The organism is Pseudomonas oryzihabitans (assembly GCF_006384975.1).
In the GTDB taxonomy this organism is placed as follows: Bacteria; Pseudomonadota; Gammaproteobacteria; order Pseudomonadales; family Pseudomonadaceae; genus Chryseomonas; species Chryseomonas psychrotolerans_B.
Window position 1 is genome coordinate 1858643 of the sequence record NZ_CP021645.1, and the last position, 56005, is coordinate 1914647.

Sequence of the window (56005 nt, forward strand, 5' to 3'; positions counted from 1 at the left end):
ACCTTCTTCACGCCATTCTGCAGCGCCGCGGCAATGATGTTTTCCGCGCCGTTGACGTTGGTACGGATGCATTCGGTAGGGTTGTATTCGGCCGCTGGCACCTGCTTGAGGGCAGCGGCATGCACCACCAGATCGATCCCGCGCATGGCCTGCTGGAGCCGTTGCTCGTCACGTACGTCGCCAAGGAAATAGCGCATGCAGGGGGCGTCGAACTCCTGGCTCATTTCGTACTGCTTGAGCTCGTCGCGGGAGAACACCACCACCCGCTTGGGTCGGTAGTCGCTTAACAGACGCTTGACGAAGGCCCTGCCGAAGGAGCCGGTACCACCCGAAATGAAGATCGACATGCCATCAAACATTTTGCTATCCCTTCGCGATGAGTCGAGCGGTCGACCTGGCGGAAAACCGTCACGGCAAGCTTACCGGAAGAGTAGCAGCAAAAAATCGGCCAATTCAGCTAGGCCATAGCTCATCACAGGTACTTGAACAGGCTCAGCTGGGCGATCTTCACGAAGCTCTGCTGCGACGCCTGCAGCACGGTGTTCTGCAAGGCGTATCGCGACAGGGCTTCAGGATAGTCGAGATCCTCGAGGTCCGACTGGACCGACTTGTTCACCAGCGTGACGTTGGCAATGAAGTCGCTGGTGGAGTCGACGACGTTCAAGCGCGCGCCCACCTTGCCGCGAACACCGTCGACCTGGGTATAGGCCGTGTCCAGATTGCTCAGAGCCACGGCGGCGCTGTCGCGGATCTTATAAACCCCCTCGGTACTGCTGTCGCCACTTTCCAGCGCCTTGCGCAGGTCGGATACGACGTTGAGCAGGCTACGCTTCTCGTTGGCGGTGTCGCGGGTGATCTTGAATTCGTCTCCCGAGGCCGGGGCCCCGTCTATCTGCACCTTGACCCCGCCGTAGCGGATGAACCGACTGGATTCCTGGGTGCTGCTCAGACTGTCGGCCTTGAGCTGGCCAGCGGGTGGGTTGGCCGGATCGTAGGCAGCCCATTGCGCGGCGGTTGGCGCGTTCTTGAGATCATAAATGACGTACTTCTTGTCATCCAGAAAATGGATGCCTATCCCATCGGTACTGGCCGGCGGAGAACTGGCCGGGAAGGTCGAATCGTATGCACCCTTGTCTTCCACCAGCCCCAGTGAAATCCGCCCGGTACCGGTATTGGTCGACGCCTTGGCGGTAGCCACGCGGTTGGCGTTGAAGTTGTTTTCGAAGGCGTCCTTGCCGCTGTCGCTGATGGAAACGAAGGTTGAGCTGGCGATCTGCACGTTCCGCTGCCCTTCATCGCCTTTATAGCTGTAGGTACCGTCGGCATTACGCACATAGGGCTGGGTATCGCCCATGGAGCCGGAAAACAGGTATTTGCCGCTGGCATCCTTGCTGTTGAGCAGGTTCATCAACTCGTCTTCGCGCTGACCGACCTCTTTCGCCAGGGAGGCCCGGTCGGTCGGATCGAGAGCGCCATTGCCCGCCTGGACAGCGATTTCGCGGATCCGCGTCAGCACGGTCTCCACCGAGGTCAGCATGGCTTCTTCGGTATTCAGGCTGTTCTTGGCCGCGGTCATGCCGGTGTTGTATTGACCGTTGAGCGACTCTTCCTGGCTCAATTGCAAAAGCTTGACCGAAGCAACGGGATCATCCGCCGGCGTAAGAATTTTCTTGCCAGTGCTGATCTGTTCCTGGGTACGGCTGACACTGCCATAGTTGCTCTGCAGGCCGTTGATGCCGTTATTGAAAGCCTGGACGGTGGAAATGCGCATGGGCGGGTTCCTTATCTGAAGGCGCCGATCAGGGTGTCGAACAACGACTGGGCGATCTTGATGACCTGTGCCGAGGCGCCGTAGTACTGCTGGAACTGGACGAGCTTGGCTGCCTCTTCGTCCAGGTTCACCGCCGACAGGGAGTCACGATTGTCTTGGGATTGCTTGAGCACGGTTTCACTAGCAGCAGAATCCACCCGTACTTGGGCGGTCAGGGTGCCGACCCGCTCAACCAGGCCGCCATAGGCATTGCTGTAGGTGGTGCCGGTAGTGCCGTACCCGCCCATGGTGTTCTTGGTCTGCAGGGCCACCAGGCTAAGGGCGTTGCGGTTATCGGACACGGCACCGCTATTGGTACTGAGGGTAAAGCTGTCACCGGACTGAGGCACACCGCTGATATTGAATTCGTAGCTATAGCTGTTGTTGGTGGTCGGATCGGTGTACTGCAGCCGGACGGTATTGGTCTGGCCGCTGGTGAGGCTTCCCGTCGTGGGCGATACATAGCTGAGTGTCGCCCCCGTTGGCAGGGTTCCGGTCAGCGTCTTGCTGGTGGCGTCATAGCTGAGTTTGAGACCATTGGTACCGAACAGGCGGCCGAAATCGGCGGTATTGACGGGTGACACCGTAGTGGTCAGTGACGGCTGGGTAATGGCACCAGTACCACGATTATTGGTTGTGGTACTGGCCTTGGCCGTGCCAGCAAAACCCAGCTGGCTGGCTTGGGCCAGATCTACCTTGAGCTGCGACGCACCCCGCCGAGTGGGTTGTAAGCTGAAAACGTCGCCGGCTTTAGCCTTGGCCAACTCCGCTGCGGTGAACTGAACCTTGAAGCCCTGATCGTTACCATTGGCATCCGTCAGAGTGAGGGTAACCGGATCGGTACCACTCTGATTGACGGTTAGCGCCGCGTTATCGCTCACCCGGCGCGCCGTGAATCCTGTGCCGTTGAAGTCCAACCGGTAGTCACTGGGATTGAGCTTGCTCGTGTCGGTAATACTCAGGGTGGCATTGGCCGAGCCGGTGTTGGTGGAGCGGCCCATGACGCGCAGACCGATACTCAGGGTATCGTTGATGTTTCCGAACAATGCCGAACCAGCATTGCCCGACAGGTCTAGGCCTTGCCCCAGTTGCTTGTTGACGGTATCCGCCAGCGTCAACGATAGCTGACCGAGACTGTTATAGGCATGGTCCAACGCGGTATCGCGATAGGACAACAAGCCTCCCATCTCACCACCTTTGATCTGGTTCGAGATGTTTTGCTCGGTCGCGCCCGAAGTCAGGACGACCTGAAACCGCGACGGGTCATCGGCGCCAGGTTTCGCCGTCATAGTGGATACGCTATTGCCTACCACCAGCGGTTGACCGGTTCCGACAAACAGGTTGAGCGCACCATCGTCCTGGCTGACCACCTGCAGCCCGACCATGCCGGACAGTTGCTTGATGGCCTGCTCGCGAGCATCGATGAGATCGTTGGGTGCCGCCCCCGCCGCCTTGGAACGCGCAATGGCGTCGTTCAGGCTACCAACGGTCTTGGCTAGCGCATTGATCTGTCCGGTGAGCGCCGAAAGCTGATCATTGATCTGACCGTTCTGCTTGTCGATCTGGTCGTAGAGCGTATTGAATGACTTGGCCAATCCTTGGGCTTGAGCAAGCACTGCCTCGCGCGCTGGAATCGAAGAAGGATCTTGCGAAGCCGTCTGCAGCGTGGCGAAGAACTTTTGCATCGCCGGGGTAATCCCGGTGGTGCTATTGGAGAGCAGCCCGTCGAGCTGGGAGATCTGGGCCTTGAAGCTCTGCAATTCGCTGTTCTGACTGTTCGCGGTTCTCACCTGGCTGGTCAGAAAATCGCTGGCAAGACGACGCACGTCCACCGTCTGGGAACCCGAGCCGATGTAGCCCGAGCCATTGAACTGGGCGATGTTGGTCTGCTGGATGGCCTCTTGGCGCGAATAGCCCGCGGTATTGACGTTGGCGATGTTGTGCCCGGTCGTGGTCAAGGCGTTCTGCGTGGTCCGCAGCCCTGACAAACCGATGGAAAGTAGATCAGCCATGGGTCACTCCTCAGCCCCGCGACGACGGACCGCCCAGGGAGGCGACGGTCTGGTAGGTGTTCATGTTGCGAGCGATCTGGATCACCTTGCGGGCGTATTGCGGGTCGGTGGCATAACCGGCCTGTTGCAGCCCCTGCATGAAGCGCTCGGAATTGCCATTGGTGGAGAGCGCCTTGTCGTAGCGGTCGTTGCTCTGCAGGAAGTTCACGTAGTCATGGAAGCTGTCGGCGAAGGAGTCGTAGGTGCGGAATTTCTCGGTCTCCTTCACCGCCTTGCCATTGACGAACTCCTGGGTCACGGCCGTGGCGCTGCCGCCGTCCCAGCCGTGGGACTTGATGCCGAACAGGTTATTGCTGTTGCTGCCATCGGCCTGCTTGACCATGTGCTTACCCCAGCCCGTCTCCAGCGCGGCCTGGGCCACCAGGTACTTGGGATCGACGCCCAGGCGCTTCGCCGCGGCTTCGGCCATCGGCATCATGGTGTCGACGAATTCCTGACGGGTGCGAAAGCGCGTCTTGCCGGTGGCGGCCGAGGTGCTGTCGAGGCCGGCCACGGCATCGTTCGCGGCAGCCGTCTTACCGGTCGACTGGGTAGCGTTCTGGCGCCAGGCGCTCTGCGCAGCGACCACGTCCTGGTAACTCTGCTTGAGAGCGGCGCCCTGCTCCGCCGCGCCGGAAATGTTGGCGGCCGTACGCTCGGCCAGGCGCCCGGGCAAGGCCAGGCGGCGAGTGTTGAGCGCAGCGGACTCGTCACGCCCGGAAGCCGTGGTGGCCGCCGGCGTCAGACCGCGACTACCGGCCTCGTTCAGCTTGGCATTGCGACCAGCGGCCAGCTGGCTTTCGGTCGGCGCGGCCTGGCCCACCTGAGCGAAGGGATTGGGACGTGCCGAGGGGTGCGTGGTCTTGCTCAGCTGCCGCTCCAGGACATTGGCCAGGCCGATACCGCCGCCGTCGCGCGACAGCGACACGGCCAGTTGCTGGTCGTACATGTCCTGGTACTGCTTGGTGGTCTCGCTGGAAAAGGGGCTGTCCTTGTCCGCCAGTGCCTGGTTGGCGCTGCGCATGGACTTGAGCATCTGGTTCAGGAACAGCGACTCGAATTCGCCCGCGACCTTCTTGACGTTTTCCGCGCTGTCGCGATCCTTACCCTTCATCTGGGCCAACCGATTCAGGTCGGTGAAGGCCCCCGAATCCTTGACGTTACCGTAGTTGCCACCCAGACGAGATTCCATCGCCCGCTCTCCTTAAATTACGATCAGATCAGCCTGCAAGGCGCCGGCCTGTTTCAACGCTTCGAGAATGGCGACCAGGTCGCTGGGCGCCGCGCCCACCTGATTCACCGCCCTCACGATCTCATCCAGCGTGGTACCCGGCCCGAACTTGAACATCGGCTTCGCCTCCTGTTTGGCCTTGACGGTCGACTTGGGCGTCACCACCGTCTGGCCACCCGACAAGGGATCGGGTTGGCTGACCTGAGGGTCTTCGCTGATGGTCACGGTCAAGCTGCCTTGGGTGACCGCGGCCGGCGAGACCTTGACGTTCTGGCCGATGACGATGGTCCCGGTACGGGAGTTGACGATGACCTTGGCCACCGCCTGCCCCGGGTCCACTTCCATGTTCTCCAGGATCGACATGTAGTCGACGCGCTGGCTGGGATCCACCGGTGCCGTGACGCGAATCGACCCGGCATCGATAGCGGATGCAACCCCCGCGCCAAGTGTCTCGTTGATCTTGTCGACCACCCGCTTGGCCGTGGTGAAGTCACTGCGCTTGAGGTCTAGGACGATGCTATTGCCCTGATCGAAACCGCTCGGCACCGGTCGCTCGACGGTCGCGCCGTTTGGAATGCGCCCGGACGACGGAACGTTGACGGTGATCTTCGAGCCATCGCGACCTTCGGCGTCAAAACCACCCACCACCAGGTTGCCTTGAGCGACGGCATAGATCTGGCCGTCGATGCCCTTGAGCGGCGACAGCAGCAGGCTGCCGCCGCGCAGGCTCTTGGCGTTGCCGATGGAGGACACCGTGATGTCGATGGTCTGGCCCGGCTTGGCGAAGGCCGGCAGGTCGGCATGGATGGAGACCGCCGCCACGTTCTTGAGCTGCGCCGTGGTACCCGGCGGCACCTTGATGCCGAACTGGGCGAGCATGTTGTTGAAGGTCTGGACGGTGAACGGCGTCTGGGTGGTCTGGTCACCGGTACCCGGCAAGCCCACCACCAGGCCATAGCCGATCAGTTGGTTGGTCCGCACGCCCTGGATGTCGGCGATGTCCTTGAGACGATCCGCCTGGGCCAGGGGCATGACCAGGGCCAGGGCAACTGCAACGATGAGAGTCTTGAACATGGCGCTCATCCTTAGAACGGCATCAGCGGGCTGCTGAAGAACTGGCTCAACCAGCCGGGCTGGCTGGCGTCGGCGAAGGCACCGGTCCCCGAATAGGTGATCCGCGCATCGGCCACGCGGGTGGACGAGACGGTATTGTCAGTGGCGATGTCGTCGGCACGGACCATGCCCTGGATGCGCATCAACTCGTTGCCGGTATTCAGCGTCAGCCACTTCTCACCGCGGACCACCAGGATGCCGTTGGGCAACACCTCGGCGATGGTCACGGTCAGCGAACCGGACAGACTATTGCCCTGGGCCGCCGTGGACTTGCCGGTATTGGAGCGGTTGCCGGAGAAGCCAGCGTCCAGGCTGAGGTCGCCATCAGCCAGCGGATTAGGGATCTTCGGCTTGGCGCCGAACAGCGAGGTCAGCCCGAGAGTCGTCTTGCTGTTCTTGGCGACATCGGAGCTGGCGTTCTTGCTGGCCTGGGTCTTCTCCTGCAGGGTAACAGTGATGATGTCGCCCACGCGGAAGGCCTTGCGGTCGGTATAGAGATTCTGCTCGAACCCCGACTGGAAGATCGCACCGTTGTTCTGCGCCGCCGGCACCGGTGTACGCGGCAGGACCGGCGCGTAGTAGGGATCGTCCGGCTTGGCGGCCGGGGCTACGCATCCTGCGAGTACGAGCGCTCCAAGAAGCGGGGCGACGGCGAACAGAGGTTTCATGAAACGCTTCCTCACAGGGGATTAAAGCTGCTGGGTAACGAAGCCGAGCATCTGATCGGCAGTGGAAATGACCTTGGAATTCATCTCGTAGGCGCGCTGGGTGGTGATCATGTTCACCAGCTCCTCGACGGTGCTCACGTTGGAGTTTTCCAGGGTGCTCTGCAGCACGGTGCCGAGGCCGTTCAGACCCGGAGTACCGACCTGGGGCGCACCGCTGGAGGCGGTCTCGCTGAACAGGTTCTGGCCCACGGCCTGGAGACCGCCCGGATTGACGAACTGAGCGATCTGCAGATTGCCGATGACCTGCGGCGCGGGCTGGCCGGCGGTGGTGACCGACACGGTGCCATCCTGCCCGACGGTGAAGGTCTTGGTGTCGGCCGGCAGCACGATGGCCGGCTGCAGCGCAAAGCCATTGGCTGTGACCACCTGGCCATCGGCATTCAGGTGGAAGGTGCCGTCACGGGTGTAGTTGATGGTCCCGTCGGGCATGGTCACCTGGAAGAAACCATCGCCGTTGATGGCCATGTCCAGCGGCTGGTCGGTGGTCTGCAGCGAACCTTCGGTGAAATTCTTCTGGGTGCCGACGATGCGCACACCGGTACCCAGCTGCAGGCCGGAGGGCAGTTGGTTGTCCTGAGTGGACTGGGCACCCGGCTGGCGACGGATCTGGTACAGCAGATCCTGGAACTCGGCACGATCGCGCTTGAAGCCGGTGGTGGAGACGTTGGCCAGGTTGTTGGAAATGGTGGTGAGGTTCATGTCCTGGGCGGACAGACCGGTCTTGGCGACCCACAGTGACGACATCATGATGGTATTCCTCGAAGTGCCGGTTTTACGTCGGCGCTAGCCGTTATCAGGAGAATTGCAAAACCTTTGCCATCGCCGCGTCGTTGTCTTCCGCGCTGCGCATCATCTTCACCTGCAGCTCGAACTGGCGAGACAGGGACAGGATCGAGGTCATCTCTTCAGCCGCATTGACGTTGCTCGACTCGACGAAGCCGGAGACCAGGGAAACGTTGGCATCCGCCGGCGGGGCGGCTTGCCCCTGCTTCATGTGCAGCAGGCCATCGAGCCCCTTCTCCATCTGCTTGGTATCGGGATTGACCAGCTTGATGCGGTCGACCTGCGCCAGCGCATTGGGCGCCTGGCCCATGCCGCGTATGGTGATGCTGCCGTCCTGGCCGATCTCCACCTTGGACGCAGGCGGCACGGCGATCGGACCGCCATTGCCGAGCACCGGCAAACCATTGCCGGTGCGCAACATACCCAGGGGGTCAATCTGCAGGCTGGAGGTACGGATATAGGCTTCCTTACCGGAAGGGTCCTGGACGGCAACGAAGCCCGGCCCCTGGATGGCCACATCCAGGTCACGCCCGGTCTCCTGCAGCGCGCCGGGGGTGAAGTCCGTCGCCGGTCGCTCGCTCATGGAATAGACGCGCGAGGGCATCGTCTCGCCGAACACCTGCATCGAGCGCGCCTGCTCGAGATCCTTGCGAAAGCCCGACGTCGAGACGTTGGCCAGGTTGTTGGCGTGGGCGCGCTGGGCCATCTCGTTCTGGCTGGCGCCGGTCATGGCGACGTACAGCAGCTTGTCCATCTGATCCTCCGACGGCGGCAGATTGCCGCCAAAACGTGCGTTCGGAGTGTGTTTAGCAAGCGCCGTTCCAGAAAATTAAAATCCTTATAAAACAGTTGCTTGAAAATAAAAAAGCCTCCCGAAGGAGGCTTTTCCTGGCAGCAGGTCGCGCCGCCGTCAGAGAAACGACATCAACGCAGGTTGATGATCGTTTGGGTGATGGCGTTCTCGGTCTCGATGGTCTTGGCGTTGGCCTGGTAGTTGCGCTGCGCCACGATCATGTTGACCAACTGGCTGGAGATATCGACGTTGGACGACTCCAACGCACCTGCCTGCAGCGCACCCAAGGTGCCAGAGCGCGGCGTTCCTACCACTGGCTGACCCGACCCTGCCGACTCGACCCAAGAAGTCTTACCCATTGGCGTCAAACCCTGGACATTGGCGAAGTTGGCCAGAATGACCTGTCCCTGCACCTTGGACTGGCCATTGGTGTAACGCGCGAAGATCTGCCCGGTGTCATCGACTTCCAAGCCAGACAATTGGCCAGTGGTGTAACCATCCTGATTGACGCTGGTAACAGCGAAGGAGCTGCTGTACTGAGTGGACCCACGCATATCGATCGTGATACCCGCAGCGTTGGCTTTGGCACCGTTCGACGACCAGACCGCGGGCGTACCGCCATTGGAGATTGCTGGAACCCAGTCCTTCAGATTGAGTACGCCCTCGAAGGCGCCCGAGGACGCATTGTTGACCTTGGTCAAATTGGTCGAGGTAATGTTGGCCCCATCCAAAGCACCACTACTGGTGAAGGGTAGCTTCACGGTATAAGGCGTCGCGATCTTGGTGGTGGCGTCCTCCTTAGTCGGATCCCCTGGATTACGACCATCGATCAGCACGTTCATGGTCCAGCTGTTGTTGCTGTCCTTGACGAAATATTGCGACAGCACGTGGGCATTACCCTGACTGTCGTAGATGTTCACCGAGGTGGAGGAGTTGTAGCTGGTGGGATCCGAAGGGTTGAACGGTGTCGTCGTGGGAGTCGTATTGGTCGAATTCAGGTTCACGGTTTGCTTCATGGAACTGGTGGGCTTGGGCGCCTGGCTCGCCGTCTCTACCCGCAGATCACTTCGCACACCCGGCTGCAGCAGACCCTGGGCATTGGTGGTGTAACCCTGCAGCCGATAGTTGTTGTTATCGACGATGTAACCGTCCTTATCCGTGCCGAAATAACCTGCCCGAGTGTATTGAATAGCCCCGTTATTGCTGGTCATGAAGAAACCGTTGCCATTGATACCCATGTCCAGCGCATTCTGGGTGTAGTCGATGGTGCCCTGGTTGAACAGCTGGCCGACGTTGCCGAGCAGCACACCACTGCCCTGGGCATTCTTGCCGGTACCCAGCACCGAGGCGGCATAGAGATCCTGGAACTCGGCGCGCGACTGCTTGAAGCCCACGGTACTGGCATTGGCGATGTTGTTGCCGGTGATGTTGAGATCACTGGACGCGGCCTTGATGCCGCTCAAACCGATATTGAAAGACATGCTGGATTCCTCTCTTGCGCCGCGCCTTACTGGCCGACCGCCTGGACTTTGGAGATGCCGATGCTGCCGATGCCGGCAAGGTTGAGTGTCATTTCGCCGCCGTTCTGCCCCAGCGTCACACTGTCGACATTGGCCGGTAAGCTGGTTTTCATGGCTTCAGTCTTGCCATCCACGCTGGCCTGGGCCTCGAAACGATAGGTGCCAGCATCCAACTTCTTGCCGTCAGCGTTGGTACCATCCCAGGTGAAGTTCACCAGACCGCTGGACTGTTGGCCGAGGTTCAGACGATTCACCTGACTGCCGCTTTCGTTGTACACGTTGACCCAGACGTTGGGACTGGATGCGGTCAAACTCATCGCACCTTTGAAGTTCGTGCTGGTATCCACCTTCACCTTGTCGGTATCGACGATCACCTTTCGCCCTACCAAGGTGGAAGCCTGTAGCGCCTGGGACGACTGGCTGCCGGACAGGATCGAACTCACACTGGTATTGAGGTTGGTGATGCCCTCGACAGTACTGAATTGCGCCAGTTGCGCGATGAATTCACCGTTGCCCTGCGGCTCCAACGGATTCTGGTGATTCATCTGGGCGACCATCAGCTTGAGGAACTCGTCCTTGCCGAGCTGGCTGGTCTTCTTGGTCCCGCTGGCACTGGTACTGCTGTCGGACGTCGTGCTCGTCTTGTTGACCGAGTACTTGTCCAATACCGACTGCGCGGTGGAATTGGTGGTACTGATAGCCATGGCGCCGGTTCCTTACTGACCCAGGGTCAGTACCTTCTGCATCATCTGTTTGGCGGTATTCATCATTTCCGCATTGGTCTGGAAGGCGCGACTGGCGGAAATCATGTCAGCCATCTCTTCCACCACGTTCACGTTCGGGTAATAGACGTAGCCGTCCTTGTCCGCCATGGGATGGTTGGGCTCGTAGCGCTTCTGCACTTCGCTCGGATCCTCGACGATGCCCTTCACCTCCACCCCGACCCCGGCCTGGCCCTGGTCGTCGAACAGCGAGTCGCCGCCCTGGGCGGCATTGAGCTGGGTGGCGAACACCGGATGCCGCGCCTTGTAGGTCTTGTCGACACTGGAGGAGACGGAGTCGGCGTTGGCCATGTTGCTGGCCACGGTATTCAGGCGAACGTTCTGGGCGCTCATCCCACTACCGGCGATGTTGAACAGCGAACTCAAGGACATGGCTATTCTCCGCGCAGGGCCGACATCAGGCCCTTGAACTTGCTATTGAGCAGGGTGAAGCTGGCCTGGAAATTCATGGCGTTCTCGGCATAGTTCGCCTGCTCCACCTGAGCATCCACGGTGTTCTGGTCCACCGACGGCTGGCTAGGGATACGGTACTTGAGCGCCGCATCGCCCATGCCCATGTCGAAGCCCTCGGCATGAATGTGCCGGCTGTTGGTGGTTTCCAACTCATAGTGATGCGTGGCACCAGAGGCGCCCTTGGCCGCCTGCTCGGCCAGCACCGCGCTGAAATCCAGATCCCGCGCCTTGTAGCCGGGGGTATCAGCGTTGGCGATGTTGTTGCCCAACACCTCGGCACGCTGCGAACGGAAGTTCAGCGCCTTTTCGTGCAACCCGAGTGCCTTATCGAAACTGATGCTCATGTCGAGAGACCTTTGACGTGGCTTGCAAGCAATTTAGCAAGGCCCGTGCCAGTCTTAAGCACCTATCAAAATCAAGGGCTTAGCGCACTACGGCAGTCGCTGACGGGGTAAGCGGCAAGGTTTTTCCGCCGCCTTTGCCGAAACCGAGCAAGAACGCGGCAAAAGTTTGGCGCAAAAGAAAGGGCAGACCGAGGTCTGCCCTTGAGAGTCCTGCTTGGCTTACTTGGCCTTGTAGATGATGCCTGGATTGCACTGCACCATCTGATAGAGATCCGGTAAACCGTTGAGCGCCTCGGACGCGCCCAGAAAGAGATAACCACCGGGCTTGAGGGTGGCATGGATCCGCGTGAGGATGTCTTTCTTCACCTCGGCGGAGAAATAGATCAGTACGTTGCGGCAGAACACCATATCGAACTTACCGAGGCTGGCGTAGCTGTCCAGGAGGTTCAGCGCGCGGAATTCGATCCGGCTGCGGATCGCCGGCTTGACGGCCCAGCGCCCCGGCTGGAGTACGTCGAAATAACGCTGCAGACGCTCTTGGGATAGCCCGCGACCAATCGCCAGCGAATCGTATTCGCCCGACTTCGCCGCGGTGAGAATGGCACCAGACAGATCGGTCGCCACGATCTGCATGCCGCCCCGCCCTTGTCCCAGGGCGCTACGCTCGAATTCGTCCATGGTCATGGACAACGAGTAAGGCTCCTGGCCTGACGAACAAGCGGCCGACCATACCCGCAGGCGCTGGCCGAAGGTGTTCTTGGTCAACTCCGGCAGCAGGCGATTCTTGAGCACCTCGAAGGGATAGGTATCACGAAACCAGAGGGTTTCGTTGGTCGTCATCGCATCGATCACCCTCTCCCGCAAACCGCCCCGGGGCTGCGTCTGGATGCGCTGTACCAACTCCGACAAGGTCTTGATCCCCTCGGTCTCCATGAGCTTGTTCAGCCGACTGGAGACGAGGTACTGCTTATTGTCACCGAGCAGAATCCCGCTGGACTTCTCGAGGAAATCGCGAAAAAGCACAAAATCCGCGTTGACTGCTGACACTGCCGCTCCGCCTTCTGGATACCGAGGTAAAGACGCCTTCACTAGTGACTGTCGACCGCATTGATGCGCTCAACCACTCGGGAGGCGAGATCATCGGGGCGGAACTTGGCCAGGAAGTCATCCGCGCCGACCTTCTTGACCATGGCCTGGTTGAAGACGCCAGACAAGGAGGTATGCAGCAGTATATGCACTTTCTGCATCCGCGGATCATGACGGATTTCCGCCGTGAGGGTATAGCCGTCCATTTCCGGCATCTCGATGTCGGAAATGATCATCAGCAATTCATCTTCCGGACGCTTACCTTCCCCTACCATGGCCTGCAGATAGTTCAATGCCTGCCGCCCATCATTGAGCGCGATGACCTCCACACCCACGGTCTCCAGGCAGCGGCTCACCTGCTTGCGCGCCACCGAGGAGTCATCGACGATCAGCACGCGCTTGGTCACGGCCTTGGCCTGTACCACTTCGCTGATCACCCCGGCCGACACGGTCTCGACGGACGGCGCCACCTCGGAAAGGATCTTCTCGACATCGATGATCTCGACGAGTTGATTGTCGACCCGAGTGACTGCCGTCAGATAATGGTCGCGACCAGTACCTTTGGGCGGCGGATTGATGCCTTCCCAGTTCATGTTGACGATGCGCTCTACCGACCGCACCAGGAAGCCCTGCACCTTGGTGTTGTACTCGGTGATGATCACGAAGCAGTTGTTGATGTCATCCAGACCGCGACGGCCCGTGGCCATCGACAGGTCGATGATGGGAAAGGTGCCACCACGAATGCTGGCCACGCCCCGTACCACCGGGCTCGACTTCGGCATCACGGTGAGCTTGGGGCACTGGAGTACCTCCTTCACCTTGAACACATTGATGCCATAGAGCTGCGAGCCGTCCAGACGGAACAGCAGCAGCTCCAGACGGTTCTGGCCCACCAGTTGGGTACGTTGGTTGACTGCGTCCAATACACCAGCCATTTGGTGACTCCTCTCGTTGCCACGAGCCGGTAAAAACTCGGCACACAGCTTGCTTAGGTATGAATCATGAAGACCGAAGCGACGTGTTTCCGACCTATGAAAACCTCTTGCCGGTGGGCTGCCAATCTCGTGTTGATCCTGACGTGCCTGAGCGGAAAGGCCTTTGCGGAAGGCGACTACACCTCATCTGACGAACTTATCGGCGCTGTCGAAAGTTTTCTTGAGGAACGCGTACAGGAATATTTGCTGGAAGCGGGTTTCAACGCGCGCCACGAAAACCAGATCAATCCTCTGGATCCGCGCTTGCGCCTCGCCGCCTGCGACAAACCCCTGACACTTTCGCAACAGGGCACACCTACACCGGTGGGCCGGATCAGCATCAAGGTGCGCTGCGAAGGCAGCAGCCCCTGGACGGTGTTCGTGCCAGTTCAGGTAAAGCTATACCGTCCCGTGGTGGTCGCCGTCCAGCCGTTATTGCGGGGAACGGTGCTGGACACCCAGAACGTAGCGCTCATGGAGCGGGATGTCGGGGTCCTTACCCAGGGCTATCTCACCAGTCTGGAACAGGTGGTGGGCGCCCAGCTCAAGCGCCAGGTGGTCAATGAACAGGTACTCACCCCTGCTTTTCTGGAGCAGGCCGAATTGGTCCGCAAGGGTGAACAGGTGGTCATCAGTGCGCGCAGCGCTTCCTTCAATATCCGTATGCAGGGGCAAGCCTTGGCCGACGGCGCCAAGGACGAAGAAATCCGCGTACGCAACCTGAGTTCGAACCGGGTGATCCACGCCCGCGTGGTCGATCAGGGGCAGGTGGAGGTGGCGCTTTAGTCGAAGAGTCAAAAGGAGTACCTTTGAGCGTCCGCATCCAGGAACCTCCGCGCGCCATCCTGTCGAAGGATGTGAACCGTCGCACAGGTCTAGGGCTAAAGTTTCGGTCTATCACGCCGATAAGCCGGGTATGCGAACGAGACTACACGAGGATCTCCACTCATGGCTCTAGATATCAATCGCCTGAATTCGTCCTCTTCTTCAGGCATGGGCGGCACTAAGGCTGCCACGAACAAGGAAGCGGCACCGGCGCAAACCAACGATGCCAAGACGACGTCTCCTAGCGTCTCCGGCGAATCGGTCAGTCTGAGCGCCGAAGCCAAGCAGCTGAGCTCCCTCACTGCAGGACTGAAGGATTTGCCGGTGGTCGACAGTGACAAGGTCAGCCGCCTGAAACAGGCCATCGCCGATGGCTCTTACAAGGTCGACAGCCAGAAGGTGGCCGACAAACTGCTGGCGTTCGAGTCCTGACGCCCGGTTCCGGCATGGCCTTCCTGACGATCACAGCTAACGTTCGAACGGAAACCATGCCATGTCCAATGCCACCCTGCTCGAGATCACCCTTCACGACATCGATTTGAGCGAGCGGTTGCTGGCTTTGATCGATCAGGAATTCCAGGCCTTGACCGAGCGTCAGCTGGAGGCGTTGGAATCCCTGTTGGGTGACAAGCAGATCCTGCTCAAGCAACTGGATCAGCACGCTCAACAGCGTACCACCCTGCTCCGCAACCACGGATTGGCGACCGACCTGCAAGGCCTCAGTGCCTACGCAGCTACCCAGGCGAACGGTCCTGATCTGCTGGCAGCTTCCGCTCGCCTCGTCGAGCTCATGGATAAATGCAAGGTCCATAATGCTCGCAATGGCCAGATCATTCAGGCCAATCGCTTCGTAGTGGGCAAATTGCTCAACGTCTTACAGGGTACGACCGCGCCTAATCTGTACGACAGCCGCGGCGGCCGAACCCAGGGCGGCTACCAGCGACCGCTCAGCTCGGCCTGACGGCCACCTTTCCCTCAAAGATCGCGATTAAGCTGCATGGATGGCTGTTAGCCATTATGCTGGCGCACCGCAACTTACAGGAGTGACAAGGTGTCAGGATCTTTCGCCAGCGATAATGCGCCCCAGCCACCCAAGGTGTACCGCTCAGCCGGCGAGATCATAGCGTCTCTGCGCCCGGCGCTGCAGCATCACATCCCGCTGCGGATCACCTTCGTGCGTCAGGGCCAGCAGTTTCAAAGCTTCGTCGTAGCAATCGACGAAGCCAAGGGGCTGATCGCACTGGATGAGTTCATTCCCCGTGAAGCGGAACGTCTACTGGAACAGGGTCAGTCCTTTAAGGTAGACAGCCTACACGAAGGCATCCTGGTCAGTTGGCGGATCGACCATCAGGTCCAATTCAGCGAACTCGATGGCCACCGCTGCTACTGGGTCGGCTTGCCCGCGGAACTCACCTATCACCAAAGACGCAACGCCTTCCGCGTCAAGCTCCTACTGAACCGGCCAGCTACTGCTGAATTGGTTCAGGACACCCAACAGATTCAGCTGCGCGGCCAGTTGATCGACCTGTCGGCGACGGGTTGCAAGTTGCGCTTTCCCGGCAACGTCACCCACCTGCTGCAACCCGGCCAACTGGTACAGAGCTTCACCGCCGAATTACCCATGGGCGCCATCACCACCGCGGTGAACATCCGCCATGTGACCTGCCTGGATCGTCTCGAACAGAGCGACGTTGGTGTCAGCTTCCACAATCTCAACGGCGCTACCCAGCGTCAGATAGAGCGCTTCGTGTACCAGTTGCAGCGGGAAAACCGCCGCTTCGAGTGACTGAATAAGCAGGATCATGGCGCTCCCGTTTTCGCGGGCGATTCAGCGGACGCTTCCACCTCCTCGGCCGAAGGCCCTTCCGCGGCGACGGGTGTCTCGGTCGACGACTCGCTGTGCATCTGCTCCTGGACGACCTGGCTGTCGACCCGGGGATCCAGGGCCGCTGCCAAGGGTGAGCTGGTGGACCCTTCCGGCATGGGCACATGGTTCAGCGGCGCCTCGTCGACCAGGTGCTTGCCGGTCACCGCATCAGGGCGGATCCGCCAGATGAGCACGCCACCGCACAGCACGACGAAGGCATAGAGCATGTTGGGCCCGATCAGATTCATCAGGGCCCCCACCGCCAGCGGACCGATACAGGCTCCCACGCCAAAGGTGACCAGCAGCATGGCGCTCAGGGAGACACGGCGCTCTCCTTCGATGTGGTCATTGGAAAGCGCGACCGCCAAAGGATAGAGCACGAACTGCAGCAGACTGACGATCAAGCCCAAGGGCAACAGCACCACTGGCGGAACGTGGGGTAGCACGGCCAGCGGCAAGGCGGCGATGGTGAGCGCTATGGCGATCGTGCGGATCAAGCCACTGCGATCGTGCCGATCCGACAGCCAGCCAATCGGCCATTGGGCGATCAGTCCGGCGAAGATGCAACAGGCCATGAACAGACCGATGCGTTCGGTAGGCAGCCCCTGGGCGCTGGCATAGAGCGGTGCCAGACCGTAGAAGGAGCCGATCACCAAGCCGGCGACCAGGGTAGTGGTGAGGGACTGCGGAACCCGCTGGATGAAGAAGGTGGGCTCCAGTGGCGCCGGCTTGAGCGGCGCCGGGTGAATCTTGCCGGTCACCGCCACGGGCACCAGGCACAGGGCGTAGCAGGTGGCGACCAGCATCAGCTTGTCGACATCCAGATCGGGTGAAGCCACCAGTACCGTCTGGCCCAGGGCGAGGCCGAGGTAGGAAGCGGTCATGTAGCCAGAGAAGACCTTGCCCCGCTCGCCGGGACCGGCCTGCTCGTTGAGCCAGCTCTCCAGGACCATGTACTGGCACATCATGCTCATCCCGATGAGCAGTCGCAGGCCCAGCCACACGGGCAACCAGGGCAGCAGGCCGATGCCGAGCACGGCCGCGCCGGCGATGCCGGCACAGGCCACATAGGCGCGGATATGGCCTACCCGGGCGATCAGCCGATGCCCCAGCTTGCCACCGATCACCAGCCCCAGGTAATAGGCGGCGGTCAGGGCACCGACCCAGAACCCCTGGACCTGCTCCGCCGCCAGGCGCAACCCCAGATAGGTGCTCAGCAACCCGGTCCCGATCAACATCAACAGCGTCGCGAAATAAAGCCCGCGAAACGCCGACAGCACACGCCCCATTGCCTACTCCGTCGTCTCTTGCGCACCAGGCGAGCGCGACGGACTTAGCTTCGTCGTTGCGCTGCCAGCTGGGCGTCCTCGCCCAGGCGTGGATTGTAATGGCCTGCACAGGCCTTCATCAGTACCTGTAGCACCGAAAGATTACCTCTTACGCTGCTGATCTTGGTGGGTACCTCGCCCTTCGGATAGCGTCTCACCGTGGGGAGTTCCACGCAGCGGTAACCCAATTTCGGCACGCGATAGGACAGATAGGCCAGCAACTCGTAGGTAGTGAATTCATCGCGGAACGGCGCGACCCGCGGATCCAGCAGCATGGCCCGGCTGTAGGCGCGAAAACCCTGGGTGGTATCCGTCCAGTGGAAACCCGAGGCCAGGCTCAGCATGGGCGCATGGATGAAGCGAATGGCGAAGTCGCGGGACTTGGGCGTGTTCTCCGCCACGCCACCGGCGAGGAAACGCGAGGCCTGGACGAAGTCGTAGCCCTGCTCGATGGCTTCGATGAAGCGCGGGATGGCGTCCGGATCGTCCTTGTCATTGCCATCGATGGTCACGATCGCGGTGTAGCCCTCATCGAGCACGAAGGCGTAGGCGCAGCGCAGCTGAGCACTGAGTTTGCCGGGTGCCGTCTTGACCAGCAGCCCGCGAACGCCCAGCTCTTGCAGCCGTTGCGGCTCCAGAGAGCCATCGGTACTGCCGCCGTCGATGATGATGACATCGGCGATATCGGCGATCTTCAACGCCGCCATGCGTCGCAGCAGGCTGAGGATACGCTCGCCTTCGTTGATGACTGGAATCACCACGCAATGCGGGCGGCTGCGGCCGTTCCAGAAGGTCGTCGTGTAGCTGGGTACCTGCCAGAGGGCACGCTCGGCGGTGGGAATTGCAGTAGTCATAGATCCTCCAGGGTCAACCGACACGGGCCGTGATGAGGGCGACACCGGCGATGATCAGGACGATGCCTGCCGCCGTGGTCCAGGGAAAGGCTTCGCGAAAGATCGCTACCGACAGCAGCGCGACGCTGGCGATGGCCCCGGCCGTCAGTACCGGATGCGCCACGTTCAACGGCAGCTTGGCCAGGGCGGCGGCATAGAGCAGGAACGCCAGACCGTACATGAAGAGACCCAGCCAGAACGGCCAGTTGGTCAGGGCAGCCATGGGATCGGCAGGACTGGGAAAACGGCGCGGTGGCAGCATCGCCATCTTCACCAGTACGCTCGCCGAGGCATTGGAGGCGATGCCCAGGATCAGGATCAGCCATTTCATGCGGCGGTCTCCGGCAAATCACGATAGGCCCGGATGGCGACCTGTACCCCACGCTCCAGCGCGGCCAGGTTGGAGCCCTGCTTGGCCGGCAGCATCTCGATGCTGACGACCTGCTCGGGCAGCCGCCGGGTCAGGGCGAAGGCGATCCCCTCATGGTTGGTACCCCCCTCCCCCAAGGTCACCAGGTCCGGCTCGCTGGCATGGACATGGCCGATCAACTCGGCATGCTCTTCGAGCACGCGAGCGGCATCTTCCTCGTTGATGGTCAGGGCGCCGGTGTCGAGCTGCATGCGGATCGCCGGATGAGCCACCGCTCGCACCACCGCCGCGGTGGAATCGCTGTCGATCATGAAATTGGCGCCATAGCGTGGCGGATTGGGCTCCAGGCAGATGAGTACCCCATGGGTAGCGGCGACATCGCCCAGGCGCAGGAAGAACTCGCGGGCCTGCGCCAGCGCCTGGTCATCGCTCAAACCCGAGCGGTCACGATTGCGCGGCGAGCCGAACACCAGCCGAGTAGCGCCTAGCCCTTCGGCGACCCGGCAGACGCCTTCCAGTTGGGCGAGCAACGCCTGCTGGACGTCCCCGTCACCGAAGACATTGAGCCCGGTCGTACCGAACAGCAGTGCCTGCATGCCGGTGATCTCGATGCCTCGGGCTTGCCACTGTTGGCGTACCGTCTGGATCTCCTGGGTCGTGGCCACCTTGGGATCGGCGAAGTACTTGCCGGGGGCGATATCGATGGCATCCACCCGATACTGCTGCAGGATCTCGGCGACCATGGCGTCGTCGGGGACGTCCCAGGCGATATTGGAAATGGCGATGCGCATCACTGCCCCTCCGCCTTGATCACCGGAGGTTCCGACTGCGCATAGGCGCGCACCGCCAGCAGGGTGTCGCGGGCGCTGTACTGGTAGCCGTCGCGGCCGCCGAAGACTGCCGCGTGGACACTGCGGAAATCGTAGCGCGCCGGGGTGCCTTCCAGGGTATTGCCGAAGTCCCGGCCGAAGCCCAGGCGGGCGATGTCCGCCACGCTGATGGGTTCGGCGGTCAGGTGGACGAGCTCCAGGCCGGCCGCCTGGGCGGTCTGGATGTCGTAGCCGAGATTGACCATGGGGTAGAACTGGAAGACGCCGCGGCTTTCCACCGCCTGCAGGTTGTTGTCGTTGAGCAGATCGTAGATCACGTTCTTGCGCAGCCCCGGCCCGACCAGGCCGGGCAAGCGAACGATCAGCGCCTTGGCGAAGTGCTCGCGCACGAACCGCTCCAGACGATAGCGATTGGCGCCGTAGGCATGCAGGCCCTCTTCGTCCACCGCCGTGTTTTCATCCACGCCGATCGGCTGCTTGAACACATCCACGGTGCTGATCAGCACGAAGGAGTCACACTCGATACGCGAGAGATGGCTGATCAGCCCATCGATCTTCTGGCGATCGGCCGCGGGATCGCGGTTGGCGATCCACTTCTGCGCCGGCGCACCCGCGCAGATCACCTGGCCATAGGGCCGATCACCGATCTGCTCGATGTTGGTGGAGCGGAACAGTGCACCGAAGGCCTTCTGCTTGAGCAGCGTCGACCCTACGAAGCCGCTGTACCCTATCAATGCGTCGGTCTTCATGTTGCTCACCCCTTGGTCTTGAATCTCAGGCAATAGTCCGGTTGGCACTCCTCGACGGGATAATGGGCGTCCAGGTAGGCCTTGAGTCGTGGAAACTTGTCGTGCATGGAGAGGTTGTTCAGGTTGAATGACCAGAACGTCGTCGAATACACCACCGCCGGTGGATCAGCGCGCTGCAGGTCGCTGAGCAGGTCCGCTTCGTAAGGCGGCGTGGCATACACCGGATAGATGTACTTGGTGCAGGCCGGCAGATCCGTCACGCCGTTGATCACGCCGTTGTTGGCGAGGTCGAACACGCACTGGGCATGGCTCTCGAGCAGGCGCCGTGCGGCCCATTGCACGCCGGGCGTGGCCAAGGCGGCATCGTCAGGCATGGCGGACAGCTCCGGCACCCAGGCCAGTCCCTGGGACCAGACGCGCTCGACCGGCGACTTGTAGAGATTAAAGGCGGCCAACAGCAGCACCAGCGCTGCCAGCGCCGGTACCAGCAGGCGCTGGGTGAACGCCAGCAGCGCCCCCACCAGCAGCACGGCGAAGAAGGGGGAAGGATTGAGCCCTACCAGGCCGAGCAAGATCGCCGCTGCGACACAGGCGAAAGCCGCCCGGGGATGAGCCGCGAGATCCCAGCCGCCGCTGCGCGCCAGGCGCTGACGGCGGGCGGCATAGAGCAAACTCAGCAGCGGCACCCAGAAACCCATCTGGATATGCTGGAAGTCCGCCCGGTTGACGCCGATCTTGAAGAAGATGACCAGCAGTACGGCGAGGGCGCCAATCAGCGGCAAATCTTCATTCCAGCGCCACGGCCAAGGCAGGCAGCGGATCAGGGCGAAGCCCGCCAGCGCCGTGGGCACCGCCAGCAACAAGCTCAGGGCGAGCGGTCGGGCGCTCAGGCCGTAGCCCCACTGGGACGAGGTTTCGAGCAGGAAGGTCAGATTCTTGACGTAGTCGGTCAGGGCGAAGAAATCGGTCCCGAGACCAAGCCAGGCGACGGTCGCCAGAAAGCTCAGGATCGATAGCGCATGCCGCCGCTGCAGTAGCAGCGCGAGCAGCACGGCCGAGCCGATCGCCAGCACCCCGGCGATGCCGCGATCATAGGACCAGAACACATTGAAGCCCGCCGCCAGGCCCAGCAGCAGCTCACAGACCAGCCGTCCGGCCGTGGTCTCCACCTTGCGATGCAGGCAGAACAGGAACAGGGACAGCAGCAGGAACAGATCGCGGTAGCCCACCACCTGAGTGGCCAACGCCCCCACTGCCACCAGCAGGATCAGCCGGGCGCGGCCCTTCGGCAACGGGCAGAGCAAGACGGCCGTTGACCACAGCAGCAGGGCTGCGAAGGTATTGCACAGGCCATAGAGGATCTGCGTCACCAGAAAGGTGTGCTGGGCGCCGAACCAGGTCTGGGCCAGCCAGACCGGCACGAAGTCCAGCCCACCGTGAATGGTGAAGGCATGCTCGCCCGGCTGGCTATGCAGCAAGGTCGGCAGGGTCGCGAAATACTCCCCCTGATGGAAGGGATCGAGAATGACGCCCTTGCCGAACAGGAAGAAGTTGATGACGGAAAAAACCAGAACGGTGATGAAGCCGGCGCTGCCGGACGCCCCCCTGGGCGCCGCGTCAATGGAAGGGTTCGGCATCGAGGCGCTCCAGAGCATCGAAAATGTTATCGATCTTGCCGCCCAGCATCGAATAGCAACCGGGCAGTTCGGTATGCTGCTCGAAGAGAATGGGACGGCCGTCGTCACCCTCGTTCTTCATCAGGATGGTCTTCACCTCGAACAGCGAATCCCGGTACTCCACCCGAGCCGCATCCGCCATGTAGCGCGCCACGTCGCGGACCATCCAGTCCGCACGGGAAGCGCGATCGTAGTCGTCGAGGCGGGCGTAGGGATCGGTACCGTTGGCGTCTTCCCAGTTCATATGCGGGGTGTAGCGCACGTGCGACAGGGTATGCAGGCCCCGCGCCGGGAAGGGCATCATCGAGAAGAACGGACCGTCCATCACCGTGACACCGAGGTTACGCAGCTCCGGCGGCATCTCGACCAGCGCCATCTCGGTGATTTCGTGTCGCAAGCGCGTGGTCGTACCGGGGAAGTCCCCGGTGTACTGGTTGAGGCCGCTATAGGTGCAATTGAACAGATAGCGGCACTGCATTTCCTGCTGCCCCGCGTCCCCCACGACCTCGACGCTCAAGCCACCCGACGTACCGTGAATCGCGGTGACCCTGCTGTTGAACAGCAACTCGACCCCGACCGCATCGAGTTCGCGACTCACCTCGCCGGCAAGCACGGCGGAATTGAAGGCGTACTCTTCGGTGAGATAAACCGCCTCGATGAGACGGTTGTCGAAGAGTCGGGAAAACTCTTCGGGAGCCGGCTGTAGAGAGGCTTCGATACCTTGGCAGAAGCGCTCGAACTGCTTGGCGGTCACCTTCGAGTTGTTGCGGGCGATGGCATACAACTTGGTGAAATCCCGCACCACGACATCAGGATAATCACGCAGGAATCTCGGCAAGTTAACGCGACTGCGAAAGGCGGTGACGAAACTACGCGGATAGTGATAACCGTTATGGACACGGGCCTGATTGTGATAGGAAGCACGCTTCAGCAAGCCGTCTTCCCGCTCTATCAAGGTGACCTTGGCGAAGCCCCTTACCCGCATCAGATAAAGGGCCGTCATGGCGCCATAGAAGCCACCACCAATGACGATCGCATCTTTCATGATCGTCCTCAGGCTACGCCACTTTGAGTTGCCGGCCTCACACTGCCGCCCTGGACCACTTCGACATTGAGCTTGTCCCGACGCGTCATGACCGCGCTGGTGAACTCCTGGGCCACGTGATACAGCGGGCCTTCGTTGGCTCTATGGGTCAACTGCAGGACATATTCGCCCAGGACCAGCAATACCAGCGATATCAGAAAGAACATGCCGGACTGCTGTAATGAAATGGTCACCCAGCCAGGCGCCACATCATCTTTGAACAGTCCTACCGCAATGACGTAGATGGAATAGAGCAGATTCGACATGGCTCCGACGATGGACAGAAAACTGACCATCCGCATCGGCTTGCGCGTGGACGACACCAGCAAGCGCGCGCCCTTGTCGAAGTTGCCGGACAGCCGCTTGGCCCGGCTACTGCGTGGCTGCGCGCTGTATTCCAGGTTGCTGCGGGAAAACCCTGCCGTGGCCGGTAAATGTCGATAGGTCAGGGCCGGCGCCGGGTGACGCAGGATGTAGTTGATGACCTTCTTGCTGAGCATCCGGTACTGGGGGGCATCCTTGGCGAGATCCACCCCGTTGAAACGTTTGTAGAGATAGTTGAAGCCCTTGGCGGACAGGTTGTACGAAAATGTCTGGCGAACTTTCTGCCGATTGTTGGCGAACACGACGTCGGTGCCCTCGGCCGCGTGCTTGAGCATCTCCGGCAAGAAGGCGATGTCGTCCGTTTCGGGATCGATAACTACCGCGAAGTCACCCAGCGCATTTTCCAGCCCCACCCAGGCTGCCGTATCGGAATCCACTTCCTTGGTCAGGGCATATACCTGGAGATTGGGCAATCCATTGATGCTGGTCAGTTGCTTCAAGCAGGCTACGCTGTCATCAGAGGAAGCGTTATCGACGATGATAAGTTCGTAGTCACTCACCAGTGGACCGACTACAGCTGCGGCGTGCTCCAAGGCGCTTTGCAGCTCGGTTGCCTGATTACGAACGACGAACACGACTGAAAGTAGGACGGGATAAAAGGCCATGACGCGAACCTCCAGAGGCGTTCCAGATTCATGCAATGCAGACGGTTAGCCATCGGAGAGTACAGATAAATTCAGCGGGTTTATTTCTGCTGCTCTATGCTGTGATCACAGCCACAAATCGTTATTGGAAGAGCGTGGAAGTCGAACAAGGTCGCTGTTTTTACCCTATCCTTCAGAACAGCTGTAACGGTTCTGCAAGGACTAATGCATGGCGAAGGACGCAGGAAGGAAACGCGGAAGACAGAATTGAATCTGGTGTCCCAGAGTGGGGTCGAACCACCAACCTTCCCCTTAGGAGGGGGATGCTCTATCCAATTGAGCTACTGGGACAGGAAGGGCGCTCATGGTAATGGGCAGCGAGAATTTTGTCATGTTCCGGTTGAAAACGGCTCTGACAGGCCGACACTGTGCAAAAGCGGCATTATTGTGAGCCGGCTTTGCAATTTTGGCGGTACGTCGGTAAATTGACGTCAACAAAAAGTAAATCCAGGGACGGTATCGTTGCAGCGTCCAAGGTGCCCGTGATCGCTAGCGGAACGAGACGAGGGCTTACGCCTTCACTGATTTTGACTCCAGATGAAGTACCTCAATGACCCAGGCCATTAGATCCTACTCAAGCCGTACCGCTGACAAATTCGTCGTGCGTCTGCCCGAAGGCATGCGAGAGCGCATCGCGGATGTGGCCCGCAACCATCATCGCAGCATGAACTCCGAAATCATTGCGCGCCTCGAACAGAGCCTGCAGCAGGAAGGCGCCTTGGGCGACGAACCCGGGCTGCGCCTGGACAGTCCCGAGGTCACTGCCAACGAGCGAGAATTGTTGCAGCGGTTTCGCCAGCTGTCTGGTCGGCAGCAGAACGCGCTGATCTCCCTCATCGCCCACGACATCGACGCCGCTTCCTAGTGACGTCCAGGCTGCCCTGGCCCTGGGCAGCCTTTCGCCGCAGCCCCGCCTGAGCTACATCAGGAACAGGGTGGCGAGCCCCAGGAAGATGAAGAAGCCACCGCTGTCCGTCACGGCGGTGATCAGTACGCTCGACCCCATCGCCGGGTCGCGACCGAAGCGTTGCAGCGTCATGGGAATGAGTACCCCCATGAAGGCCGCGAGCAGCAGGTTCAGGGTCATAGCCCCCATCATGACCAGTCCAAGCGACCAGCTGTTGTACAGATAGAAGGCTACCAGGCCGATCACTCCACCCCAGATGACGCCATTGCACAGGGCCACGCCCATCTCCTTGCGCAACAATCTGGCGGTATTGGTGACGCTGATCTGCCCCAGCGCCATGGCTCGCACGATCATGGTGATCGCCTGATTACCCGAGTTGCCACCGATCCCAGCCACGATGGGCATGAGCGCGGCCAAGGCCACCAGTTTTTCGATCGACCCCTCGAACAGCCCGATCACCCGCGAGGCGATGAAGGCGGTGATGAGGTTGGTGGCCAGCCAGGTCCAGCGATTGCCCACCGATTTCCAGACCGAGGCGAAGACGTCTTCGTCTTCGCGCAGACCGGCCATGTTGAGGACTTCGCTTTCGCTCTCCTCGCGGATCAGGTCGACCATCTCGTCGATGGTGAGGCGCCCGATCAACTTGCCGTTCTTGTCCACCACGGGGGCGGATACCAGGTCATAGCGCTCGAACGCCTGGGCGGCATCGTAGGCGTCGCCATCCGGATGGAAGGCGACGGCCTCCTTGGCCATGACCTCGGCGACCAGCTTTTCCGGGTCGTTGACCAGCAGTCGCTTGATGGGTAGCACGCCCTTGAGAATGCTGTCGGTATCGACCACGAAGAGCTTGTCGGTGTGGTCGGGCAGTTCCTTCAGCCGGCGGAGATAGCGCAGCACCACTTCTAGGGCGACGTCATCGCGGATAGTGACCATCTCGAAGTCCATCAGGGCGCCGACCTGATCCTCGTCGTAGGACAGCGCGGAACGCACCCGCTCGCGCTGCTGGGCATCGAGCGCTTCCATGAGCTCGTGCACGACATCGCGCGGCAGATCCGGCGCCAGATCCGCGAGTTCGTCGGCATCGAGCTGACCGGCCACGGCCAGGATCTCCTGATCGTCCATGTCGGCGATCAGCGTTTCGCGAACGGCGTCCGAGACTTCGAGCAGGATCTCGCCGTCGCGCTCCGTCTTGACCAGCCCCCAGACGGTCAGGCGATCCTCTTGCGGCAAGGCCTCGAGGATGAAGGCGACGTCTGCGGGGTGCAGCTCGTCCAGCCGAGCGCGCAGTTCTTCGAGGCCTTCTTCGGGGATATCGGCGGGAGAAACCGGGCCGAGGTCCTGGGCTTCACGCGCCTCGACGGCGAGGTCGTAGCGCTCCAGCAATTCCACGACCTGGGCGAGCCGCTCTTGCAGCGTCTCGTGGGGCTTTCTGATTTCTGCTTCGTTCACTACGTTCATAGCGCACTCCGGCCTGTCGGCGGAGCGCACCGACGGACCCTATTTCAACAACGGGACGAAAACGACGATTAGGTGTTGACTGGGTAAGTCCATGAGGGGGTGACCACTGCCCCGGCGGGGCTGACGGCGGGGATGATACACCGGAGCGCTGGCGGGCGCGAAGGCAAAAGGTTTTCAAAACAGCTATTTGCAAAGGTTTCCAGGTTCCGGAAAAGCGCTCATCCGATCGTCGTCTGGCGACCAATACTTCGCTAAGCTTTAGGCAGACACGTCAGGGAGGACGTTCCATGAAGAAGTTGCTCGCGCTCGGCCTGCTGCTGGGCTGCGTTGCCGCCCAGGCCGCCACGGTCTATCGCTGCGAGGATGCCGGCGGCCGTCTCACCTTTTCCGCAACCGGCTGCGCCCTCGATAGTGCAAGCAGCCTGCAAGACGCGGACAACGCTCGTCCGGGCGGGGCCAAGCCTACCTTGATGGCCAAGCCAAGAGCCGCAGCGCGGCGAATTGCCCCGCATGCACCTACGGTAGTCGGAACCAAGGCGGATGGCTGCGGTGACCTGCTCACCGCCAGCGAAAGGCGCCAGGCGATCATTCGCGGGCAGGTCAAGGCCGGCATGAGCCGAGCGGATGTGGAGAACGCCTTGGGCCAGCCACGGCGGATTTCGCAGCTGGATACGGTCACCCGCTATCACTACGACGCACGCAACCGGCAGGAGCGCGCACGACTCGTCACCTTCGACGAGAACGGCTGCGTGCGTCGACGCTGACGCACGCAGTCGCGCCTAAGTCAAAGCACGGCGCGCGGATAGGAACCTAACACCTTCAACGCCACGGCGCTGCTGGACAGCCGCTCCAGCACGTCGCGGATCAGCGGATCGGCCTGGTGACCGACGAAATCGATGAAGAAGACATAGGTCCACTTGCCACTGCGCGAGGGCCGCGTCTCGATCCGGCTCAGATCGATGTTGTTGGCGTGGAACGGCAGCAGCAGCTCGTGCAGGGCACCGGGCTTGTTCTGCATGGAGACGATGATGGAGGTCTTGTCGTCGCCACTGGGCGGCACGTCCTGGTTGCCGATGATGAGGAAGCGGGTGGAGTTGTCCGGCCGGTCCTCGATCTTCTGCTGTACCGGGGTCAGCCCATAGAGCGAGGCCGCCATGTCACCGGCGATGGCCGCGCTATTCCACTCCCCTTTCACCCGCCGCGCCGCCTCGGCATTGCTGGCCACCGCCACCCGCTCGACGCTGGGGTAGTAGGAGTCCAGCCACTTGCGGCACTGCGCCAGGGACTGGGCATGGGAATAGATGCGGGTGATGCTGTCGGCCTTGGTGTTCTCGCCGATCAGCAGGTGGTGGTGGATACGCAGTTCCACCTCGCCACAGATCGACAGGTTGTGTTCGAGGAAGCTGTCCAGGGTGTGGTTGACCGCACCCTCCGTGGAGTTTTCCACCGGCACCACGCCGAACTGGGAAGCGCCAGCAGCGACCTCGCGGAACACCTCATCGATGGCCGCCATCGGCCGCGTGACCACGGCCTTGCCAAAGTGCTTGAGCGCGGCAGCCTGGGAGAAGGTACCTTCCGGGCCGAGGTAGGCGACGTGCAGCGGCTCTTCCAGGGCCAGGCAGCAGGACATGATCTCGCGGAACAGCCGCGCCATGTCTTCGTTGCCCACCGGGCCAGCGTTGCGCTCCATCACCCGCTTGAGCACCTGGGCCTCGCGCTCGGGTCGATAGAACACGGGCTTCTCGCCCTCCGCCAGCGTCTTCATCTTGACTCGCGCCACGTCCTGGGCGCAGCGGGCGCGCTCGCTGATCAGCTCCTGGATGCGCTCGTCCAGGCTGTCGATGCGCAGGCGCAGGGCCTTGAGCTCGTGTTCCGACATGGTTAGCCGTGCTCCTTCTCGAATTCGGCCAGGTAGGTCACCAGGGCCTGGACGGCCTCTAGGGTAACGGCGTTGTAGATGGAGGCACGCATGCCGCCCACCGAACGATGCCCTTGCAGGTACAGCAGGCCACGCTCGTCGGCGCCCTTGAGGAAAGCCTTGTCCAGGCGCTCGTCGGCCAGGCGGAAGGGCACGTTCATCCAGGAGCGATCATTCTTGGCGATGGGATTGCTGTAGAAGTCGCTGCCATCGATGAAGCCGTACAGCAGGTCCTTCTTCTGGCGATTCAGGCGCTCCATGGCGGGTAGGCCACCCTGCTCCTTGAGCCACTTGAAGACCAGGCCCGAGAGGTACCAGGAGAAGGTCGCCGGGGTGTTGTACATGGAGCCGTTGTCGGCCTCGACCTTATAATCGAGCAGCGTCGGGCAGGCGACGCGGGCGCGACCCAGCAGGTCTTCGCGGACGATCACCACCACCAGACCGCTGGGCCCGATGTTCTTCTGGGCGCCAGCGTAGATCAGGCCGAAGCGCGAAACGTCCAGCGGACGCGACAGGATGTCGGAAGAGGCATCCGCCACCAGGGGCACGTCGCCGACTTCCGGAATCCAGTCGAACTCCAGGCCGCCGATGGTCTCGTTGGGCGTGTAGTGGACGTAGGCAGCGTCCTTGGACAGCTGCCATTCGTTCTGCCCGGGAATGGCGAAGTAGTCGTACTGCTTGGCACTCGCCGCGACGTTGACGGCGCCGTAATGCTGCGCCTGCTCGATGGCCTTGCGCGACCAGATGCCGGTATCGATGTAGTCGGCCTTGCCGCCCTCGGGCATCAGGTTCATCGCCAGCTGGGCGAATTGCAGGCTGGCGCCGCCCTGCAGGAACAGCACCTTGTAGTTGTTGGGGATGACCAGCAGCTCGCGCAGGTCGGCCTCGGCCTGAGCGGAGATGGCGGTGAAGTCCTCACCGCGGTGACTCATCTCCATCACCGACAGGCCTCGCCCCTGCCAATCCAGCAGATCGGCCTGGGCCTGGCGCAGCACAGCTTCGGGCAGGGCCGCCGGACCGGCGCAGAAGTTGTAGGCACGCTTGCTCATCGCTCGTCATCCTCGTCGGGAAGGTCATCGCTCGGCACGTCGCTGGCGCCGGGCAGCACGTCATCTTGATCCGGTTCGTGGCTGTCGACCGGCAGTTCCTTGTCGAGCACCTCGTCGCCGAGTTCGGCTTCGTGGTCCAGCAGCTCTTCGTCCACCGAAGGCTCCTGCACCCGCTCCAGGCCCACCAGCTTCTCGCCTTTGCCGAGCTTGATCAAGGTCACGCCCTGGGTGTTACGACCAGTCCGGGAGATACCCTCGACCGGCGTCCGCACCAGGGTGCCCTGGTCGGAGATCAGCATGATTTCCTCGCCGTCCAACACCTGGATGGCGCCGATCAAGGGACCGTTACGCTCGTTGATGACCATGGCGATCACGCCCTGGCCACCGCGACCGCGCTGCGGGTATTCGGCCATGGCGGTACGCTTGCCGAAGCCGTTGAGGCTGGCGGTGAGGATCTCGGCGCCCGGCTCGGGGATCAGCATGGAGATCAGGCGCTGGCCTTCGGCCAGACGCATGCCGCGCACGCCGCGGGCGGTACGGCCCATGGTGCGCACGTGACGCTCCTTGAAACGGATGACCTTGCCGCCATCGGAGAACAGCATGACCTCACGGGCGCCATCGGTGATGGCGGCGGCGATCAGGCTGTCGCCCTCTTCCAGTTTCAGCGCGATCAGGCCGTTGCTGCGCGGACGGCTGAATTGCACCAGCGGAGTCTTCTTCACGGTACCGTTGCGGGTAGCCATGAAGATGTAGGCACCGGTGGGCTCGTCCTGGCCGGCGTCGAGAACCTCGCCCTCCTCGCCTTCGCTCTCGACGTCGTCTTCCACCAGCACGGCGTCTTCGATGTCCAGGTTGTCGTCCTGCTCGCCCAGATCCTCCTCACCGATAGGCGCCTGCTGGCGCACGGCTTCCAGGTCGACCGGCAGCATGGCGGTGATGCGCTCGCCTTCGGCCAGCGGCAGGAGGTTCACCAGCGGACGGCCACGGGCGGCGCGGGAGGCCTCGGGGATCTCGTAGGTACGCTTCCAGTAGACCTTGCCCAGGCTGGAGAACAGCAGCAGGGTGGTATGGCTGTTGGCGACCAGCAGGTGTTCGATGTAGTCCTCGTCCTTGACCGCCGAGGCCGAGCGGCCGCGACCGCCACGGCGCTGCGCCTGGTAGGCGTGCAGCGGCTGGGACTTGGCGTAGCCGCCATGGGAGATGGTGACGACGCGGTCTTCCTCGGTGATGAGGTCGGCGATGGTCAGGTCCACCTGGGAGGCGACGATCTCGGTACGACGCTTGTCGCCGAACTCGGCCTTGACCTTTTCCAGCTCTTCGCGGATGACTTCCATCAGCCGCTCGGGGTTGGTGAGGATGCGGATCAGCTCGCCGATCTGCTGCAGGATCTCCTGGTACTCGGCGATGAGCTTCTCGTGCTCCAGGCCGGTCAGGCGGTGCAGACGCAGATCCAGGATGGCCTGGGCCTGTTCGGGCGAGAGGTGATACTTGCCCTCGTGCAGGCCGTATTGCTCGGGCAGGTCGTCCGGCCGGCAGGAATCGGCACCGGCGCGCTCGACCATCTCGCGTACCGCGCTGGACTCCCAGGGCGTGGCGATCAGGCGCTCCTTGGCTTCGGCCGGGGTCGGCGAAGTCTTGATCAGCTCGATGACCGGATCGATGTTGGACAGGGCGACCGCCTGGCCTTCGAGGATGTGGCCACGCTCGCGCGCCTTGCGCAGTTCGTAGACGGTCCGCCGGGTCACCACTTCGCGACGGTGGCGAATGAAGGCTTCCAGCAGCTCCTTGAGGTTCAGGGTGCGCGGCTGGCCGTCGAGCAGGGCCACCACGTTGATGCCGAACACCGTCTGCAGCTGGGTCTGGGCGTAGAGGTTGTTGAGCACCACCTCGGGAGTCTCGCCACGACGCAACTCGATGACCACGCGCATGCCGTCCTTGTCGGACTCGTCGCGCAGCTCGGTTATGCCTTCGATCTTCTTCTCTTTCACCAGCTCGGCGATCTTCTCGATCAGCCGCGCCTTGTTGAGCTGGTAGGGCAGCTCGGTGATGACGATCTGCTGGCGATTGGCGCTCTTGTCGATGTCCTCGACCTCGGCGCGAGCCCGCACATAGATGCGGCCACGACCGGTGCGATAGGCCTCGATGATGCCGGCGCGACCGTTGATGATGCCTGCGGTCGGGAAGTCCGGACCGGGGATGTACTGCATCAGGTCGTCGACGGTCAGCTCGCTGTTCTCGATCAGCGCCAGGCAGCCATCGATCACCTCACCCAGGTTGTGCGGCGGGATGTTGGTGGCCATGCCGACCGCGATACCGCTGGAGCCGTTGACCAGCAGGTTGGGAATGCGCGTGGGCATCACCGCCGGGATCTGCTCGGTGCCGTCGTAGTTGGGCACCCAGTCGACGGTTTCCTTGTCCAGGTCGGCCAGCAGTTCGTGGGCGAGCTTGGACATCCGCACTTCGGTGTAACGCATGGCGGCGGCGTTGTCGCCGTCGACCGAACCGAAGTTGCCCTGGCCGTCCACCAGCATGTAGCGCAGCGAGAAGGGCTGCGCCATCCGTACGATGGTGTCGTAGACGGCGGTATCGCCGTGGGGGTGGTATTTACCGATGACGTCACCCACCACACGGGCGGATTTCTTGTACGGCTTGTTCCAGTCGTTGCCCAGTTCGCTCATGGCGTAGAGCACGCGCCGGTGCACCGGCTTGAGACCGTCGCGTACATCCGGCAGAGCCCGGCCGACGATGACGCTCATCGCGTAGTCGAGATACGACTGTCGCAGTTCGTCTTCGATATTGACCGGGAGGATTTCTTTGGCCAGTTCACCCATGAGAAGCCTGGTTCCTTCTGATCTGAGAAGCGCTATGCAAAGAGCGAAATTCTAACACATTCAGGCACGTATCCGCCGCTTGCGGATCGCCTCAATGCAGGCGTCGGCGATTCATCAACTCGGCCATCTTCTTGGCGTCCGGCCGCTCCACCACCCCGCGCTCGGTGACGATGGCGTCGATGAGATCCGCGGGCGTCACATCGAACACCGGATTGAAAGCCTCTACCTCGGCGGCGAAACGCTTACCGCCAACCTCCAGCAACTCGTGACCGGCGCGCTCCTCAATGGGGATGTCATCGCCCGAGGCGAGGGTCATGTCGATGGTGGAACTGGGCGCCACCACCATGAAACGCACCCCATGGTGCATGGCGATGACCGCCAGGTTGTAGGTACCGATCTTGTTGGCCACGTCACCATTGGCGGTGATGCGATCGGCGCCGACGATCACCCAGGCGACGTTGCGCGTCTTCATCAGATGCGCCGCGGCCGCGTCGGCGTTGAGGCTGACGGGAATCCCCTCCCCGGCCAGCTCCCAGGCGGTCAGCCGCGAGCCCTGCAGCCAGGGGCGGGTCTCGTCGGCATGGACGCATTCCACCAGGCCGTCCAGATGAGCGGCGCGCAGCACGCCCAGCGCGGTGCCGAAGCCACCGGTGGCCAGGGCGCCGGTATTGCAGTGAGTAAGGAAGGTCTGCTTGCTGGCGTCGTGCTTGCGGATCAGCTCGACGCCGAGCTGGGCCATGGTCAGGTTGGCTTCGCGATCACTCTGATGGATGGCTACGGCCTCCGCCTCGAGCGCCGCCAGGGCGCCTGCGCCGGAAGAACGTGCCAGTCGCTCACGCATGCGGTTGAGGGCCCAGAACAGATTGACCGCGGTGGGACGCGAGGCGGCCAGCAAGTCGAAATCGGCGGTCAGGGTCTCTTCCCAGTCCTCACCCGCTGCGGCACGCTGGCGGGCCCCCAGGACCACGCCATAGGCCGCACTGATGCCGATGGCCGGGGCACCGCGTACCAGCATGTCGCGGATGGCCTGGGCCACCTCGGCGGCGCTGTGACAGGCGACCCAGTGTTCGCGCAGCGGCAACAGGCGCTGGTCGAGCAGGTGCAGGGCACCGTCCCGCCAGTCGATCGCCTTGACCTTCTCCGCCGCCAGCAGACGCTCTCGCATGATCTCTCCTCGACCTGAATCTGTAGCCCGCCAGTATACCGGCATCGGCGCGCGGATTTAGCGGTAGCGCCGCAAGGACCGCTATACTGCCGGTTCGCACTCATTGGAACCGCCGCAGATGCCCACCCCCGCGCCCCTGGACCTCTTGTTGCTCCCCAGCTGGATCGTGCCGGTGGAGCCGGCCGGGGTGGTCCTGCGCGACTACGCCCTGGGCGTACGCGACGGCTGCATCGCCCTGCTCGCGCCGCGTAGCGATGCCCTGCGCCAGCCCGCCAAGGAAACCTTGGAGCTGCCGGGCAAGGTCTTGATCCCGGGCCTGATCAATGCCCACGGCCACGCCGCCATGACGCTGTTCCGGGGCATGGCCGACGACCTGCCGCTGCAGACCTGGCTGCAAGACCACATCTGGCCCGCCGAAGGGCGCTGGGTCGACGAAGACTTCGTCCGCGACGGTACCACCCTGGCCATCGCCGAGCAGATCCGTGGCGGCATCACCTGCTTTTCGGACATGTACTTCTATCCCCAGGTAGCCTGTGAAGCTATCCATCGCACCGGCGTACGCGCCCAGGTCTGCCTGCCGATCCTCGACTTCCCGATCCCCGGCGCGCGCACCGCGGACGACATGATCCGTCGCGGCCTGGAGCTGTTCGACGACATGAAGCTGCACGAGCGCATCAGCGTGGCCTTCGGCCCCCATGCACCCTACACAGTGGCCGACGCCAAGCTCGAAGAGATCCTGGTGCTGGCCGAGCAGTTGCAGGCACCGATCCAGATGCACGTGCACGAGACGGCCTTCGAGGTGGAGCAGGCCCTTGAGCAGACCGGCGAGCGACCACTGTCACGCCTGCGTCGCCTGGGCCTGCTCGGCCCGCGCTTCCAGGCCGTGCACATGACCCAGGTCGACGACGAAGACCTGGAAAATCTCGTCGAGACCAACAGCCACGTCATCCACAGCCCGGAATCCAACCTCAAGCTGGCCAGCGGCTTCTGCCCGGTGGAACGCCTTTGGCAGGCCGGCGTCAACGTCGCCATCGGCACCGACGGCGCGGCCAGCAACAATGATCTCGACCTGCTCGGCGAGACCCGTACCGCCGCCTTGCTGGCCAAGGCCGTCGCCGGCTCCGCCACCGCCCTCGATGCCCATCGCGCTCTGCGCATGGCCACCCTCAACGGCGCTCGCGCCCTGGGCCTGGAGCGCTGCCTGGGTTCGCTGGAAGTGGGCAAGGCGGCCGACCTGACCGCCGTCGACCTCAGCGGCCTCGCCCAGCAGCCGCTCTACGATCCCGTTTCGCAACTCATCTACGCCACCGGCCGGGATCGCGTCAGCGACGTCTGGGTCGGCGGCGTGCCGCTGCTGCGCCAGAGCGAACTCGTACGCCTGGACGAGGCCGAACTCATAGCCAATGCGCAGCAGTGGGCCACCCGTATCCAGCAGGGCGCCTGACGCGCCCCGCTCCCCTTGCCTCTGGAGAATCCCATGTCCAACGTCGATAACGCCGAGATCGCCAAGTTCGAGGCCCTCGCCTACCGCTGGTGGGACCGCGAGAGCGAATTCAAGCCGCTGCACGACATCAACCCGCTGCGCGTCAACTGGATCGACCAGCACGCGGGCCTCGCCGGCAAGAAGGTGCTGGACGTCGGCTGCGGCGGCGGCATCCTCAGCGAAGCCATGGCACAACGTGGTGCACAGGTGACCGGCATCGACATGGCCGAGGCGCCGCTGGCGGTGGCCCGCCTGCACCAGCTGGAATCCGGCGTGCCGGTGGAATACATCCAGGAGACCACCGAAGACCACGCGCGCAAGCACGCCGGCACCTACGACGTGGTGACCTGCCTTGAGATGCTCGAACACGTGCCGGACCCCTCGTCGGTGATCAAGGCCTGCCACGATCTGGTCAAGCCGGGCGGCCAGGTGTTCTTCTCCACCATCAACCGCAATCCCAAGGCCTACCTGTTCGCCATCGTCGGCGCCGAGTACGTGCTGCGCCTCTTGCCGCGCGGCACCCACGACTTCCGCAAGTTCATCCGCCCCTCGGAACTGGGCGCCTGGGCGCGCGCCGCCGGCCTCAACCTGCGCGACATTATCGGCCTCACCTACAACCCGCTGACCAAGAGATACAAGCTGGAAGGCGACGTGACGGTGAACTACATGGTGCGCACCCAGCGCGAGGATTGATCCATGCGTCTGCAAGCGGTCCTCTTCGACATGGACGGCACCCTGCTGGACACGGCGCCGGACTTCATTGCCATCGTCCAGGCGATGCGCCAGGACCAGGGTCTCCCACCTGCCGATGAAACCCGCCTGCGCGGGGTCATTTCCGGCGGCGCCAAGGCCATGATCCTGGCCGGCTTCGACGTCGATCCGCTCGGTAACGAGCTGGAGCCCCTGCGCCTGGAATTCCTCGAGCGCTACCAAGAGCATTGCGCCGTCCATACCCGGCTGTTCGATGGCATGGACGAGATCCTGCGCGACCTCGACGCCGCCCGGCTGCGCTGGGGTGTGGTGACCAACAAGCCGGTGCGCTTCGCCGAGCCGATCATGCAGCGCCTGGGCCTGGCCGAGCGCTCGGCCTGCCTGGTCTGCCCCGATCACGTCGCCCGCAGCAAGCCGGATCCGGAAATGGTGCTGCTGGCCTGTCGGCAACTGGATGTCGATCCCCAGGTCGCCCTGTTCATCGGCGACGACCTGCGCGACATCGAATCCGGCCGGGCTGCCGGCAGCAAGACGGTGGCGGCGCGCTACGGCTACATCCACCCCGACGATCGCCCTGAGCACTGGGGCGCTGACGCCATCATCGACCATCCGCTGGAATTGCGCGCCCTGCTCGACCGCGCGCTGTGCGGCTGCTAGGAGGCCGGATGTTCGACTACCAAGCCCCTGCCGAGCTGCTGCGGGACCGCGTCATCCTCATCACCGGCGCCAACCGCGGCATTGGCGCCGCCCTGGCCAAGGGCTGCGCGGCCCTGGGTGCCCGGGTGATCCTCCAGGGTCGCGATGCGACGGCACTCAACCAGGTGTGCGCCGAGATCCTGGCCAGCGGTGGTCAGGCGGCCGAGCCCCTGGTGCTGGATCTGGAAAACGCCGACGAAGCCGTCTATGCCGATGCGGCAGAGCGCCTGCAGCAGGAATACGGCCGTCTCGATGGGCTGGTGCACAACGCCGGCCTGCTCGGGCCGCGGGTACTGCTGGAACAGACTCCAGCCGAGGCGCTGGCCCAGGTCATGCAAGTCAACGTCCTGGCCGGCTTCGCCTTGACCCAGGCGCTGTTGCCACTGCTCAAGGCATCGGGCGATGCCTCGGTGGTCTTTACCTCCAGCAGTGTCGGGCGCAAGGGGCGGGCCGGCTGGGGCGCCTATTCGGTGTCCAAATTCGCCACCGAGGGGCTGATGCAGGTTTGGGCCGAAGAACTGGCGGAGGCGGCCATCCGGGTCAACAGCATCAACCCGGGCGGCACCCGTACAGCCATGCGCGCGGCAGCCTATCCCGCTGAAGACCCCGCCCGGGTACCCGCCCCGGACGCCATTCTGCCGGTCTATCTCTATCTGCTCGGCCCCGACAGCCGCGGCACCTCGGGCCAGGCGCTCAACGCTCAGTAGTGCCCCGCTGGCTCAGAGCCTGTTCAAAATCTTGCGAGCTAGAGCCAAACAAGGCCTGGGCGGCCCCACGAAAACACCTGAGGAAGCGGATCGGACTCGCGCTCGAGTTTACGAGTGGTAAATGAGCATTCCGACGGGGCTGGCCTTCCAGGGCGTTTTCAACGCAGTTTGGCCGACGCGCAGCAGATTATGAACAGGCTCTCAGACGTGGAAGCGCCGGACCAGCTTGGTGAGTTCGTCACCTAGGCTAGCCAACTCACGACTGGCAGAAGCCGTCGCGGCCATCGCCTGGCTGGTTTGATCGGCGCCATCACGAATGCGTGTGACATTGACCGCGACCTCTTCGGCCACCGCGCTCTGTTGTACGGCGGCGGCGGCAATCTGCTGGTTCTTCTGCTGGATGCTGGAGACTGCCGTAGTGATTTCGTCGAATGCCAGCCGGGTTTCGCCTACGCTGGACACGGTACCGGACAGCAATTGCTCGCTCTGTTGCATCCGCTTGACCGCTTCGCCACTCCCCTTCTGCAACACGACAATCAGTTGTTCGATCTCGACACTCGACTGCTGGGTACGGCGCGCCAGAGCCCGGACCTCATCGGCGACCACCGCGAAACCACGGCCTTGATCGCCCGCGCGTGCCGCCTCGATGGCCGCGTTGAGCGCCAACAGATTGGTCTGCTCGGCCACTGCCTTGATCACGTCGAGCACGGCGCTGATCGCCTGGCTGTCGCGGGAGACGCTCTGCAAACTATCGGCGGTGACACGCACATCCAGCCCCAAGGTCTCGATGCTGTCCAGACTCCTGCCAACGATCGCCTGACCATCGCTCACCTGACGCTCGGCCTGGTCCACCGCCGTGGCTGCGGACTCGGCATCTTCGGCCACACCATGAGCGGTCGCGGCCAACTCTGCCATGGCAGCGGCGACCTGATCGGTTTCCTCGCGTTGACGCGTCACCCCCTCCTGGGCTTCACGCGCGTGCTCGGCCAGCTCCTCGGCGGCCTGGCCAAGACGACCGATACCGCTCTGCAATTGCAGAACCATGCTGCGCAGCGCCGCCACCATGCTGGCACTGGAGCGCTGCAGCTGACCGATCTCGTCGCCACGGTCCACCTTGAGTTCCACGTCCAGCTCACCCTCGGCGATGCGTTCGGCGGCGGCGATCACCTTGCGCAGCGGGCGAACGATGGCCAGGGTGATGAACAGCGCGGCCAGGGCACCGACCACCAGGGCGAGCAGCGCAATGCTGCCGATGGTGAAGATGCGCTTGGTGATCATCGCCTGCAGCTCCGCCTCCTGCTGCCCATAGAGGGCATCGACCTGTTGCACGGCGGCGTCGGCGAGGGAGGTCATGCGCTTACCAGCCGCCTGCTGCTGGGCTAAGGCCGCGGCGTAGTCACTCAACCGCTTGGTGAATTCCTTGATGTTGGTCGAGACGTCCTGGATGACGGACGCATAGGCGGGATCGCTCAACTGCGGCTCCACCTTGGCCAGCAGCGCCAGGGCAGCGACGGCCGACGGCAGTGGCTCGTTGTCCAGCGTGGTCTTGCTGGCACGCGCCTGGGCCTCGTCGAGACTCTTGAGCATCAGCCGATAGAGCTCGCCCACCTGCTGGGACAGCGTCAGGAGTTCAGCGCCCTGCTTGCCACCGGAGTCGCGCAGCGCATAGGCACCGTCATCCAGCAAACCGGACTGCAGAATATCGAGGCTGTTGGCTGCGCCGCCCACCAGGAAGGTTGCTCCCTCCATGGCCAGTTGCCGCGAGGTATTGAGGCGCTCGTATTCAGTGAAGGCCGCGCCATAGGCCTTGATGGCCTCCATGGCGTCCTTGACCGCGGCGACGTTGGCGTTACCGAGTTGCTCGGTGAGCTGGTTCAGGCCTTCGAGCACCTTGGGCAGCGCCTGTCGCAGGTGCTCCGCCTGGGCGGTATCACCGGTGAGGCGAAATCCCTGTTCCAGTGCCCGGACCTGCATGACCTGCCGATTGACGGCAGCCACTTCCTTGAGTGAGCCGAAGCGATGCTCGACGTCCTTCAGTGCCAGCCCACCCTGGATGGCGACACCCAGGGTAAGCAACAGTACCAAACCAAAACCGACGGCCAGTTTGGTCGCGGTCAGCCAATTAGCCAGGCGAAATTTCGCGATCCCGTTCATAAGGCCCTCAAAAGATCCAGTTCCGTGGAAAGCTGTCGTCCACGGAGCCCGATTCTTAATGGTCTTATGACTGAAGTGCTATCACTCGTCGCAAACGGTTATATAGGAGTCGCTTTAGGCGTCACCCCTGACGGATCGGTCTAGCGTCCGGCACGGGATTCGCGGATATAGAAGCGCGCCTTCTCGGCGTTCTTCACGCAACCGCTGTAAGCCTCGACCTGCTGCTGCGTCTTGGCCGTAGAGAGCAGGGCCAGCGCCTTGGAATAACTCACGGTACCGGAAAAGCCCTCGGCCTTGGCCAGGTCCAGCTCCTGCCAGGCGGAACGGGTCTGGTCGGCGCAGTTGTCACGATTGACCACCTTACCCGAACAACCGGCGAGCACAACCAGGGCCAGCGTGACCGATACGACGGGGACCAGTTTCGACTTCATCTTCTTCTCCTCGTGACCGGCGAAAAGGCCGGATAACCGCAGCGTAGACCACCAGCTTGCCGGGCTGTTCAGCGAGGCTTGCGAAGATAATCGACGACGGCGGCCTGGTCGCCGCTGAAGATCACCCGCGCTGCCTTGCTCTCGCGCTGATAGGCGTACATGGGATCGTAATACTCGGCGAGCAGCCCCTCGATCCAGCCACGATGCGCCGCGACCTCGCCCGAGCGCTCCTGCTCCAGCAGGGCGGCATCGAGAACGGCCGACAGCCGCTGGAAACGCTCGCCGCCGAGTCGCTTGGCGATGCCGGCGAGACTCTTGCGCAACTGCTCGGCGAACAGCGCGAAGCCCTGCTCCTGGCCATGGAGCGCGGCGAATTCCGCTGCCAGGTCGATGACGTAGTCGCGCAGGATGCGCTCGATGCGGTTTTCCCGGCTGTCTTCCAACCAGACCAGCGGAAACTGCTGCATGCCCTGGTGCAGCTCCAAGGGCAAGGAGCAGCGACCGACCAGCCGCGATTCGTCCTCCAGGACGAACTGCGCCTGCCCGGCGTGACGACGGCGCAGCAGGTCGATGGCCAGGCGATTCTCGAAATCGATCTGCCCCGGTTGTGGCGTGGCGCGCTTGCCGAAGCTGGAGCCCCGGTGATTGGCATGGCCTTCGAGATCCACGGCGTTGTCGAGTTGAGCCACCACCTCGGTCTTGCCGGTACCGGTCATGCCGCCGACGATGACGAAGCGACACTCGGCGAGGGCCTGTTGCAGCGTCTCGATGAGAAAGGTCCGCATGGCCTTGTAGCCACCCACTACGCGGGGATAGGCAACGCCCGCTTCGCTGCGTAGCCACTCCTGGCTGATCTGCGAGCGCAGACCGCCACGGAAGCAATAAAGGTAGCCCTCCGGGTGCGCATGGGCGAAATCGGCCCAGGCCTGGATCCGCTCATGCTTGATGTTGCCCGATACCAGTTGATGGCCCAGCTGCACGGCGGCCTGCTGGCCCTGCTGCTTGTAACGGGTGCCCACCCGCTGCCGCTCCAGATCGTTCATCAAGGGCAGGTTGGTCGCCAGGGGGAAGGCCCCCTTGGCGAACTCCACCGGCGCCCGGACATCGATCAGGGGAATGTCGCTCAGGAACAGCGCCCGCAGGTCGCGGGCATCCTCACGCTGGGTCATCAGGCCACCTCGACCGCATGGGCGCGGCGCGCCACCAGTCGGCCAATGGTTTGCAAGGCCAGGCCCTGCTCCGCCGCCACCGCGAGGAACTCCGCCTCCCCTTCCGGCGCCACCGCCACGAGCAGACCGCCACTGGTCTGGGGATCGCACAGCAGTTGGCGACGACGCTCGTCCAGCGCAGCGATGCGGTGGCCATAACTGTCGAAGTTGCGCTCCGTGCCTCCAGGCACGCAGCCCTGCTCGAGATAGAAATCCACCCCTTCGAGGGTGGGAATGGCGGCGAATTCCAGTTCGGCGGTCAGACCGCTGCCGTCGGCCATTTCCACCAGGTGCCCGAGCAGGCCGAAGCCGGTGACGTCGGTCATCGCCGTGACTCCCGCCAACCGACCGAAACGACTGCCGGGGCGATTGAGCTGGCACATGGTGTCCCGCGCCAGGTGCTGGTCCTGCGGGCGCAGCAGCGCGCGTTTCTCGGCGGTGGTGAGGATGCCGATGCCCAGTGGCTTGGTCAGATAGAGGCGGCTGCCGAGGGCCGCCGTGTCGTTGCGCTTGAGATGGCGCTTTTCCACGATACCGGTGACGGCCAGACCGAAGATCGGCTCCGGGGCGTCGATGGAATGACCACCGGCCAGGGGAATGCCGGCCTCGTCGCACACTCGTCGCCCCCCGGCGATGACCTCCCGGGCCACCTCGGGCGGCAGGACGTTCACCGGCCAGCCGAGGATGGCGATGGCCAGCAGCGGATCGCCGCCCATGGCGTAGATATCGCTGATGGCATTGGTGGCGGCGATCCGGCCAAAGTCGAACGGATCGTCGACGATGGGCATGAAGAAATCGGTAGTGGAGACCACACCCCGCTCTTCATCCAGACCATAGACCGCTGCGTCGTCGCGCGAGGCGTTGCCCACCCACAACCGTGGATCCAGATGCTGGGCGCCACTCCCCGCCAGGATGGTCTCCAGGGTCTTGGGTGCGATCTTGCAACCACAACCGGCGCCGTGGCTGTATTGGGTGAGGCGAATGGGATTGGTCATCGAAACTCCGGATCAGCGGTGCCGCTCGCTCGACGAGCAGCGCGAGGGGCGGTAATAGTAGCAAAAGCCTGTTCCGGGGCGGTGATCGAGGCGCCTAACAGATCGCAAACCAAAGCAAAAGGGCCTATTTCTGGCGGTAATCCACAGTTGCTGTGGATAACCACGTGGAAAACCTCAAGCTAGCCGCGGACAAGCGAGCGGCAGTGCGGCAGTGGTCGAACTGGTGATTTTTTAGCCGCCCAGCCAAACTATTTTTTCTGCGCCAAGGCTGGCATAAGACAGCGCCGTGCGTTATGGCCAAGGTGCGCTAGCATTGCTGGTTTCCCTGCCATTGCCGTGCTCATGTCTTCTCACGCCACTACCCGTCTCACCACTTTGCAACGCGGCTGGCTGCTCGCCAGCCTCATGCTCATCGCCCTCAACCTGCGCCCGGCGCTTTCCAGCCTGGCGCCCCTGCTGCGCCAGATCGAAAGCAGTACCGGCCTTTCCAGCAGCGCCATCGGCCTGCTGACCACCCTGCCCGTGCTGTGCCTGGGACTCTTCGCGCCCCTGGCGCCGCGCCTGGCCCGCCGCTGGGGCAGCGAACGCACCCTCGGCGCCATCCTGGCGTTACTGGCGGCGGGGATCGTCTTGCGCAGCCTGGTGCCGCCCCTTGGCCTGTTCCTCGGTAGCCTGATCGCCGGTGCCTGTATCGGCATCCTCGGCGTGCTGTTGCCAGCGCTGGTCAAGCGTGATTTCCCCGCCCAAGCCGGACAGTTGATGGGGCTCTACACCATGATGCTGTGCATAGGCGCAGCCATAGCGGCCGGGGCGACCGCACCGCTGGCCGAGGCCTTCGACGGTCACTGGCAACCCGCCCTCGCCGCCTGGGCCGGGGTTGCGCTGCTGGCCTTGCTGATCTGGCTGCCGCAACTGCGTCAGCCTCCAACCCTGGCGCCGCCACGAGGCGCGGGCGGCTCGCTGTGGCGCAACCGCCTGGCCTGGCAGATCACCCTCTATATGGGCTTGCAGTCGTCCCTGGCCTACATCGTGTTCGGTTGGCTGCCCACACTCTTGGTCGACCGCGGCCTGGGCGTCGTGGAGGCCGGTCTGATGCTGTCGGGGTCGGTGCTGACGCAACTGCTCAGCGCCCTGACCGCGCCCTGGCTGGCTACCCGCGGCCGCGACCAACGTCTGGCCATCGTCGTGGTAATGGCCGCCACCCTCGCCGGCCTGCTGGGCTGCCTGTATGCGCCCCTGGATAGTCTCTGGCTGTGGGCCGTGGTCCTGGGCCTGGGTCAGGGCGGTACCTTCAGTCTGGCGCTCGCCCTGCTGGTGTTGCGTTCGCGCGATGCGGAAACCGCCGGACGGCTATCCGGCATGGCCCAGGGCGCGGGCTACAGCCTGGCGTCGCTCGGGCCGCTGCTGGTGGGCATCCTCCACGACGCCACCCACAGCTGGGCGCCCATGGGCGTGCTCTTCACCCTGATCGCCATCCTCGCCACCTTGTTCGGTCTGGCTGCGGGGCGTACCCGTTACGTCAACGACCTCTAGCGTCGATAGAGACCGGCCGCGCGCCCGCCATCAGTCTGCAGCCGCGGCGCGCGAGTGCCGGCCTTGAGTAGCGCGTTCTGCCAGGCTTCGGCCTGGGCGCCGCCCAGGGTCACGGCAACATCGCGATTGAGCGCCAGGGCCGCCGCGAGACGTTCGACCCAGGGCTGTTCCGGGGCCTCGCCCAGGGCCGGTAGCAACAGTTGACCATCGCGCTGCAGCTCCTTGAGCAGAGTACCCGCCGTCGGCAGCAGCTCCGGCAAGGGCTGCGCCGCCTGCAGGCGTTCGGCGTGCAGATAGCCGCGCCGATTGCCGCGCACGATGCCGTAAAGCATCAATACGGTTTGCGGTTCTTGTAGTTGCAGCACGACGAGGCCCTGCTGGTCGTCGAGACCATAGAGCATGGCCTCGCCCAGGAGGTTGTTGGCGATGACGTTGCTGGCGCCACAGTCGCGCCCTTCGCACCAATAGAGCAGGGTCGCGCCCCGTTGCTGCAGGCGCTGGCGTTCGCTGTCGAGGCGTGCGAGCGGTGGATGACCGCTGGCCAGTTCGAAGGTCTGGGTCTGCAATTCGCCCTCGACCTGCAAGGACGCCTCCAAGCGCAACCGGCCACCGATGCGATTGACCGGTCCCAGCGGATAGAGTCGCTCGACCGTTGCCGGTCCCGTCTCGCGAACCAGTTGCGCATGGTCCAGAGGGGAGATTTCCGCCAGCACCGCCCCTTGCGCCCAACCAGCGGACAGCAGCAGACCGATCAGCAGGAAGCGGCGAGTGGATACAGCGCGGGGAAGGAGCGGACGGCTAGGCATGCCGCATTATTCGTTGCGTCCGGCCTCGGCGGCAAAGAAGGCATTGAAACAATCTGCGACGGCCTGGGCGCCCTGGGCGTCATCCAGATGCAGATGATGCCCGCCCGCCAGCTCATGCAGGGTGAAGCAAGACTGCTCCCGGGCTAGTGCCATGGCCTCCGGATGCGGCGCCAGCAACCCATCGGCGGCGATCACCAACGCGGTGGGGCAGCGTACGGCGCGAACGCAGGCGCGGGCCTGCTGCGGGGTGAATCTCATGCGGCTGGACAGCCGCAGACGGGGATCGGAACGCCAGGTGTAGCCGCCCGGCACAGCCATCAAGCCACGCTCGGCCAGGAGCTCGGCCGCTTCCCGGCTCACCGTCAGGGCACCTTTCAAGCGCGCCGCCACGGCGTCTTCGACACTGGCATAGACGGGCTTGCGCCGGTTGGGCAGCTCCAGTTCAGCGAGCAGCGCCTTGCCCAGCTTTTCGGGCACCTCGTCCGCGGGCGTGGTGTAGGGCAGCAAGCCGTCGATCAGGGCCAGACGCTCGATCCGCTCCGGCAAGGCCGCGGCAGCGATGACACTGACGATGGCGCCCATGGAGTGTCCGAGCAGCCCGAAACGCGTCCAACCCAGTTGCTCGGCGGCGGCCAGCACGTCCAGCACATAATCCTGGATCGCATAGCCACCGCCGGCCGGCCGATGCGCCGACAGCCCGTGGCCGGGCAGATCCAGGGCGACGATGCGCAACCCGGTCAGCCGCGGCGCGAGCTGGGCGAAGGTCATGGCGTTGTCCAGCCAGCCGTGCAGTGCCAGCACCGGATAGCCATCCTCGGGGCCAGATACCCGGGCGCTCAGCTCCACATGGGGCAGCTCAAGCCGCAGCTCCTGAACCTGAGCCGTCATGCTCAGGAGCCATCCCGCTGCAGGGGAACCACGGCGACGGTCAGCCGCGACACACAGGTCAGGCGCCCTTCGTCGTCGCTCAAGCGGATGTCCCAGACGTGACTGCTGCGCCCCAGATGCAGCGGCCGGGCGACCGCCGTCACCCGCCCGGAACGCACGCTGCGTAGGTGGTTGGCATTGATTTCCTGACCCACACAGTAGTACCGCGCGCGATCCACGCACAGCATGCTGGCGACCGAGCCGACCGTCTCGGCCAGGGCCACCGAGGCGCCTCCGTGTAGCAAACCCATCGGCTGGTGAGTACGACGATCCACCACCATGCTCGCCGTGAGGCTGTCGTCATCCCAGGCTTCGATACGCATGTCCAGGTGCTGGCCGAGGGTGTCATCGAGTAGCCGGGTCAGGGCCGCGGGATCGGGAGGGGTCTGCCAGATGCTCATGTCGCTTCCTTAGAAGAGGCGTCAGGCGTCGAAATGCCTGACCAGATCGAAACCACCCGCCAAGGGCAGTGGTGCTTCCAGACATAGTAGGCAAGCGGTACCCATGGGCACCGGCGCCTGACGATGGCCATGCAGTAGCCAGCCGGCCAAGTCGCCGACGAAGGGATTGTGGGTTACCAGCAGCAACCGCTCCACCCCCTGCCGCTCCAGCTCCGCCAAGGCCCGCTCGGGTTCGCCGTCGGGTGTCGCCCAGCCGGCGGTATGCAGCTCGCCGGCCCAGGCCAGGTGCTGCTGCACCAGGGCTGCGGTCTGGCGTGCTCGCACATAGGGACTGGTCAGGATGAGTTGCAGGTCAGCGCCTTGTAGCTGCGCGGCGCTGCGCAAGATCGCGGCGCGACCGGCCGGGGTCAGCTCACGCAACTCGTCGCTGGGTGCTCGCGCCTCGGCTTCGCCGTGCCTTAGCAGCCAGAGCTTCATGGCGCGGTGGCGGAGCGGTCTTCGGACCGGCCCTCGGCCGGCCAGTCGGCGAAGGGCCAGGGTTTCACCTCACTGGCAAAGGTGCCGAAACGTACGATCTGCGCCAGGTAGGTAGCCAGCGCCGCGCCGAAATCGGTCAGTCCGGGGTTGGCTTCACCCTTGATCAACCGCACGACCAATTGCAGCAGTACCACCACCGCCAGCACGTATTGCGCGCCCAGCCAGACGAACAGGAACAGCAGCATCCAGATCAGGCGCAGGCCAAGCAGCTCGCGGGAATGCGTGGGTTCGGACATGAGAATTCCTCTTTTTTCAGACAGTGTAGCGGCTCAGCTAAAAGTGGCGTCGGCGACATCGACATCGGTCTTGGGCTCGCCCCCCATCAGGGCCTCGATCACTTGGCCTAGGCTGCGGCCCTGGAACAGGATCGCATAGAGGCCATTGACCAGGGGCATGTAGACGCCCAGCTCGTCCGACTTCTCCTTGAGGACCTTGAGTGTGTTGACGCCTTCGGCAGTCTCGCCGATCTGCGCCACCGCCTCTTCCAGGCTGAGGCCACGACCGAGCGCATGCCCCACCCGGTAGTTGCGGCTCTTTTCCGACGAGCAGGTGACGATTAGATCCCCTACCCCGGCCAGTCCCAGGTAGGTGATGGGATTGGCACCACGCTGCACGGCGAAGCGGGTCATCTCCGCCAGGGCGCGGGTGATCAGCATGCTGCGGGTGTTCTCGCCCATCTCCAGCGCCGCGGCCATGCCGGCGATGATGGCGTAGACGTTCTTCAGCGCCCCGGCCAGCTCCACCCCGAGGCGGTCGGCACTGGCGTAGACGCGGAAGGTACGGCCATGCAGAGCGGCCTGGACCTGGCGGCACACCTCTTCGTCCTCGCTGGCCACCACGGTGGCGGTGAGTTGGTGCTCAGCGATCTCCCGGGCGAGGTTGGGGCCGGAAATGATGCCGATACGCGCCCGCGGCACGATTTCCGCGAGGATCTCGCTCATCAGCATGAAGGAATGGGCTTCGATGCCCTTGGTGGTGCTGACCAGGAAGCGCCCTTCCAGTTGGCTGGCGATGGGCGCCAATGCCTGGCGCAAGGCACTCGACGGCAGGGCTACCAACACCAACTGGCAGCCCTCGATGGCGGCCGGCAGATCGCTGGTCGCCTCGACTGCGGCATGCACCTTGATACCCTTGAGATAGCGCGGATTCTCACGCTGGCGGCGGATGGTCTCGGCCTGTTGCGGATCGCGCATCCACAGGCGTACCGGCAGCCCATTCTCGGCGACCAGATTGGCCAGGGCGGTACCGAAACTGCCGCCGCCCAGCACGGCGATGGGGGATTGGACTGTCATCGAAACTCTCGTCTTCACCGCGATCGCGCGGCCTTGTCACCATTATACGTTAGCTGCTCGAACGCCTCAGGGCCTGCGCATGCTCTTGCTGGATGGCGGTCGAACAGCATCGAAATTGCCCTGAAAGACTCTATTACCCTAGGTAGACTACGGCTACCCGGGCCTTCGCTTCATTCATGCTCACCCTACAGGGCAACCGTTGGCTGTTTACTCCCGTTGGTCGTCGCACCTGGCCGGGCTGGAGTTCGCGCGATCATGAACAGTCGCTCAGGATGGAGAATTGACTGCAGAAAGTGCACAATGGTCCGTTAACGAGCGGGGCGCTGGCCTGTGACTTTCCCGATGCCCCGGCAGTCTACTGCTACACGAAGCCATACCCAGAGCGACCATTGGAGTCGCCAGAGCCTGGATCTAGGCCAGCTACAGGAGCTTGCATGACCAAACAACACGCCTTTACCTACGAAGACTTGCTGCGCTGCAGCCGTGGCGAGCTCTTCGGTCCGGGCAACGCCCAATTGCCCGCGCCGAACATGTTGATGATCGATCGGATCGTGCATATCAGCGAGGTAGGCGGGAAATACGGCAAGGGCGAACTGGTGGCGGAACTCGATATCCGTCCCGACCTCTGGTTCTTCGGTTGCCACTTCGAAGGCGATCCGGTGATGCCGGGCTGCCTGGGCCTGGATGCCATGTGGCAACTGGTAGGTTTCTACCTTGGCTGGCAAGGCAATCCGGGTCGCGGTCGCGCCCTGGGCTCCGGCGAAGTCAAGTTCTTCGGCCAGGTCCTGCCGACCGCCAAGAAGGTCACCTACAATATCCATATCAAGCGCACCATCAACAGGTCGCTCATTCTGGCCATCGCCGATGGCACCGTTAGCGTGGACGGCCGCGAGATCTACTCCGCCGAAGGTCTGCGCGTCGGCCTGTTCACCTCCACCGATAGCTTCTAAGGGCTTTTCGCATGCGTCGCGTCGTCATTACCGGTCTGGGTATCGTTTCGTGCCTGGGCAATGATAAAGACACCGTTTCCGCCAACCTGCGCGCGGGCCGTGCCGGCATCCGTCACAACCCGGAATATGCCGAAATGGGTCTGCGCAGCCAGGTGTCCGGCTCCATCGACCTGAACCTCGAAGAATTGATCGACCGCAAGGTCAAGCGCTTCGTCGGCGATGCTGCCGCCTACGCCTACTTGGCGATGGAGCAGGCCATCAAGGACTCCGGCTTGTCCGAAGAGCAGGTCTCCAATCCCCGCACCGGCCTGATCGCCGGTTCCGGTGGCGCTTCCACCTTCAACCAGATGGAAGCCCTGGACATCCTGCGCGAGAAGGGCGTCAAGCGCGTCGGTCCCTACCGCGTGACCCGGACCATGAGCAGCACGGTTTCCGCCTGCCTGGCCACCCCCTTCAAGATCAAGGGCCTGAACTACTCCGTCGCCTCGGCCTGCGCCACCAGCGCCCACTGCATTGGCCTGGCCATGGAGCAAATCCAGCTCGGCAAGCAGGACGTGGTCTTCGCCGGTGGCGGCGAGGAAGAGCACTGGACCCAGAGCATGCTGTTCGATGCCATGGGCGCCCTCTCCAGCGACTACAACGAGACGCCGGAAAAAGCCTCCCGTGCCTATGACAGCAAGCGTGACGGTTTCGTCATCGCCGGCGGCGGCGGCATGGTGGTGGTCGAGGACCTCGAACACGCCCTGGCCCGCGGCGCCAAGATCTATGCCGAGATCGTCGGCTACGGCGCGACTTCCGATGGCTACGACATGGTCGCCCCGAGCGGCGAAGGCGCCATCCGCTGCATGCAGCAGGCGCTGTCCACCGTCGACGGTCAGATCGACTATCTGAACACTCACGGCACCTCCACCCCGGTGGGCGACGTGGCCGAAATCAAGGGCGTACGCGCCGTGTTCGGCGACAAGGCCCCGACCATCAGCTCTACCAAGAGCCTGTCCGGTCACTCCCTGGGCGCTGCCGGCGTGCACGAAGCCATCTATTGCATGCTGATGATGGAGGGCAACTTCATCGCCGCCTCGGCCAACATCGACGAGCTGGATCCGGAAGTCGCCGACATGCCGATCCTGCGCGAGACCAAGGAAGACGCCAAGCTGGACCTCATCATGAGCAACAGCTTCGGCTTCGGCGGCACCAACGCCACCCTGGTACTCAAGCGCTGGCAGGGCTGATAGTCCCCGCCTCGCTCGATAGAAAACGGCGCCTCTGGCGCCGTTTTTCATTTCTGCCTCCCTGCCCAGCTGAACCGGCTGCGCCCCTGGCGGTCGAAGGCGCCAGCACTTCGCCTGCGAACCTCTCGGAAGAATGGATTCAGCAGCGCGAATAGCTTAATCTCGCGCCGCCTCGCTGTGCCTGCGCATCTGCCATAGACAGCGCTGTCCAGAAACCCTGGGCAGAGACAAGAAACCGTTTTCCCCTGGAGCCCCAATGCACAATCAAAACCAGAGCTACCGCGGACCCTTGATCGTCCTTACCATGCTGTTCTTCATGTGGGGTCTGATCACCTCACTGAACGACATCCTGATTCCCCACCTGAAGGCCGTCTTCACCCTCAGCTACCTGCAAGCCTCGCTGATCCAGTTCTGCTTCTTCACCGCCTACTTCATCGTCTCCTTCCCGGCCGGTCGCCTGGTGGAAAGCCTGGGCTACAAGAAGGGCATCATCGTTGGCCTGCTCACCGCCGGCGTGGGTTGCGTGCTCTTCTACCCTGCCGCCGGTGCCCACTCCTACGGCTTCTTCCTGACCGCCCTGTTCGTGCTGGCAGCCGGTATCACCGTGCTGCAGGTAGCGGCCAACCCCTATGTGACCATCCTCGGCAAGCCGGAAACCGCGGCCTCGCGCCTCAACCTGACCCAGGCCTTCAACTCCCTGGGCACCACGGTCGGCCCGCTGGTCGGCGCCGTGACCATCCTCGCCCTGGTCGGCGAGGACTCCGCGGCCCACTCGGTGCAACTGCCCTACCTGATCCTGGCCGGCATGCTGGTCGCCCTGGCGGTCATCATCGGCCTGTTCCGCCTGCCGCAGATCAAGGACACCGAACAGGACAACGCCACTGACGAGAACGCCCTGGCTGCCAGCAGTGTCTGGGCCTATCGCCACCTGCTGCTCGGCGTGGTCGGCATCTTCATGTACGTGGGTGCCGAAGTCTCCATCGGTAGCTACCTGGTGAGCCTGATGGAAAGCCCAGACGTGGCCGGCCTGGACGCCGCCACCGCCGCCAAGTACCTGTCCCTGTACTGGGGTGGCGCCATGGTCGGTCGCTTCATCGGCGGCGTGATCATGACCAAGGTGCGCCCGAACCTGGTGCTGAGCTTCAACGCCATCGCCATCGGCGTACTGCTGGCCGTGGCCGTGCTGCAGGGCGGCAAGGTCGCCATGTGGGCGCTGCTGGCCATCGGCTTCTTCAACTCCATCATGTTCCCGACCATCTTCTCCCTGGCGCTCAAGGGCCTGGGCAAGTTCACCTCCAAGGGTTCGGGCCTGCTGTGCATGGGTATCGTCGGTGGCGCGCTGGTGCCGGCCATCCAGGGCTACTTCGCCGACACCATCGGCCTGCTGCCCTCCTTCGTGATCCCGCTGATCTGCTACGTCTACATCCTGTTCTACGGCGTGATGGGCTATCGCCCCACCCTGCGTCGCTGATCCACCCTCCGAAGCGCTGGCGGCCTGCCAGCGCTTCACCCCTCCCCTCGCTATACTCCCGCTGCTCTTCCGCACCCCAGCCCTCGCTCGACGGCCTCAGGCATAGCCTCGCCATCGCCTGCCTCTCAGGGACGGCTAACGGCTCACGGCTATCAAGCCTTCTGCTACGTTTTCGCTCGCTGCCGGACGGTCCTCGCTGCACATCCGGCCTGGCTGTGCCGGGAACACCCGAGCCCTGCTTCCCCCGGTCGTACCGCCCATCCAGGCGCCCCTGCCTGGCATAGTCACAACCGCTCACGGCCCTGACCAAATTCCGCCCAAAAGAAAACGCCCGTATCCAGGGATACGGGCGTTTCGATGTTGCTAGAGGGCCGCCCTAAGCGCCGGCCCTCGGCCTAGGCTCAGGCAGTCTGACGTGCTTCCTCGATCTCGACGGCGTTCGGGCCGCGGGCGAGTTCGGTCTTCAGGGTCTGCTCGTCCAGCTGGCCGCACCACTTGGCGACCACGATGGAGGCCACGCCGTTGCCGACCAGGTTGGTCAGGGCGCGGGCTTCGGACATGAAGCGGTCGATACCCAGGATCAGCGCCAGGCCAGCGACCGGTACGTGACCGACGGCGGACAGGGTGGCAGCCAGCACGATGAAGCCGCTCCCGGTGACGCCCGCAGCGCCCTTGGAGGAGATCAGCAGCACCAGCAGCAGGGTGATCTGGTGGGTGATGTCCATCTGGGTGTTGGTGGCCTGGGCGATGAACACGGCGGCCATGGTCAGGTAGATGGAGGTACCGTCGAGGTTGAAGGAGTAGCCGGTGGGGATCACCAGGCCAACCACCGACTTCTCGGCACCCAGCTTCTGCATCTTGGTCAGCATGCGCGGCAGGGCGGACTCGGAAGACGAGGTACCCAGCACGATCAGCAGCTCTTCACGGATGTACTTGATGAACTTGAGGATGCTGAAGCCATGCACGCGCGCGACGGCGCCCAGCACCACCAGCACGAACAGCAGGCAGGTGACGTAGAAGCAGGCCATCAGGTAGCCCAGCTGCACCAGGGTGCCGACGCCGTATTTGCCGATGGTGAACGCCATGGCACCGAAGGCGCCGATGGGGGCGAGCTTCATGATGACGTTGATGATGTTGAAGAAGACGTGGGAGATGCGGTCGATGAAGTTGAACACCAGCTGACCGGTCTCGCCCAGGCGGTGCAGGGCGTAGCCGAACAGCACGGCAAAGAACAGCACCTGGAGGATCTCACCGGTGGCGAAGGCGTTGACCACCGTCGACGGGATGATGTTCATCAGGAAGTCAATGGTGCTCTGCTTCTCGCCGGCCGCGGCGTAGGCAGCGATGCCCTTGGTATCCAGGGTGCTGACGTCGACGTTCATGCCGGCGCCCGGCTGGACGACGTTGACCACGATCAGGCCGATCAGCAGCGCGACGGTGGAGAAGATCTCGAAATACAGCAGCGCCATGCCGCCGGTCTTGCCCACGGCCTTCATGTTCTGCATGCCGGCGATACCGGTCACCACGGTGCAGAAGATGATGGGCGCGATGACCATCTTGATCAGCTTGATGAAACCGTCGCCCAGCGGCTTCATGGCAGCGCCGGTCTGGGGATAGAAGTGGCCGAGCAGAACACCCAGCACGATCGCCACGATCACCTGGAAGTACAGGCTCTTGTACAGCGGTTGCTTGACGTTTCGCTTGGGCGCGGGAGCAGTAGTAGTTGTTGTGTCGACGGTAGCTGTCATGGCTCGTTCCCTTGTGGCCACTGGCTGACGTCCTGTCTGAGTGGGCACCTGACTGAAAGTGGCTCTCTCATCCTGAGAGCTTTTTGTTGTGGATCCGGTGGTCGCGCTGACGGCAGCACCAGTATCTGGCTGGAATATAAGCAAGCGTCGTTCCACTTTTATTACGCAATCAAAAGGCCAGCTTTCATGCACCTTTCAGCCAGGAGTCCAGGGAGCAGATGGCGGCGGAACCTCGCCATCCGACCGAAATGGGCGGAAATCCCCCACCGCCCTAGGCGGTTTTCCGCCAGCCTGGGCCGGTAGTCGGCTATCCTTTAGCGCCCTGTTAGTGGAGTCCGTCGTGGCTGTTGGTAACCGCTCTTTCCTCTTCGGGATCGCCTGGTCGTCATGCGCAGCCTGTCAGTGAACGACCTGCCGGGCTGCTGCAGTGCTCCCAGTGAATTAGCGCCCCTAAACCCCGAGCTGGCGGCGCTGGAAAGCCTCTGCTGCCGGTTCGACCCTACGCAGGTGAACCTCGAGCGTGATGCCCTGCGCCTGGGCCTCCAGCCTCCGGACAACATCCGCCGCGCCGTGGCCAAGCGCCAGGCCGAATACCTCGCCGGCCGCCTGTGCGCCCGGGAAGCCCTGCTCCGGTTGAGCGGCATCGACGTCGTGCCGGGTCACTCCAGCGAGCACCGGGGACCGGTCTGGCCTAGCGGCCATGTCGGCGCCATCACCCACAGCCAAGGCTGGGCCGCTGCGGTGGCCGGCCGTCAGCAGGACTATCTGGGACTCGGCTTGGATGTCGAAGCCCTGCTCGAACCCACCAAGGCCTTGCGCCTGGCCGAGCAGATCCTCACGCCGACCGAACTGGAGCGGCTCGGTCCGCTGGACGAAACCGAACAGGCCTTCGCCATCACCCTGGCCTTTTCCGCCAAGGAGAGCCTGTTCAAGGCCTTGTATCCACAGGTACGGCAGATGTTCTTCTTCCAGGACGCCGAGCTCCTCGACCTTCGACCAACCGGCACCTTCGGCATCCGCCTGCTGCTCGACCTCTCCCCGCGCTGGCAGGCCGGCGCGCAGTTGGAGGGCTATTTTCGCCTGGACGAGGAAAACCGCCTGCTGACGCTGTTGGCACCCAAGGCCTGAGCACGGCTGCGTTCTTTATAAAGGAAAGGTCACCGTTTCCTTGGCTCGCTGAGTGACCAGGGTAGGCATTGGGCTGTAGGGGCAGAACGTCGCAGTCGCTATCTACCGTTTTCTTATGGTGAGGAAAATCCTCATAGCGAACCGGTATATCTGCCGACCGCTGACAGTCCAGCACACCCGCCGCCTGTACGTTATTTGACCACCCCGCTCTGATCCCAGCCTTCACGCGCACTGGCTGGGCACCACCCCCAGGATACCCCTCAGTCCCGAACAGCTTATCCACGTCTTATCCACAGCCGGAAACGTGACAAACGCGACATCTAGTGGCCCTTGCACCCCCGCACCACCATATATAGCAGTTCGTCGGCATGACCTGGGACGGCGAAACACCCCTCTGTCAAGACTGTCTTCCCTAACGAGGAGGGCTTATCCTGTCGCCCGAATTATGAATTTCCAGGGTCCCTGACCCCGAACGCCGGCTCCTGCGGGAATCGGCGCTGGTACGGCTTTTCGTTGGAATCTTCATTGGTAAAGGCGCGACAGGCAGTCGTCGCGCAGGCACTGAGCCAACACTCTTCTGGACCGCCGGCTCGCCGACGGTCCCCTCTTTCCGATCAAGGGAGATCCGCATGCACACCGACCTGACCCGCGAGCAAGCCCAGCAGGGCCGCCCGGCGCAAGACGACAGCCAGGACCTGGGCGCCACCGCCCCCGGTCAACTGCGCGTCATCAAGCGCAACGGTACCGTCGTCCCCTACACCGACGACAAGATCACCGTGGCCATCAGCAAGGCTTTCCTCGCCGTGGAAGGCGGTACCGCTGCGGCTTCTTCGCGCATCCACACCACCGTCAAGCAGCTCACCGACCAGGTCAGCAGCACCTTCAAGCGCCGCATGCCTTCCGGTGGCACCATCCATATCGAAGAGATCCAGGACCAGGTCGAACTGGCCCTGATGCGCGCCGGCGAGCAAAAGGTCGCCCGCAGCTACGTGATCTATCGTGAAGCTCGTAGCCAGGAGCGCAAGCAAGGCGCCGCCAGCGACATCGCCGAGCCGCACCCGAGCATCCGCGTCACCAAGGCCGACGGCACCACCCAGCCGCTGGACATGGGCCGCCTGAACACCATCATCAGCGAAGCCTGCGAAGGCCTCGAAGAGGTGAACGGCGAGCTGATCCAGAAGGAAACCCTGAAGAACCTGTACGACGGCGTGGCCGAGAAGGACGTCAACACCGCCCTGGTGATGACCGCTCGCACCCTGGTCGAGCGTGAGCCCAACTACTCCTACGTCACCGCCCGACTGCTGCTGGACAGCCTGCGTGCCGAAGGACTGAGCTTCCTCGGCGTGGCCGAATCCGCCACCCACCACGAGATGGCCGACCTCTACGCCAAGGCCCTGCCCGCCTACGTCGCCAAGGGCGTGGAGCTGGAGCTGCTGGACCCGAAACTGGCCACCTTCGACCTGGCCAAGCTGGGCGCCGCCATCGATCACGAGCGTGACCAGCAATTCACCTACCTCGGCCTGCAGACCCTGTACGACCGTTACTTCCTGCACAGCCACGGCACCCGCTTCGAGCTGCCCCAGCTGTTCTTCATGCGCGTGGCCATGGGCCTGGCGCACATGGAGCAGGACAAGGAAGCCCGCGCCATCGAGTTCTACAACCTGCTGGCCAGCTTCGACTACATGGCGTCCACCCCGACCCTGTTCAACGCCGGCACCCTGCGTCCGCAGCTCTCCAGCTGCTACCTGACCACCGTGCCCGACGACCTGTCCGGCATCTATGGCGCCATCCACGATAACGCCATGCTCTCCAAGTTCGCCGGCGGCCTGGGCAACGACTGGACCCCGGTACGTGCGCTGGGCTCCTACATCAAGGGCACCAACGGCAAGAGCCAGGGTGTCGTGCCCTTCCTCAAGGTGGTCAACGATACCGCCGTGGCGGTCAACCAGGGC

At 63.0% G+C, this 56005-nt stretch carries 53 protein-coding genes, 1 tRNA gene and 2 pseudogenes (2 of these 56 cut by a window edge); 16 read left to right on the forward strand and 40 right to left on the reverse strand.

The features are described 5' to 3' along the window. From pseB to CCZ28_RS08200, 14 genes and pseudogenes are all read right to left on the reverse strand, one after another. Window positions 1-359, reverse strand: a pseudogene (gene pseB / locus CCZ28_RS08135) (UDP-N-acetylglucosamine 4,6-dehydratase (inverting)); its annotated part reaches 436 nt to the left of the window's first position; the annotation flags it as partial. Between the two features lie 113 nt (window positions 360-472). Next, a complete protein-coding gene (gene flgL, locus CCZ28_RS08140) occupies window positions 473-1771 on the reverse strand; it encodes a flagellar hook-associated protein FlgL (RefSeq protein WP_140217375.1) in 1299 nt (432 codons plus the stop codon). A gap of 11 nt (window positions 1772-1782) precedes the next feature. Next, window positions 1783-3822: a flagellar hook-associated protein FlgK gene (gene flgK / locus CCZ28_RS08145; RefSeq protein ID WP_140217376.1), complete on the reverse strand. Its 2040-nt coding sequence runs from the start codon at window positions 3820-3822 to the stop codon at window positions 1783-1785. Window positions 3823-3832: 10 nt separating this feature from the next. Continuing rightward, complete coding sequence (gene flgJ / locus CCZ28_RS08150) at window positions 3833-5053, reverse strand: flagellar assembly peptidoglycan hydrolase FlgJ (RefSeq protein WP_140217377.1); 1221 nt, start codon at window positions 5051-5053, stop codon at window positions 3833-3835. 12 nt (window positions 5054-5065) lie between these two features. After that, window positions 5066-6175 (reverse strand): flagellar basal body P-ring protein FlgI, encoded by a 1110-nt coding sequence (locus CCZ28_RS08155; RefSeq protein ID WP_437179195.1) that lies wholly within the window; start codon window positions 6173-6175, stop codon window positions 5066-5068. Between the two features lie 2 nt (window positions 6176-6177). Next, window positions 6178-6873 (reverse strand): flagellar basal body L-ring protein FlgH, encoded by a 696-nt coding sequence (gene flgH / locus CCZ28_RS08160; RefSeq protein ID WP_140217379.1) that lies wholly within the window; start codon window positions 6871-6873, stop codon window positions 6178-6180. Window positions 6874-6894: 21 nt separating this feature from the next. Next, window positions 6895-7680, reverse strand: coding sequence for a flagellar basal-body rod protein FlgG (gene flgG / locus CCZ28_RS08165; protein WP_140217380.1), 786 nt, complete (start codon window positions 7678-7680; stop codon window positions 6895-6897). Between the two features lie 46 nt (window positions 7681-7726). Then, on the reverse strand, window positions 7727-8470 hold the full coding sequence (locus CCZ28_RS08170; RefSeq protein WP_140217381.1) for a flagellar basal body rod protein FlgF: 744 nt from the start codon (window positions 8468-8470) through the stop codon (window positions 7727-7729). Window positions 8471-8640: 170 nt separating this feature from the next. Continuing rightward, entirely contained in the window at window positions 8641-9990 is a 1350-nt protein-coding gene (gene flgE / locus CCZ28_RS08175) for a flagellar hook protein FlgE (protein ID WP_140217382.1), read from the reverse strand. 26 nt (window positions 9991-10016) lie between these two features. Beyond that, window positions 10017-10733 (reverse strand): flagellar hook assembly protein FlgD, encoded by a 717-nt coding sequence (flgD, locus tag CCZ28_RS08180; protein ID WP_140217383.1) that lies wholly within the window; start codon window positions 10731-10733, stop codon window positions 10017-10019. Between the two features lie 12 nt (window positions 10734-10745). Next, window positions 10746-11183, reverse strand: coding sequence for a flagellar basal body rod protein FlgC (flgC, locus tag CCZ28_RS08185; RefSeq protein WP_058761583.1), 438 nt, complete (start codon window positions 11181-11183; stop codon window positions 10746-10748). Between the two features lie 2 nt (window positions 11184-11185). Then, window positions 11186-11608, reverse strand: coding sequence for a flagellar basal body rod protein FlgB (flgB, locus tag CCZ28_RS08190; RefSeq protein ID WP_140217384.1), 423 nt, complete (start codon window positions 11606-11608; stop codon window positions 11186-11188). Between the two features lie 219 nt (window positions 11609-11827). After that, window positions 11828-12655: a protein-glutamate O-methyltransferase CheR gene (gene cheR / locus CCZ28_RS08195; RefSeq protein WP_140217385.1), complete on the reverse strand. Its 828-nt coding sequence runs from the start codon at window positions 12653-12655 to the stop codon at window positions 11828-11830. Between the two features lie 41 nt (window positions 12656-12696). Further along, the gene (locus tag CCZ28_RS08200) at window positions 12697-13629 is read right to left on the reverse strand and encodes a chemotaxis protein CheV (protein WP_140217386.1); all 933 of its coding nucleotides are present in this window, start codon (window positions 13627-13629) and stop codon (window positions 12697-12699) included. 96 nt (window positions 13630-13725) lie between these two features. Between CCZ28_RS08200 and flgA the strand changes: the two genes are divergently transcribed. From flgA to CCZ28_RS08220, 4 genes are all read left to right on the forward strand, one after another. Then, window positions 13726-14454, forward strand: a complete 729-nt coding sequence (gene flgA / locus CCZ28_RS08205; RefSeq protein ID WP_140221305.1) for a flagellar basal body P-ring formation chaperone FlgA — start codon at window positions 13726-13728, stop codon at window positions 14452-14454. Window positions 14455-14616: 162 nt separating this feature from the next. Next, window positions 14617-14925: a flagellar biosynthesis anti-sigma factor FlgM gene (flgM, locus tag CCZ28_RS08210; protein WP_140217387.1), complete on the forward strand. Its 309-nt coding sequence runs from the start codon at window positions 14617-14619 to the stop codon at window positions 14923-14925. Between the two features lie 61 nt (window positions 14926-14986). Beyond that, the gene (locus tag CCZ28_RS08215) at window positions 14987-15454 is read left to right on the forward strand and encodes a flagella synthesis protein FlgN (protein WP_140217388.1); all 468 of its coding nucleotides are present in this window, start codon (window positions 14987-14989) and stop codon (window positions 15452-15454) included. A 90-nt stretch (window positions 15455-15544) separates the two neighbouring features. Continuing rightward, window positions 15545-16279 (forward strand): flagellar brake protein, encoded by a 735-nt coding sequence (locus tag CCZ28_RS08220; protein ID WP_140217389.1) that lies wholly within the window; start codon window positions 15545-15547, stop codon window positions 16277-16279. Between the two features lie 14 nt (window positions 16280-16293). Here CCZ28_RS08220 and CCZ28_RS08225 read toward each other — a convergent pair whose 3' ends face one another. The 9 genes from CCZ28_RS08225 to CCZ28_RS08265 all read right to left on the reverse strand — a co-directional run bounded on the left by CCZ28_RS08225 (window position 16294) and on the right by CCZ28_RS08265 (window position 24609). Continuing rightward, entirely contained in the window at window positions 16294-17649 is a 1356-nt protein-coding gene (locus CCZ28_RS08225) for an MFS transporter (RefSeq protein WP_140217390.1), read from the reverse strand. Between the two features lie 44 nt (window positions 17650-17693). Beyond that, window positions 17694-18542, reverse strand: a complete 849-nt coding sequence (locus tag CCZ28_RS08230) for a glycosyltransferase family 2 protein (protein WP_140217391.1) — start codon at window positions 18540-18542, stop codon at window positions 17694-17696. A gap of 13 nt (window positions 18543-18555) precedes the next feature. Then, the gene (locus tag CCZ28_RS08235) at window positions 18556-18912 is read right to left on the reverse strand and encodes an SMR family transporter (protein ID WP_058761573.1); all 357 of its coding nucleotides are present in this window, start codon (window positions 18910-18912) and stop codon (window positions 18556-18558) included. Further along, window positions 18909-19742: a sugar phosphate isomerase/epimerase family protein gene (locus CCZ28_RS08240; protein WP_140217392.1), complete on the reverse strand. Its 834-nt coding sequence runs from the start codon at window positions 19740-19742 to the stop codon at window positions 18909-18911. The genes CCZ28_RS08235 and CCZ28_RS08240 overlap by 4 nt, the downstream gene beginning before the upstream one ends. Then, window positions 19742-20530 (reverse strand): NAD(P)-dependent oxidoreductase, encoded by a 789-nt coding sequence (locus CCZ28_RS08245; protein ID WP_140217393.1) that lies wholly within the window; start codon window positions 20528-20530, stop codon window positions 19742-19744. Before CCZ28_RS08245 ends, CCZ28_RS08240 begins: the two co-directional genes overlap by 1 nt. Window positions 20531-20535: 5 nt before the next feature. Further along, window positions 20536-22167, reverse strand: a complete 1632-nt coding sequence (locus tag CCZ28_RS08250; RefSeq protein WP_140217394.1) for a hypothetical protein — start codon at window positions 22165-22167, stop codon at window positions 20536-20538. Next, entirely contained in the window at window positions 22148-23251 is a 1104-nt protein-coding gene (locus CCZ28_RS08255; protein ID WP_140217395.1) for an FAD-dependent oxidoreductase, read from the reverse strand. Before CCZ28_RS08255 ends, CCZ28_RS08250 begins: the two co-directional genes overlap by 20 nt. 8 nt (window positions 23252-23259) lie before the next feature. Next, window positions 23260-24279, reverse strand: a complete 1020-nt coding sequence (locus CCZ28_RS08260; RefSeq protein WP_140217396.1) for a glycosyltransferase — start codon at window positions 24277-24279, stop codon at window positions 23260-23262. A 253-nt stretch (window positions 24280-24532) separates the two neighbouring features. Next, window positions 24533-24609: transfer RNA gene (locus tag CCZ28_RS08265), tRNA-Arg, on the reverse strand. Window positions 24610-24868: 259 nt separating this feature from the next. Here CCZ28_RS08265 and CCZ28_RS08270 point away from each other — a divergent pair. Beyond that, complete coding sequence (locus tag CCZ28_RS08270) at window positions 24869-25183, forward strand: Arc family DNA-binding protein (RefSeq protein ID WP_140217397.1); 315 nt, start codon at window positions 24869-24871, stop codon at window positions 25181-25183. 54 nt (window positions 25184-25237) lie between these two features. Here the strand turns inward: CCZ28_RS08270 and mgtE are convergent, their stop codons facing one another. Then, window positions 25238-26683: a magnesium transporter gene (mgtE, locus tag CCZ28_RS08275; protein ID WP_437179196.1), complete on the reverse strand. Its 1446-nt coding sequence runs from the start codon at window positions 26681-26683 to the stop codon at window positions 25238-25240. 287 nt (window positions 26684-26970) lie between these two features. On the opposite strand from mgtE, the gene CCZ28_RS08280 reads away from it, so the two are divergent. After that, window positions 26971-27447 carry a DUF4124 domain-containing protein gene (locus CCZ28_RS08280; protein WP_140217398.1) on the forward strand — a complete coding sequence of 159 codons (477 nt, stop codon included), beginning with the start codon at window positions 26971-26973 and terminating at the stop codon, window positions 27445-27447. Between the two features lie 20 nt (window positions 27448-27467). Here the strand turns inward: CCZ28_RS08280 and pheA are convergent, their stop codons facing one another. The 4 genes from pheA to mtnA form a co-directional block, all read right to left on the reverse strand. Beyond that, window positions 27468-28562: a prephenate dehydratase gene (pheA, locus tag CCZ28_RS08285; protein WP_140217399.1), complete on the reverse strand. Its 1095-nt coding sequence runs from the start codon at window positions 28560-28562 to the stop codon at window positions 27468-27470. A 2-nt stretch (window positions 28563-28564) separates the two neighbouring features. Further along, on the reverse strand, window positions 28565-29650 hold the full coding sequence (gene serC, locus CCZ28_RS08290) for a 3-phosphoserine/phosphohydroxythreonine transaminase (protein ID WP_140217400.1): 1086 nt from the start codon (window positions 29648-29650) through the stop codon (window positions 28565-28567). Then, entirely contained in the window at window positions 29647-32481 is a 2835-nt protein-coding gene (gene gyrA / locus CCZ28_RS08295) for a DNA gyrase subunit A (protein ID WP_140217401.1), read from the reverse strand. The genes serC and gyrA overlap by 4 nt, the downstream gene beginning before the upstream one ends. Before the next feature lie 91 nt (window positions 32482-32572). Beyond that, window positions 32573-33646 (reverse strand): S-methyl-5-thioribose-1-phosphate isomerase, encoded by a 1074-nt coding sequence (mtnA, locus tag CCZ28_RS08300; RefSeq protein WP_140217402.1) that lies wholly within the window; start codon window positions 33644-33646, stop codon window positions 32573-32575. Window positions 33647-33764: 118 nt separating this feature from the next. Here mtnA and CCZ28_RS08305 point away from each other — a divergent pair, with 118 nt between their 5' ends. From CCZ28_RS08305 to CCZ28_RS08320, 4 genes are read left to right on the forward strand one after another with little or no spacing between them, the layout of a single operon-like run. Continuing rightward, complete coding sequence (locus tag CCZ28_RS08305) at window positions 33765-35090, forward strand: TRZ/ATZ family hydrolase (protein WP_140217403.1); 1326 nt, start codon at window positions 33765-33767, stop codon at window positions 35088-35090. 33 nt (window positions 35091-35123) lie between these two features. Further along, window positions 35124-35822, forward strand: a complete 699-nt coding sequence (ubiG, locus tag CCZ28_RS08310; RefSeq protein WP_058761561.1) for a bifunctional 2-polyprenyl-6-hydroxyphenol methylase/3-demethylubiquinol 3-O-methyltransferase UbiG — start codon at window positions 35124-35126, stop codon at window positions 35820-35822. A gap of 3 nt (window positions 35823-35825) precedes the next feature. Further along, window positions 35826-36497: an N-acetylmuramic acid 6-phosphate phosphatase MupP gene (mupP, locus tag CCZ28_RS08315; protein WP_140217404.1), complete on the forward strand. Its 672-nt coding sequence runs from the start codon at window positions 35826-35828 to the stop codon at window positions 36495-36497. Between the two features lie 8 nt (window positions 36498-36505). Continuing rightward, on the forward strand, window positions 36506-37243 hold the full coding sequence (locus CCZ28_RS08320) for a YciK family oxidoreductase (protein WP_140217405.1): 738 nt from the start codon (window positions 36506-36508) through the stop codon (window positions 37241-37243). 201 nt (window positions 37244-37444) lie between these two features. On the opposite strand, the gene CCZ28_RS25075 is transcribed toward CCZ28_RS08320, so the two are convergent. The 5 genes and pseudogenes from CCZ28_RS25075 to selD all read right to left on the reverse strand — a co-directional run bounded on the left by CCZ28_RS25075 (window position 37445) and on the right by selD (window position 42031). Further along, window positions 37445-38308: a methyl-accepting chemotaxis protein gene (locus tag CCZ28_RS25075; protein ID WP_437179212.1), complete on the reverse strand. Its 864-nt coding sequence runs from the start codon at window positions 38306-38308 to the stop codon at window positions 37445-37447. A 21-nt stretch (window positions 38309-38329) separates the two neighbouring features. Continuing rightward, a pseudogene (locus CCZ28_RS25080) lies at window positions 38330-39397 on the reverse strand (HAMP domain-containing protein); the annotation flags it as partial. A 140-nt stretch (window positions 39398-39537) separates the two neighbouring features. After that, window positions 39538-39828: a hypothetical protein gene (locus CCZ28_RS08330; RefSeq protein WP_140217407.1), complete on the reverse strand. Its 291-nt coding sequence runs from the start codon at window positions 39826-39828 to the stop codon at window positions 39538-39540. 68 nt (window positions 39829-39896) lie between these two features. Next, a complete protein-coding gene (mnmH, locus tag CCZ28_RS08335) occupies window positions 39897-40997 on the reverse strand; it encodes a tRNA 2-selenouridine(34) synthase MnmH (protein WP_140217408.1) in 1101 nt (366 codons plus the stop codon). After that, the gene (gene selD / locus CCZ28_RS08340; RefSeq protein WP_140217409.1) at window positions 40997-42031 is read right to left on the reverse strand and encodes a selenide, water dikinase SelD; all 1035 of its coding nucleotides are present in this window, start codon (window positions 42029-42031) and stop codon (window positions 40997-40999) included. Before selD ends, mnmH begins: the two co-directional genes overlap by 1 nt. A gap of 342 nt (window positions 42032-42373) precedes the next feature. Here selD and CCZ28_RS08345 point away from each other — a divergent pair, with 342 nt between their 5' ends. After that, window positions 42374-43564 (forward strand): CynX/NimT family MFS transporter, encoded by a 1191-nt coding sequence (locus tag CCZ28_RS08345; RefSeq protein ID WP_240795253.1) that lies wholly within the window; start codon window positions 42374-42376, stop codon window positions 43562-43564. Here the strand turns inward: CCZ28_RS08345 and CCZ28_RS08350 are convergent. From CCZ28_RS08350 to CCZ28_RS08375, 6 genes are read right to left on the reverse strand one after another with little or no spacing between them, the layout of a single operon-like run. After that, window positions 43561-44370 carry a DUF4892 domain-containing protein gene (locus CCZ28_RS08350; RefSeq protein WP_140217410.1) on the reverse strand — a complete coding sequence of 270 codons (810 nt, stop codon included), beginning with the start codon at window positions 44368-44370 and terminating at the stop codon, window positions 43561-43563. The genes CCZ28_RS08345 and CCZ28_RS08350 overlap by 4 nt on opposite strands. 6 nt (window positions 44371-44376) lie before the next feature. After that, the gene (locus CCZ28_RS08355) at window positions 44377-45258 is read right to left on the reverse strand and encodes an alpha/beta fold hydrolase (RefSeq protein WP_140217411.1); all 882 of its coding nucleotides are present in this window, start codon (window positions 45256-45258) and stop codon (window positions 44377-44379) included. 2 nt (window positions 45259-45260) lie between these two features. Continuing rightward, window positions 45261-45698, reverse strand: a complete 438-nt coding sequence (locus CCZ28_RS08360) for a hotdog fold thioesterase (protein WP_140217412.1) — start codon at window positions 45696-45698, stop codon at window positions 45261-45263. Window positions 45699-45719: 21 nt separating this feature from the next. Next, the gene (gene sixA, locus CCZ28_RS08365; RefSeq protein ID WP_140217413.1) at window positions 45720-46175 is read right to left on the reverse strand and encodes a phosphohistidine phosphatase SixA; all 456 of its coding nucleotides are present in this window, start codon (window positions 46173-46175) and stop codon (window positions 45720-45722) included. Continuing rightward, window positions 46172-46471, reverse strand: coding sequence for a DUF4389 domain-containing protein (locus tag CCZ28_RS08370; RefSeq protein WP_140217414.1), 300 nt, complete (start codon window positions 46469-46471; stop codon window positions 46172-46174). The genes sixA and CCZ28_RS08370 overlap by 4 nt, the downstream gene beginning before the upstream one ends. A gap of 33 nt (window positions 46472-46504) precedes the next feature. After that, window positions 46505-47527, reverse strand: a complete 1023-nt coding sequence (locus CCZ28_RS08375; RefSeq protein ID WP_140217415.1) for an NAD(P)H-dependent glycerol-3-phosphate dehydrogenase — start codon at window positions 47525-47527, stop codon at window positions 46505-46507. Between the two features lie 434 nt (window positions 47528-47961). On the opposite strand from CCZ28_RS08375, the gene fabA reads away from it, so the two are divergent. The 3 genes from fabA (at window position 47962) to CCZ28_RS08390 (ending at window position 51177) form a co-directional block, all read left to right on the forward strand. Then, window positions 47962-48477 carry a 3-hydroxyacyl-[acyl-carrier-protein] dehydratase FabA gene (gene fabA, locus CCZ28_RS08380; RefSeq protein ID WP_058761548.1) on the forward strand — a complete coding sequence of 172 codons (516 nt, stop codon included), beginning with the start codon at window positions 47962-47964 and terminating at the stop codon, window positions 48475-48477. 11 nt (window positions 48478-48488) lie between these two features. Continuing rightward, window positions 48489-49706, forward strand: a complete 1218-nt coding sequence (fabB, locus tag CCZ28_RS08385) for a beta-ketoacyl-ACP synthase I (RefSeq protein ID WP_140217416.1) — start codon at window positions 48489-48491, stop codon at window positions 49704-49706. A gap of 256 nt (window positions 49707-49962) precedes the next feature. Next, window positions 49963-51177: a sugar MFS transporter gene (locus tag CCZ28_RS08390; RefSeq protein WP_140217417.1), complete on the forward strand. Its 1215-nt coding sequence runs from the start codon at window positions 49963-49965 to the stop codon at window positions 51175-51177. 401 nt (window positions 51178-51578) lie between these two features. Here CCZ28_RS08390 and CCZ28_RS08395 read toward each other — a convergent pair whose 3' ends face one another. Further along, window positions 51579-52925 carry a dicarboxylate/amino acid:cation symporter gene (locus CCZ28_RS08395; protein WP_140217418.1) on the reverse strand — a complete coding sequence of 449 codons (1347 nt, stop codon included), beginning with the start codon at window positions 52923-52925 and terminating at the stop codon, window positions 51579-51581. 402 nt (window positions 52926-53327) lie between these two features. On the opposite strand from CCZ28_RS08395, the gene CCZ28_RS08400 reads away from it, so the two are divergent. Both CCZ28_RS08400 and CCZ28_RS08405 read left to right on the forward strand, forming a co-directional pair. Next, complete coding sequence (locus CCZ28_RS08400) at window positions 53328-54053, forward strand: 4'-phosphopantetheinyl transferase family protein (protein ID WP_437179213.1); 726 nt, start codon at window positions 53328-53330, stop codon at window positions 54051-54053. A gap of 629 nt (window positions 54054-54682) precedes the next feature. Then, window positions 54683-56005, forward strand: the beginning of a protein-coding gene (locus CCZ28_RS08405; protein ID WP_140217420.1) for a ribonucleoside-diphosphate reductase subunit alpha. Its footprint extends 1593 nt past the window's final position; only the first 1323 of its 2916 coding nucleotides appear in the window; its start codon is at window positions 54683-54685; its stop codon lies beyond the right edge, outside the window.

Excerpts from the sequence above, each read along its gene's own strand:
- flgL (WP_140217375.1), bottom strand. The coding sequence starts at position 1,771 with ATGCGCATTTCCACCGTCCAGGCTTTCAATAACGGCATCAACGGCCTG.
- flgK (WP_140217376.1), bottom strand. The coding sequence starts at position 3,822 with ATGGCTGATCTACTTTCCATCGGTTTGTCAGGGCTGCGGACCACGCAG.
- flgJ (WP_140217377.1), bottom strand. The coding sequence starts at position 5,053 with ATGGAATCTCGTCTGGGTGGCAACTACGGTAACGTCAAGGATTCGGGG.
- CCZ28_RS08155 (WP_437179195.1), bottom strand. The coding sequence starts at position 6,175 with ATGAGCGCCATGTTCAAGACTCTCATCGTTGCAGTTGCCCTGGCCCTG.
- flgH (WP_140217379.1), bottom strand. The coding sequence starts at position 6,873 with ATGAAACCTCTGTTCGCCGTCGCCCCGCTTCTTGGAGCGCTCGTACTC.
- flgG (WP_140217380.1), bottom strand. The coding sequence starts at position 7,680 with ATGATGTCGTCACTGTGGGTCGCCAAGACCGGTCTGTCCGCCCAGGAC.
- CCZ28_RS08170 (WP_140217381.1), bottom strand. The coding sequence starts at position 8,470 with ATGGACAAGCTGCTGTACGTCGCCATGACCGGCGCCAGCCAGAACGAG.
- flgE (WP_140217382.1), bottom strand. The coding sequence starts at position 9,990 with ATGTCTTTCAATATCGGTTTGAGCGGCATCAAGGCCGCGTCCAGTGAT.
- flgD (WP_140217383.1), bottom strand. The coding sequence starts at position 10,733 with ATGGCTATCAGTACCACCAATTCCACCGCGCAGTCGGTATTGGACAAG.
- flgC (WP_058761583.1), bottom strand. The coding sequence starts at position 11,183 with ATGTCCTTGAGTTCGCTGTTCAACATCGCCGGTAGTGGGATGAGCGCC.
- flgB (WP_140217384.1), bottom strand. The coding sequence starts at position 11,608 with ATGAGCATCAGTTTCGATAAGGCACTCGGGTTGCACGAAAAGGCGCTG.
- CCZ28_RS08200 (WP_140217386.1), bottom strand. The coding sequence starts at position 13,629 with ATGGCTGGTGTATTGGACGCAGTCAACCAACGTACCCAACTGGTGGGC.
- flgA (WP_140221305.1), top strand. The coding sequence starts at position 13,726 with ATGAAAACCTCTTGCCGGTGGGCTGCCAATCTCGTGTTGATCCTGACG.
- flgM (WP_140217387.1), top strand. The coding sequence starts at position 14,617 with ATGGCTCTAGATATCAATCGCCTGAATTCGTCCTCTTCTTCAGGCATG.
- CCZ28_RS08215 (WP_140217388.1), top strand. The coding sequence starts at position 14,987 with ATGTCCAATGCCACCCTGCTCGAGATCACCCTTCACGACATCGATTTG.
- CCZ28_RS08225 (WP_140217390.1), bottom strand. The coding sequence starts at position 17,649 with ATGGGGCGTGTGCTGTCGGCGTTTCGCGGGCTTTATTTCGCGACGCTG.
- CCZ28_RS08230 (WP_140217391.1), bottom strand. The coding sequence starts at position 18,542 with ATGACTACTGCAATTCCCACCGCCGAGCGTGCCCTCTGGCAGGTACCC.
- CCZ28_RS08235 (WP_058761573.1), bottom strand. The coding sequence starts at position 18,912 with ATGAAATGGCTGATCCTGATCCTGGGCATCGCCTCCAATGCCTCGGCG.
- CCZ28_RS08240 (WP_140217392.1), bottom strand. The coding sequence starts at position 19,742 with ATGCGCATCGCCATTTCCAATATCGCCTGGGACGTCCCCGACGACGCC.
- CCZ28_RS08245 (WP_140217393.1), bottom strand. The coding sequence starts at position 20,530 with ATGAAGACCGACGCATTGATAGGGTACAGCGGCTTCGTAGGGTCGACG.
- CCZ28_RS08250 (WP_140217394.1), bottom strand. The coding sequence starts at position 22,167 with ATGCCGAACCCTTCCATTGACGCGGCGCCCAGGGGGGCGTCCGGCAGC.
- CCZ28_RS08255 (WP_140217395.1), bottom strand. The coding sequence starts at position 23,251 with ATGAAAGATGCGATCGTCATTGGTGGTGGCTTCTATGGCGCCATGACG.
- CCZ28_RS08260 (WP_140217396.1), bottom strand. The coding sequence starts at position 24,279 with ATGGCCTTTTATCCCGTCCTACTTTCAGTCGTGTTCGTCGTTCGTAAT.
- CCZ28_RS08270 (WP_140217397.1), top strand. The coding sequence starts at position 24,869 with ATGACCCAGGCCATTAGATCCTACTCAAGCCGTACCGCTGACAAATTC.
- mgtE (WP_437179196.1), bottom strand. The coding sequence starts at position 26,683 with ATGAACGTAGTGAACGAAGCAGAAATCAGAAAGCCCCACGAGACGCTG.
- CCZ28_RS08280 (WP_140217398.1), top strand. The coding sequence starts at position 26,971 with ATGAAGAAGTTGCTCGCGCTCGGCCTGCTGCTGGGCTGCGTTGCCGCC.
- pheA (WP_140217399.1), bottom strand. The coding sequence starts at position 28,562 with ATGTCGGAACACGAGCTCAAGGCCCTGCGCCTGCGCATCGACAGCCTG.
- serC (WP_140217400.1), bottom strand. The coding sequence starts at position 29,650 with ATGAGCAAGCGTGCCTACAACTTCTGCGCCGGTCCGGCGGCCCTGCCC.
- gyrA (WP_140217401.1), bottom strand. The coding sequence starts at position 32,481 with ATGGGTGAACTGGCCAAAGAAATCCTCCCGGTCAATATCGAAGACGAA.
- mtnA (WP_140217402.1), bottom strand. The coding sequence starts at position 33,646 with ATGCGAGAGCGTCTGCTGGCGGCGGAGAAGGTCAAGGCGATCGACTGG.
- CCZ28_RS08305 (WP_140217403.1), top strand. The coding sequence starts at position 33,765 with ATGCCCACCCCCGCGCCCCTGGACCTCTTGTTGCTCCCCAGCTGGATC.
- ubiG (WP_058761561.1), top strand. The coding sequence starts at position 35,124 with ATGTCCAACGTCGATAACGCCGAGATCGCCAAGTTCGAGGCCCTCGCC.
- mupP (WP_140217404.1), top strand. The coding sequence starts at position 35,826 with ATGCGTCTGCAAGCGGTCCTCTTCGACATGGACGGCACCCTGCTGGAC.
- CCZ28_RS08320 (WP_140217405.1), top strand. The coding sequence starts at position 36,506 with ATGTTCGACTACCAAGCCCCTGCCGAGCTGCTGCGGGACCGCGTCATC.
- CCZ28_RS25075 (WP_437179212.1), bottom strand. The coding sequence starts at position 38,308 with ATGGTGGCGGCGCTGCGCAGCATGGTTCTGCAATTGCAGAGCGGTATC.
- CCZ28_RS08330 (WP_140217407.1), bottom strand. The coding sequence starts at position 39,828 with ATGAAGTCGAAACTGGTCCCCGTCGTATCGGTCACGCTGGCCCTGGTT.
- mnmH (WP_140217408.1), bottom strand. The coding sequence starts at position 40,997 with ATGACCCAGCGTGAGGATGCCCGCGACCTGCGGGCGCTGTTCCTGAGC.
- selD (WP_140217409.1), bottom strand. The coding sequence starts at position 42,031 with ATGACCAATCCCATTCGCCTCACCCAATACAGCCACGGCGCCGGTTGT.
- CCZ28_RS08345 (WP_240795253.1), top strand. The coding sequence starts at position 42,374 with ATGTCTTCTCACGCCACTACCCGTCTCACCACTTTGCAACGCGGCTGG.
- CCZ28_RS08350 (WP_140217410.1), bottom strand. The coding sequence starts at position 44,370 with ATGCCTAGCCGTCCGCTCCTTCCCCGCGCTGTATCCACTCGCCGCTTC.
- CCZ28_RS08355 (WP_140217411.1), bottom strand. The coding sequence starts at position 45,258 with ATGACGGCTCAGGTTCAGGAGCTGCGGCTTGAGCTGCCCCATGTGGAG.
- CCZ28_RS08360 (WP_140217412.1), bottom strand. The coding sequence starts at position 45,698 with ATGAGCATCTGGCAGACCCCTCCCGATCCCGCGGCCCTGACCCGGCTA.
- sixA (WP_140217413.1), bottom strand. The coding sequence starts at position 46,175 with ATGAAGCTCTGGCTGCTAAGGCACGGCGAAGCCGAGGCGCGAGCACCC.
- CCZ28_RS08370 (WP_140217414.1), bottom strand. The coding sequence starts at position 46,471 with ATGTCCGAACCCACGCATTCCCGCGAGCTGCTTGGCCTGCGCCTGATC.
- CCZ28_RS08375 (WP_140217415.1), bottom strand. The coding sequence starts at position 47,527 with ATGACAGTCCAATCCCCCATCGCCGTGCTGGGCGGCGGCAGTTTCGGT.
- fabA (WP_058761548.1), top strand. The coding sequence starts at position 47,962 with ATGACCAAACAACACGCCTTTACCTACGAAGACTTGCTGCGCTGCAGC.
- fabB (WP_140217416.1), top strand. The coding sequence starts at position 48,489 with ATGCGTCGCGTCGTCATTACCGGTCTGGGTATCGTTTCGTGCCTGGGC.
- CCZ28_RS08390 (WP_140217417.1), top strand. The coding sequence starts at position 49,963 with ATGCACAATCAAAACCAGAGCTACCGCGGACCCTTGATCGTCCTTACC.
- CCZ28_RS08395 (WP_140217418.1), bottom strand. The coding sequence starts at position 52,925 with ATGACAGCTACCGTCGACACAACAACTACTACTGCTCCCGCGCCCAAG.